This is a genomic window from Cryptosporangium japonicum, assembly GCF_039524755.1.
GTDB classification, from domain to species: Bacteria; Actinomycetota; Actinomycetes; order Mycobacteriales; family Cryptosporangiaceae; genus Cryptosporangium; species Cryptosporangium japonicum.
This window is the reverse complement of sequence record NZ_BAAAGX010000014.1, coordinates 20596-75337: the sequence shown is the minus strand read 5'-3', so window position 1 is coordinate 75337 and position 54742 is coordinate 20596. Positions and strand designations below refer to the sequence as shown.

Genomic DNA, 54742 nt, shown 5'->3' with positions numbered 1-54742 from the left:
CGCGGACGACCTACCGGGCCGCTTCCTCGATGAGCTCGACGAGCGCCGCCGCCTCCGGGATCGCGACCGTGTGGGAGCCGCCGGCGAGCTCCACCGTCCGGCGCGAGCCGGCCCGCTCGGCCATGAACCGGTGCGCCTCGACCGGGATGTTCAGGTCCTCGGACCCGAACAGGAACCACGACGGCAGGGTCTTCCAGGCCGGCTCACCGGACGCCTCCCCCAGGGCCGCCTCGGTGATCGGACGCTGGGTCACCGCCATCACCGCCGCGTCGGCGGCGGACGAGTCGGCGGCGAACTGGTGGTGGTACTTGTCCTGCTGGATGTAGAGGTCGACGGTCCCGTCGGAGAGCGTCACCGGCGACAGTGTGTCACCCAGCGTGCCGCCCGGGAACTTGCCGGCCAGGTCGCCCGCGCTCTCCCCGGCCTCCGGCGCGAACGCGCCGACGTACACCAGCGCCTTGACGTTCGCGGCGCCGACCGCGGCGTTCGAGATCACCATGCCGCCGTACGAGTGGCCCACCAGCACCACATCGCCGTCGATCGTCGGCAGCAGAGCACGCAGGTACTCGGCGTCGGCGGCGACGCCGCGCAGCGGGTTGGCCACCGCGACAGCCGGGTAGCCGGCGTCGAGGAGCAGCCGGACGACGCCGTTCCAGCTCGCCGACTCGGCGAAAGCGCCGTGGACGAGAACGATCGTGGGTTTGCTCATGATTTCCCATCCGTGGTGAGTGCGTTGCGGAGGAACGCGACGGCTTGCGCGACCGCCGCCTTCGCCGCGTTCGTGTCGTGCATCGCGTTAACCATCACGAAGTCGTGAATTATTGCCGAGTAGGTGACGTGGGTCACCGGCACCTCGGCGGCGCGGAGCTTGTCGGCGTACCCGGCGCCGTCGTCGTGCAGCACGTCGGCCTGCGCGTTGATGATCAGCGCCGGCGGCAGGCCACGCAGCTGCTCGGGGGTGGCGCGCAGCGGGGACGCGGTGATCCGGGCCCGGTCCTCCGCGCTGGTCGTGTACTGGTCCCAGAACCACTGCATGCCGGTGCGGGAGAGGAAGTAGCCGTCCGCGTACTCGTGGTAGGACTTCGTGTCGAACGCGGCGTCGGTGACCGGGTAGAACAGCACCTGCCCGGCGAACGTGACGTCGCCGCGCTCCTTGGCCATCAGCGTCAGCGCGATCGCCATGTTGCCGCCGACCGAGTCACCGGCGATCGCGATCCGGCCGGGGTCCAGCCCGTGCTCGGCCCCGTGCCGCGCGACCCAGGCCGCCACCGCGTAGGACTGCTCGTTGGCCACCGGGTACCGCGCCTCGGGCGCACGGTCGTACTCCGGGAAGACCACGGCCGCGTCGACGCCGACCGCCAGGTCACGCACGAGCCGGTCGTGGGTGTGGGCGTCGCCGAAGACCCAGCCGGCGCCGTGGGTGTAGACGACGACCGGGAGCGGCCCGGTCGCGCCCTTCGGCCGGACGATGCGTGTCTTCACCGAGCCGGTCGGCCCGCCGTCGACGGTGATCCATTCGTCGTCGATCTCGGGCTTGTCGATCTCGGTGTCCTGGACGCCGTCGACCGCCTTGCGGCCCTCGACCGGGCCCAGGTCGTAGAGGAACGGCGGCTCGGCGGTCGCGTCGACGAACGCCTGGGCCGCGGGTTCGAGTGAGATGCCGTTGGGGTTGCCGGCCATGAGGGGAGGTTCCTTCCGGGGTGAGGTCAGGCCAGTGCGGTGATCGCGTCCGTGATGACCGTCGCGACCTGCTCGGGGTGGCTCTGCATGACCAGGTGCGGGCCGTCGATCTCCACCACCGCGCGCAGCGCCGCGCGCCGGTAGCCGAAGCGCTCGACGTCCGGGTTGATCGTGTGGTCGGCGGTGGAGACGATGCCCCAGGCCGGCTTGGTCTTCCAGGCGGCCGCGGACGCCGGCTCGCCGAACGCGACCGCGGAGAGCGGCCGCTGGGAGACCGCGAGTACCTCGGCAGTGCGCACGTCGACGCCGGCCGCGAAGACGGCCGGGAACGCGTCGATACGCACCGAGACGTCGGTGCCCGGCTCGGAGCCGCCGCTCGGGTACGTGGTGTAGACGAGGTTCGCGGCCAGCTCGGAGTCGGGGAAACCGCCCTGGAGCCGGCCGAGGCTCTCGCCCTCCTCCAGCGCGTACCCGGAGACGTAGACGAGGCCGACCACGTTCTCGGCCACGCCGGCGACGGTGATCACGGCGCCGCCGTAGGAGTGCCCGGCGAGCAGCACCGGCCCGTCGATCTGCTCGACGAACGAGCGGACGTAGGCGGCGTCGTCGGCGAGACTGCGGTTGAGCACCGGCGGAACCCGGACGGCGTACCCCGCGTCGAGCAGGATGCGGGTCACCGGCGCCCAGCTGGCCGCGTCGGCGAAGGCGCCGTGGACCAGCACGACGGTGGGTCGGGAAGACATCAGCGAGGCTCCTTGGGGACGGGCCGGAGTGCTCCTCGAACGCTAGGAATCCGCGGGGGCCGTCGCTTCGGTCGCCGTGACCTAGATCGGTTCCGGTACCGACCTAGACGGATGCCAAGATGACCGGGTGACCGAACCGAGCTCCCGCCTGATCGGTCGTACCGACGAGACGGCGGCCGTCCGGGAGCTCCTCACCGGCGTCTCCGACCAGGGCGCGGTCCTGCTCGTCGACGGTGAACCCGGCGTCGGCAAGACCGCGCTGGCCGACGCCGCCGTCGACCAGGCCCGCTGGCGCGGTCTCACCGTCCTGCGGATGTCCGGCGTCGAGACCGAGGCCGACCTGCCCTGGGCCACCCTCCACCAGCTCGTCCACGTGCTGCGTGACCGCGTCGAGCAGCTGCCGGCGCCGCAGCGTGACGCGCTGCGGATCGCGTTCGGGGAGCGCGAGGGGCCGCCGCCGAGCGTGTTCCTGATCAGCCTCGCGACGCTGACGCTGCTCTCCGAACGCACCACCGGCGCCGGGCTGCTGCTCGTCGTCGAGGACCTGCACTGGGTCGACCGGTCGACACGCACGGTCCTGGGCTTCGTGGCCCGGCGCATCGCCGCCGACCCGGTGGCGCTGCTGGTGACCACCCGCCCCGGCGGTGACGAGAGCCTGACCTTCGGCGACGCCCGCACCCTGCACCTGAACCCGCTCGCCGGCGACGACGCCAGGCAGCTGCTCGCCGAGCACGCCCCGGAGCTGGCCGAGCCCCTGCGGAACCGGGTGCTCGACCACGCGCTGGGCAACCCGCTCGCGCTCATCGAGCTCGGGGCGGCCGCCCGCCGCGGTGACTTCGAGCCGGACGTCGGCGCCCCGCTGAGCCGCCGCCTCGAGGACGCGTTCGCCCGCCGTCTCCATGCCTTGGGCGACGTCGAGCGCGCGCTCGTTCTCGTCGCCGCGGTCAGTGCCGACGCCCGGCAGAGCGAACTCGTCGCCGCCGCGGGCCGGCTGTCGGGCCGGGCCGTCGACGCGCCGGCGGTCGCCGCGCTGGTGGAGTACGGGCTGCTGCGGCGCGAGAGCGGGAACCTGCGTTTCCGCCACCCCCTGGTGCGCAGCGCCGTCCTGCAGAGCGCCGGCGTCCAGGAACGGGCGAGCGCGCACCGGGCCGTGGCCGCGATCCTGCCGCCGGGCACCGACCGGCAGATCTGGCACCTCGCGGTGACCGCCGCCGAACCCGACGAGGAGCTGGCCCAGCACCTGGAGAACGGTGGCGGCCGGTCCCGGCAGTCCGGTGACCCGCGCACCGCGATGGCCGCCTACGCCCGGGCGGCCGAACTCAGCCCCGGCGCCCACGACCAGGCCCGCCGCACGTGTCTGGCGGCCGAGGCGGCGTTGGAGGCCGGCCGCGTCGCCGAGAGCCGGGCGCTGGTGGAGCAGGTCACCCGCCGGACCGCCGACCGGAGCCTGCTGGCCAGGGTCGCCTGGCTGCAGGAACTCCTGCCCGGCGGCGCGCTGCAACGCGGCGAACCGGCCACCGCGATCACGATCGCCGACGAGATGTTCGCCGCCGGCCACGCCGACCAGGCGATCAACGTCCTGGTGACGATGGCGTTCCACTACTGGGGCTCGACGCCGGAGGGCCCGGCCTGGAGCCGGATGATCGAACGGGTGACGACGTACGGCGCCGCGCCCGACGACCCCCGGCTGCTGTGGCTGATGGCGTTCGGCACGCCGGGGGCGAACTCGGCGATCGTCCGGGCCCGCATCGACGCCATGACCCCGGGCGAAGCCGAACCCGAGGGAGCCCGCCTGCTGGCCCTGGCCTACGACCACGCCGGCGCGTTCGCGCGGGTGCGTGACTTCACCCGCGCCGCCGAGGACGACCTACGGCGCACCGGTCAGCTGGCGGCGCTGGCGATGTTCCTGCAGACGGTCGCGTCCCAGCACTTCCACGCCGGGGACGGCCGCCGGGCGATCGAGACCGTGGACGAATCCCAGCGCCTGGCCGAGGAGGTCGGCGAGCCGTTCCTGGCGATGTCCGTCCAGGCCCAGAACCTGCTCATCCGCGCCCACTTCGGCGAGGACGTGCGGTCGGCCACGGTCGGCGAACGCTACCCGGACACCGCGTTCGCGCTGGACTACAACCCGTTCCAGGCCATCGGCGCGATCGTGGACGGGGTCGCCGAGGCGAAACGGGGCCGCTTCGAGCGTGCGTTCGAGCACCTGCGCCGGGTGCTCGACCCGGACAGCCCGATCCGGCACTGGTCGTGGGGCGACCGCGAAGCGTTCCCGCACTTCGTCGACGTGGCCGTGCGCATCGGGCGCCACGACGAGGCCGCGGCGGCGATCGACCGGATCGCCGGGCGGACCGGGCTGGCCGAGTCGCCGGTGTACGCGTCGATGCTCGTGTTCGCCCGTGCCGCGGTCGCCGGCACCGATGAGGCCTTCGAACAGGCGATCTCCCCGGAACACAACGTGCTCCCGTACTGGCGGGCGCGGGCCGGCCTGCTCCACGGCGAACAGCTCCGCCGCCGGCGCACGGTGAGCGAGGCCCGGCGGCACCTGCGCACCGCCCGCGACGCGTTCGACCGGATCGGCGCCACCGGCTGGGCCGACACCGCACGCGCCGAGCTCCGCGCGGCGGGTGAGGAGAGCCCCGGCACCGCACCGCGGCCCGGCTCCGCGCTCACCCCGCAGGAAGAGCGCATCGCGACGCTCGCCGCCGACGGGCTGACCAACCGCGAGATCGCCGAGCGGCTGTTCCTGTCGCCGCGCACGGTCGGCGCCCACCTGTACGCGGTGTACCGGAAGCTGGAGATCAACTCACGCACCGAGCTGGGGGCGGCTCTCGGTGCCCTGCGGCGTCACTGACGGCGGGCCGCCCGCCGACGGAGCCCGATGACCACCAGATCGACGGCCGCCACCGCCGCGAACAGCGCGAAGACCGCGCCCGGAACGGCGTGCCCCGCGGTGACCAGGAACACCGCGAACCCGGCGCAGAGCACGAGCCCGAACGCGGCGAGCACGAGCCGCAGGGTCAGTGGGGTGTAGGGATGACCGACGGTGCCCCGCCGACCCGGCGGTTGCGCGTTGAGAGGCATACCGGTGGGCGTGCCCATTCCCCCGCGTTCAATCCGCGAGCGGCCGCCACAAGATATGCAGCCCGACGCGACCGCGCCCGGGATGCGCGAACGCGCCGGGAACCGTCCCGATGAGGACGAACCCCTCGGACTCGTAGAGCCGGACGGCCGCGGTGTTCGTCTCGACGACCGCGTTGAACTGGATGCCGGCGTAACCCGAGCCCTGGGCCCAGCGGATCATCTCGCGCACCAACGCGCGCCCCACCCCGCGGCCCCGTGCTCCGGCGGCCACCATGATGCTGCCCGAGGCGACGTGCGATCCCTGGGCCGGCCGGTTGGCGTACATGTTCGCCGTGCCGAGGACGGCACCGTCGGCACCGCACGCCACGACGATCCGGCCCGGCGGCGGGGTCATCCACTGCGCCCGCATCGTCGCCTCGTCCGGGGTGGACTCCATCGCGAACGTCTCGCCGGCCCGCGCCACCTCGGTGATGATCGGCCAGATCCCGGCCCAGTCCCGCGCCTCGGCGTCCCGCACGACGACCGTCGTTCGATTCGTCACCCCGTGATGATGACGTACGCGCGGCCACCCGCCGGGTGCGAGAAGCTCACACCCGGCGGGGAGATCCGATCAGTTCACGAAGCCGCGCAGCGTCCAGAACGGCTCGTCGCGCTCACACCGGTACGTCTCGTACTGGCCGCTCCGGACGCGGCTGGCGCCGATGGACTTGCACTGCGACTGCGTCGAGTACGTCCCGCCGTACACCCACTGCGCGGCCGACGCCGCCGGCGGCGCGATGCTCATCGCTCCACCCAGTAACAACGCCGGAACAGCGATCCGGGCGATCCATCGCTTCATCGTTGCCTCCTACACGGTGTTCCGCTTGTGGCGGTTCCCACTGGTTATCGGCTTTCGCGCACCAGCGAAGCACGGCCACACCGTCCGATGTGGCCATCTGAGGCAGTCCTGAGGTTCTCCGGCCCGTGCCTGACCGATCGGCCGCTGTGATCAGCGGGTCAGGGCTCGGGTCCAGAGGTCGACGTGCTGGTCGAGGTGGTCGGCGGTCGTCCGCCAGTGGGAACCGTCCTCGGTCCAGATGCGGGCCCAGGGCTGCTCGCCGCGGGCGGCGCCGTCGCGCAGCAGGTCGTACATGGCTCGCGCCCGGCGGCCCAGCATCCGGGCCAGCGCGGGCCGGTCGGCGTCGTCCAGGCCGTACCCGTCGACCACCAGGGCCAGGCGTTCGGCGGCCCGGTCGGCGGGCCGGCCCGGGCCGAGACCGGCCATGGTCTGGGCGGCGTACGCCAGTTCCCAGAGCCGCGACCCCGGCGCCGCGGTGTCCCAGTCGATGAGCACCCACCCGCGCGGCGAGCGGACCAGGTTCCACGGAGCGACGTCGTGGTGGCACAACAGTTCGTCGCGGTCGGGCGGGATGACCCGGTTCCAGACCGCGCCCTCCGGTGCGACGTAGCCCGCCACCGCGCGGTGGAAGTCGGCGAGGAACGCCCCGATCTGCCGGAGCTCGGCGTCCGGGTACGTGCCGGCCGGGCTCCCGAGCTCACCCGGCACGTACTCAAGCACCTGCCGGTTCCGCTCGTCCCGCCCGAGCAGGCGCGGCGCGCCACGGAACCCGACCCGCTCCAGGTGCCGGAGCACCCCGTCCACGGCATCGGACCACGGACCGACCGGCCGACGCACCGTGTCACCGACCCGCACGACCCCCGCGGTCACCCGCCCGCCCAGCGGCACCTCACCCTCACTGCCCACCCCCGAATCCTGACACACACGAGCGCGGCCTCGGGTGTGACGCCGCCGCTCGTCGCGTCGGGATCAGCAGTTGCCGGTGGCGGGTCGGCCGGCGAAACGGTCACCGAGGAAGGCGAGCACGGACGGCACCGACGTGATCAGCGTGCTGACGTGTTCGCCGACGAACGTCGCCCACCGCACGTTCACGCCGGCCGCGCAGTACTGGGCGCGCAGCGTCCGGGCCTGTGTCAGCGGGATGATCTCGTCGTGCGTGCCGTGGAACAGGAACACCGGTGCGCGCGGCGGCGTCGACCCGAGCTTGTTCTCGGTGAGCCGCGCCTGCCACGCGGCGGTGGCCAGCGGGTTCGTCGTCGTGTAGTCGGCGATGTGCTGGAAGGCGTAGCCGAGCACCTGGTCGACGCAGGCGTCACGCTGGTTCTGGTAGAGCGCCCGGCCGCGGTCGTTCAGGTACGCGGGCAGGTTGAGCTCCGGGTAGGCGGCGTCCAGGCCGAGCGCCGCGAGCAGCTCGAACCCGAAGCCGATGCCGCCGTCGAGGGACGTCGCGACCGCGTCCAGGTCCGCGGGGGTTCCGCCGGCGGCGATCGCGACGACGTTCAGCTCGGGCGCGTAGCCCGGGGCCAGTTCGCCGGCCCAGGCCGCGCCGCCGCCGCCCTGCGAGTAGCCCGAGAACGCGACCGGCCCGCCGCCGGTGAGCCCGCTGGCCGGCAGGCGCGTCGAGGCCCGGACGGCGTCGATCACGCCGCGCCCCTCGGACCGCCCGACCACGTACGGGTGGGTGCCGGGCGTCCCGAGGCCCTCGTAGTCGGTGATCGCGACGGCCCAGCCGCGGCGCAGCATCGCGTCGATGAGCAGGGGCTTCTCGTAGTCGGGCTGGAACTTCGACGGTGCGCAGCCGTCACCGATGCCGCGGGTGCCGCTCGCCACCGAGACGATCGGGCGCGGACCCGGCCCCCTCCACGCCAGTTTCGGGACGAGCACCCGGCCGGAGACCGCGATCGGGGCGCCGGTCGCACTGCGTGAGCGGTAGAGCAGCAGGTAGCCCCGGTTGATGAGGTTGTCGGGGAGTTGCCGCCACCAGATGACGTCGCCGTCGGCCCCGGCGGGCAGCGGGGACGGCGGGGTGTAGAACGCGTCGCCGGCCGGGCCCTGCGGTGGGGGCGCGGCGCTCGCGGGTGCCGTCGGCGTCACGGCGGCGACGACGGCCAGGAGGAGCGTGGCGAGTAGACGTTTCATGGAACTCCTCATCGAGTTCGTCAGGGGTGACGGGACGATAAGGCGGCAAAACGAGAGATAGAAGAAATTGCGGATCTCACTACTGACGAGTAACATGCCGCCGCGATGGACGATGTCACCGCCGCGGCCCACGCCGCCGTCGCCTGGCTCGACGCGCACAACGGGCGGTCGCCCGGCGAGGTGTCGGTGCGGGTCGGCAAAGTCGCCGAGGAACTGGGCGAGGCGTGGGCGGCCTGGATCGGCGTGACCGGCCAGAACCCCCGCAAGGGCCGCACGCACACCCCGGCCGACGTGGCCGACGAACTGGCCGACGTCGTGCTGGCCGCGACGACGGCCTCGCTCAGCCTGCCCGAGCCCGGCCCTCCGACCGCTCCGGACGTCGCGGAGGCCGGGGACGTCGCCGGGGCGTTGCTCGGGCTGACCGCGGCGGTCGGGCGGGCCGCGTCCACCCGGTCGGACAACGGGGACAACGGGGAAACTGGGGAAACTGGGGACACCGCCGCGCGCCTCGCGGACGTGGTCGCCGCGGCCCGGACGACGATCGCTCAGCTCGGCTTCGACCCGGACACCGTCCTGGCCCGCCGAGCCGCCGCGGTCCGGGCGCGGTTCAGCGGCTCGGAACCGCGTTGAACACGATCGTCCGGCTGAAGTTCGTACCGTCGACCTGGAGCGCGTAGCAGCCGGGGCCGCTGACCGTCGTCGCGCCCGGCAGGTCGACGTACTCGAGGCCCTCCTCGTCCGGGAGCACGGCGAACCAGCCGCCGTCCCGCGGCTCGCCCCAGTAGAGGAAGCGGGCGCCGGCCCGGCCTGTCCCGTCGATCCGGCCACCGCGGATGAGCACCGGACCGGTGTAGCCGACGCTGAGCCAGCGCACCTTCTCCCCGTAGGTGCCGTCCGGCTGTTTGTCGTCGGGACGCAGTTCGAGCGTGGCGCCGCCCTCGCCGAAGTAGTCCGCGATCGGGTAGAGCGGCCCCTCGCCGAGCACCCGCACCGCCTGCCCCGGCCCCGACCAGGCCCGGGACTTCGTGAGCGGGCACGGGGCCCCGGGCGCGACCCGGGGCAACGCCAGCGCCGGCGCCACGAACGACGCCGCACCGGCCGACCGGCCGGGAGTGGCCCGGGGCGCGGGCTCGTCCGCGGAGCACCCCACCACACCCACGACGATCGCGACGACGAGCACCACCGCCCGGGTTCGCATCCCCATACCTCCTAGCGTGGCACCACCAGGCATTAGTACATGTGATCGAAAAAATGTCGTAGGGTTGGTGTATGGCACCGCCCGAACTCACGCCGATCCGGCAGCAGATCCTCAGTTTCGTCCGCCGGACGGTGCCGCGACAGGGCTATCCGCCGAGCATCCGCGAGATCGGCACCGCGGTCGGCCTGCGCTCGACCTCCTCGGTCGCCCACCACCTGCGCGCCCTCGAGGAACTCGGCCTGATCAGCCGCGACAGCCGCGCCGCCCGGGCCGTCGACGCCCGCGACGCGGGGGCGGGCACGACGCTGGTGCCGCTGATCGGCGCGATCGCCGCGGGCTCGCCGATCACCGCGGACGAGAACTTCGAGGAGGCGCTGCCGCTGCCGGCGAGCCTGGTCGGCCACGGCGAGTTCTTCGCGCTGCGGGTACGCGGCGACTCGATGATCGAGGCCGCGATCTGCGACGGCGACATCGTCGTCGTGCGTCGCCAGCCCACGGCCGAGACCGGCGACATCGTGGCCGCGATGCTCGACGGCGAAGCGACGGTGAAGGTCCTTAACGTCGAGGACGGCCACGTCCGGCTCCTGCCCAAGAACCCCCACTACGCCCCGATCGACGCCGATCACGCGACGATCCTCGGCCGCGTCGTGAGCATCCTGCGCAGCCTGCGCTGAGCCATCCCGCACCGAGCCGCACCGGCGGTCCGGCGGAGCGCGGGCTACGGTGTAAACGGAGACAGTCTCCGCTCACCGTCCCGGAAGGCGCCCGCCATGCCCATGCCGCTCTCGATCCTCGATCTCGCGCCGGTCGGCGCGGGCGAGTCCGCCTCCAGCGCGATCGCGGCGAGCGTCGCGCTGGCGCAGACCGCGGAGGAGCACGGCTACCAGCGGGTCTGGTACGCCGAGCACCACAACATGGCCGCGATCATGTCGTCGGCCACGAGTGTCCTGATCTCGCACGTCGGGGCGAAGACCAGCCGCATCCGGCTCGGCGCCGGCGGCATCATGCTGCCCAACCACTCACCGCTGACGATCGCCGAGCAGTTCGGCACGCTGGCCGCGATGTACCCCGGCCGCATCGACCTGGGCCTGGGCCGCGCCCCCGGCTCCGACCAGAACACGATGTACGCGCTGCGCCGCGACCCGCAGTCGGCCGAGTCGTTCCCGCAGGACGTCCAGGAGCTGCAGGGTTACCTCACCGGGAACACCCGCGTGCCGGGCGTCAACGCGTTCCCGGGCAAGGGCTCGGACGTGCCGCTGTACATCCTCGGCTCCTCGCTGTTCGGCGCGCAGCTCGCCGCCGCGCTCGGCCTGCCGTACGCGTTCGCGTCCCACTTCGCGCCGCAGGCCCTCACCCAGGCGGTGCGCATCTACCGGGAGAAGTTCCAGCCCTCCGAGCAGCTCGCGCAGCCCCACGTCATCGCCGGGGTGAACGTGCTCGCCGCCGACACCGAGGAGGACGCCAGGGCCCAGCACGAGGTCACCCGCCGTTCCCGCGCGCGCCTGCTCTTCGGCCGCGGCCGCAACCTCACCGAGGCCGAGACCGACGCCCTGCTGGCCTCCGGCGCCGGCCAGCAACTCGACGCGATGATGACCTACGCCGCGATCGGCACGCCCGGCGACGTCCGCACGTACCTGGAGAACTTCAAGGCCGAGGCCGACGCCGACGAGCTGATCACCGCGCACCAGGCCCCCACCGTGGAGGGACGCCTGCGCTCGGTGGCGCTGACCGCCGAGGTGATGAGCCAGGTCCCGGCCTGACCGGCTCAGCCTCCGGAGTGGACCGGGTCCCGGTGTCCGCGGGGCAGGCGCGCGGTGACGGCCCAGCCGCCGGGCACGGGCCCGATCTCGGCGGTGCCGCCCAGCTCCTCGGCCCGGTCACGCAGTGACCGCAGGCCCAGGCCCGGGTGCCACTCCGGCGGCGGGTCGCCGTCGTCGGTGATCGTCAGCTCGAGCCCGTCGCCGGCCGCGATGACGACCGTGCAGCGACCGCCGCCGGAGTGACGCAGAACGTTGGTGATGCTCTCCATGACGATCCGGTAGGCGGCCAGCTCCACCCCGGGCGACAGGTCGAGCGGGTGGTCGGGAGCGCGCAGCTCGATCGCGACCGCCTGCTGCCCCTCGGCCGTCACCGCGGTGACGCGCTGGCGGATGGCGCCGACGAGCCCCAGATCCTCGAGCTCGATCGGGCGCAGACCGTAGACGATCCGCCGGACCCCGTCGATCGCGTCGCGCAGGTCGGTGCCGATCTCGCGCATCAGCACCCCGGCGGCGTCGGCGTCGCGGGCCAGCGTGTTCGCGGCCGCGTCGACGCGGAACGCGATGCTGGTCAGCGTCGGCCCCAGTTCGTCGTGGAGTTCGTGCTGCAGCCGGACCCGTTCGACCGCGCCCGCCTCGACGGTGGCGATCCGCGCCTGCCGGACCTGTTCGGAGAGTGCGAGCGCGTGCAGTGCGATCGCCAGCGGCGTGCAGATCAGCTCCAGCACGTTGCGGTCGGCCTCGTGCAACGCCGTCTCGCCGCTGCGTAACCGCAGGTGCAGGTCGCCGACGGTGCTCCCGCGGTAGTCGAGCCCGATCCGCGCCGTCGGGCCGGCCGTCCGGGTGCCCGCCTCGGCGAGCCGCGCTCCGTCGGGGCCGGCCCGGTGCAACGCCATCCACGGTAGACGCAGCGCCTCCCGGGCCCGCTCGAGGACGTCGGTCAGCTCGTCGGACTGCTGCAGCCGCGCCGCGACGCGCCGGGCGGTCCGGGCCGGGTCGCTGCGTCCACCGTAGAACGCGTGGTCGAGCAGCGTCCGCGCCCGGAGGCGGATCGGGTTGAAGGCGAACGCGACGACGAGCGCCGCGCCGACCGGCACGCCCTCGCCGACGACCGGGGACAGCGACGCGACGAGCGCCACGTAGACGGCGACGATCACGGCACCGGTCGCGGTGTAGGCCAACGCACGCGACACCACGAACCGGATGTCGAACAGCTCGTACCGCACGATCGCGATGCCGATGCCCACCGGGATCACCACGAAGCTGAGCAGCAGCAGGATCGCGCCGTCGCCGCCCAGGTACCGCTGCGCGTTGATCCCGAAGAACACCAGCAGCGCCAGCAGCAGCCACAGGATCTGGCGTTTGACCTGCTCGGTTCCGCGCCGGTAGCGGACCACCAGGCTCACCGGGAGCAGCAGCGTGAGCACGATGCCGAGCCACCCCAGCACGTCGTTGAGGCGGGTGCCCTCGACGCGCAGACCGACCGAGAGGATCGACGTCGCCCTCGGGTCGTCGTGCACCGGCGCGTCCGACAGGATCCCGGTGACGATCTGGTAGAGCCCTTCGACGACCACCAGCACCACGACGACGCGCCAGCGCGGCGACGGCAACCGATCCGTGGGGAAGAGCAGCACCGCCAAGTTGAACAGGAAGATGAGACCGAGCTGCCACGCGCCGATGAACACCGTGACGAGCGTCCGGATCACCGGTTCGGGCCAGTCGTGGCCGAGCGCGTAGTACGCGAGCACCACCGCGCACGCGGAACTGAGCGCGCCGAGACCGCTGACCACCAGCAGCGCCCCGACCCGGTTGCCACGGACGTGCCAGCCGATGGCGACGCCGGGCACCAGGAAGCTCAGCCCGATGACGAGGTTGGTGAGCGCGTACATCTGCACGAACGCGGTCCATCCCACCCCGGACGCCCCGGCCGCGACCAGCGTCCCGGCGGTGAGCGCGAGCCCGGCCAGACCGGACGCCGCGGCGCCGACCCGATGGCCCCGGAGGTCAGCCACGGTTGCCCAGACCGGCGTCGCGAGCCAGCACGATCGCCTCGCTGCGGGAGGCCACCCCCAGCTTCTGGTAGACCGACGACAGGTGGTTGGCGACCGTCTTCTGCGACAGGTACAGCGCACCGGCGATCGACGCGTTGCTCGCTCCACCGGCGAGCAGGTCGAGCACCTGCCGCTCGCGCGCGGAGAGTCGACCGAACGGGCCCGGCGCCTGCTCGTCGGCCCCGGCCCGGAGCACGCCGCCGGCGACGTCGCCGGAGAGGATCACCTGGCCCGCGGCGACCGCCCGGATCGCGTGCTCGATCTCGGACTGCGTCGCGGTCTTGAGCAGGTAGCCGCGCGCACCGGCGCGCAGGGCCGCCGCCACCTGGGTGTCCTCACTGAACATCGTCAGCACGAGCACGGCCGTTCCGGGGTGACCGCGCACGATCGCGCGGGTCGCCTCGACCCCGTCCAGCACCGGCATCCGCAGGTCCATCACCACCACGTCGGGCCGCTGGTGGGCGACCTCGGCGAGCACGTCGCGGCCGTTGTCGGCCTCACCGACGACGCTGATACCGGGCAGCGTCTGCAGGAGAGCCGCGAGCCCGCGGCGCACGACCAGATGGTCGTCCGCGAGGACCACCGTGATCGGGCTCGACGCCTCCGCACCGGTCATGCCCTGGATTATCGGCGGCGCGCCGGCGACGCGGCGTCCGTCGAACGTGCCCTCGCGCCGGGAAGAAGTTCCCGGATCGTCGGGAGGGCCCGCGGGAGGGCCGCCTCAGGCGTCCGGGAAGGGCGGAACCACACGATCGGCACGTCGAATTCCCTCACGTGAGGTGACTGCCATGACTGACGTTTCGAACGACACCACCGACGTCGGGCCGTTCGTGTCCGCCGCCGCACCGATCGGCCCGCTGGGCGCCGTCCTGTTCACGGTGTCGTGGGCGTTCTCGCTGAGCGACCCGCCGAGCGGTACCGGCCTCTGGTACGCGGCCAACGCCGTCGGGGCGGCCGCGCTGGCCGGGCTGCTCGTGCTCGTCCTGGCGCTGTTCGTCGTGCGCGAGGCCGGCCCGGGCGCGGCCGGCCGGGGGTTCCTCGCGCTGTGGGCGCTGGGCCTGACCGTCCTGCTCGCCGGGGGCGTGCACTCGTTGGCCGTCGGGAACCAGGACACCGTCCTGCTGCCGATCGGCGGCATCACCGCCGCGGTGGGCGCGCTCGGCGGCGCGATCCTCATCGCCCGCAACCGGCGGCTGGCCGGTAGCCCGCGGCGGTGGGCACCGCTGGTGTACGCGGCCGGGACGTTCGTCACCGGCTTCTTCCAGGGGCCGGAGCACACCCTGCGGGTGAACCTGGCCGACCTCGTCACCAACCTGCTGCTGCTCGGGCTGGCCGGCGCGTTCCACGCCGGGGTCGCGGCGTCGCGGAAGCGCACGGCATGACGCTGCGCGCTGTCCTCTCGATCCTCGTCGTGCTCAGCGCGCTGGCCCTCGTCGTCGACCGTGGTGCGGATCCGTCCGGCGGCGCGGAGTCCTCCGCGGACGCGCGGCGGGACACCGGCGGGCTGACCGAGTGCGGGCCGATGAAGCGCGGCGATCGCCGGCCCGCGTGCGTCCGTCGGCTGCAACGCGTGCTCCGTCTGCGCGGAGCCACGATCGACGTCACCGGTGGCTACTTCGACCGCACCGCGGAGTACGTCCGGACGTTCCAGCGGCAGCAGGGGCGACCGGCGACCGGGATGCTCGATCAGGGCACCCTCGACGCGCTGGCCGACCTCCCCCGCGACCCGGGCGCCTGGCGGCTGGGCCGCGACTGCTTCACGCTGCGCGGCCCACGGGCGACCGCCGGAGCCTCCACCGGCGCCTGCGTCGACGTGCTGCGGACCCGGCTGGCCGCCCACGGTGTTCCGGCCGGCCACGGCGGCACGTTCGACGCCACCGCGATGACCGCCGTCACCACGTTCCAGCGGCTGCGCGGCCTGCCGGCGGTGGGTTTCGCCGGCGAGCGGACACGGCACGCCCTGGACGCGGCCGACGGCCCGGCCGGTGCGCGCACGAGCTGCGACGGACGCGGCTGCCGGGTCGTGGTCGGCCGCACCACCACGCGGACGATCGCCGCGCTGATCCCGGACGACGGGTTCGCGCGCGGCCAGGCGGTGGGGGTGCTCAGCGCCCTGATCTGCCACGAGGTCACCGCCCGGATCGCCACCGTCGTGTGCCGGGCCGCGGGCAGCGTGGTGATCAACGAGGCCGCCGTGGCGATCGAGGCCGCCGCCCGACGCGACGAATGCCTGGAGGTCCGGGTCGGGCCCGCACCCGGGGAACCGGTGTGGTCACCGCGGACGGCGGCACCGGTCAGCGGCCGGGAGTGCGGCGCCTGACCGGGTCGTCCGCGGCGCCCGGAGCGGTCCTCGACCCGCTCCGGGTGCCGCGCGGGCACCGGTTCAGGCCACCTCGCTGAACACCTCGCGGGTCGCCGTGGTGAACAGTGCGTTGACCGCCTCCCGGTCCAGGCCCGCCGCCCTCGCCGCGACCAGCCACTCACGCAACGACTCGCGGAGCGCGGGATGGGCGTCCAGCGCCGGCGACGCCAACGATCGGGTCACGAACGTGCCCTGCCCCTGCCGGGACTCCACCAGGCCGTCGCGCTCGAGCTCGCGGTAGGCCTTGTGGACGGTGTTCGGGTTGATGGCCAGCGCGGCGACCACCGCGCGCGCGGTGGGCAGCTGGTCGCCGGCCGAGAGCACGCCCAACCGCAGCGCGTCCTTCACCTGCTGCACCAGCTGCAGGTAGGTGGTGACGCCGGAGGTCCGGTCCAGCCGGAACTCGATCACGACGAGGTTCCCCTCCGTGCGACGACGACGAACGTCCCGGCGATCAGCAGCAGAGCCGCGGCGCCGTACCAGCCGAACTCGGCCCAGCGGACCTCCTGCCAGCGCCCCCACGCCCCGTCGCCGTCGCGCACCTGGCCGCCCACGAACCGGACGAACGCGTACACCAGCAGCGTGACCAGCATCGCCGGCTCGACCCGCCCGATCACCGCGCCGACGAACGCGCCGAGCGTGACCGCGAACACCGCGAAGCCGAGCGCGGCCACCGACACGACGTCGTACCGGTAGTGGGCGTTGAACCGTCCTTCCAGGACCCACGCCACGACCGCGCGCACGACGAGCGCGACGCCCAGCGTCGCCGCGCAGAGCGTCAGCAACGAGAACGCGAGCCAGCGCAGGCGGGCCAGCGGCCAGAACAGGTCGGCGGTGTGGTTCTCCAGCGGGCGCGCCAGCAGGGGCGCACCCCAGAACACGCCGAGCGCGGCCGGAAGGAACGTCGCGAACACCCGCGACGTGCTGCCGGTGCCGAGGTGGCCCACCAGGCCCTGGTGCTCCAGCAGCCCGATCAGCGCCATCCCGGCGGCGACGGCGACGGCGGTGGCCAGGAGCGTGCGCTGCTGACGCCAGGTCACCCAGATCATGAGCGCGGCACCTTCCGGGTCATCCAGGCGAACGTCACCGCGAGCAGGACCGCGGCGAACACGTACAGGACCAGTGCGTAGACGAACACGCCCCGGGGCGTCAGGACCCCGACGACGGTGTTCTCCTCCGGCACGAACAGGTGGACGATCGCCGGCACCGCCGGCGTGAACCAGATCAGCAGGAAACCCACGACCGTGGCGGCCATCGCCGGCAGCGTCCGGCCGAGCACCGCGCCCGCGCAGAACCCCAGGGCGACGGTGAACAGCACGAACCCGATCCGGATCGGGCCGTTGCCGAGAAAGACCGTGTTCATGAGGTAGCTGCCCGGTGGGAGCCGGAACGCCTCGCGCACGCCGAGCGCGGTGGCCACCGCGAGGACCGGCACGGGCAGGATCCGGGCCACCAGCCAGGTCGACCGGCGCACCGACTGGGTGTAGGCCAGGTCGATCGTGCGGCGCTGCTGCTCGCGGGCGAGCATCGGCGCGGCGACACCGGCGCCGAACAACAGCGGGACGACGGTGGCCGGCTGCCCGAAATCGGCCGTGGCCAGGAACCACGAGGCCAGCCGGAGCGGGCCGGTGACCACCGCGGCGTACGCGGCCACCAGCAGCACCGACAGCACGGCCGGGCCCCGCAACTGGCGCAGGTTGAGCCAGGTCAGGGTCGCGAAGGCGCTCATACCGCCACCAGCTCGGGAGCCGAGGACGCCGCGGGGCTGCGCAGGTAGCCGAGGACGACGTCGGACAGCGTCACCTCGTGCACGGCCCACCGCGGGTCGACCGGTTCGGCGAGCCACCGCACCAGCACGGTGGCCTGCCGCTCGGTCGTCCGCGCCGAGACGACCGGGTTCGCGCCGACCCGGTCGCCCCCGGCGTACACCTCGGCCGGCCCGACCAGCAGCCGGTGGCCGCCGACCAGGTCGTCGATCTTCCCGGAGACCTGGAGCGACCCCTCGTTGGTGAGCAGCAGCGAGTCGCAGACGTCGGTCAGCTCGGTGAGCACGTGCGAGGAGAGGATCACCGTGCAGCCCCGTTCCTCCACGGTGGCCATCAGCTCGCCGAGCAGCGCCGGGCGGGCCAGCGGGTCCAGGTCGGCCATCGGCTCGTCGAGCAGGACCACGTCGGCGCGTTTGCCGAGCGCGAGCGCGATCGCGACCTGGGTGCGCTGCCCGCCGGAGATGCGGCCGACGCTCCGGTCGAGCGGCACGCCGAGGCCGCGGAGGCGCTCGGTGGTGCCGCGCCGGTCGAACCCGGGGTTCGTCGCCGCACCGAAGCGCACCATCTCCGCGACGGTGAACCCGTCGTAGAGCGGTTTGGTCTGGCCGACGTACGCGATCCGGTCACGCGCGCGGCCGGGTACCGCTCCCCCGACCCGGACGACGCCCTCGCTGGGCCGGGTCAACCCGGCGACCAGGCGCAGCAGCGTCGACTTGCCGGAGCCGTTCGCGCCGACGAGCGCGACCACGCTTCCGGGCGGGACCGCGAACGAACAGTCGCGTAAACCCCAACGACGGAACCCGTACCGCTTGCCGAGCCCCGTCGCCTCCACCGTCGCCGTCATGCGACCTCCTTCGTGTCTACTAAAGTACTAGCACATTAGTAGTTAGGTTCACAGCGAGAGCCCAGCTCGTCCCCATTTCCTCGACAGGTCCGCGGTCGATCGTCGGAGCATGACGATCACGACCCTCGATGAAGACGCGGTACAAGTCGCCGCCAAGGCCGGTCGAGCCGTGCTCGACGTGGTGATCCCGGTCTACAACGAAGAGCACGACATCGAGGGCTCGGTGCGGCGCCTTCACTCCCACCTGACCGCGACGTTCCCCTACCCGTTCCGGATCACCGTCGCCGACAACGCGAGCACCGACAACACCTACGCGATCGCGCACTGGCTGTCCGGGCAGCTGTCCGGCGTCGCGGTGACGCACCTGCCGGAGAAGGGCCGCGGACGCGCGCTCAAGGCCGTCTGGTCGGCCTCGGACGCGCCGATCCTGGCCTACATGGACGTCGACCTGTCGACCGATCTGGCGGCGCTGTTGCCGCTGGTCGCGCCGCTGATCTCGGGCCACTCGGACCTGGCGATCGGCACCCGGCTGTCGCGGGCCTCCCGGGTGGTGCGCGGCGCCAAACGCGAGGTGATCTCGCGCTGCTACAACCTGATCCTGCGCGGCACGCTGCAGGCGGGCTTCTCCGACGCGCAGTGCGGGTTCAAGGCGATCCGGCGCGACGTGGCGTCGCGCCTGCTCCCGCTGGTCGAGGACACCGGCTGGTTCTTCGACACCGAGATGCTGGTGCTGGCCGAGCGCGCGGGGCTGCGGATCCACGAGGTGCCGGTGGACTGGGTCGACGACCCGGACAGCCGGGTGGACATCGTGGCCACGGCCGTCGCCGACCTCAAGGGCGTCTGGCGCCTCGGGCGGGGGCTGGCCACCGGCGCGTTGCCGCTGCACACCGTGCGGGCCTCGATGAAGTCACCCGAGATCGCTCCCGGCGTCGAGTCGCGGCTGGTGCGTCAGCTGCTCCGGTTCGGCGGGATCGGAGTGGCGAGCACGCTCGCCTACCTGGTGCTCTACGTGCTGCTGCGCGGAGTCGTGGGGGCGTTCACCGCGAACCTGCTCGCGCTGCTGGTCACCGCGGTCGCCAACACCGCCGCGAACCGGCGGCTCACGTTCGGCGTCCGGGGCGCCGGGCGGCGCGGGCGGCAGCACGTCGAAGGGCTGCTCGTGTTCGGGCTCGGCCTGGTGCTGACGACCGGCGCGCTCTCGGTGCTGCACGCGGTGACCGCCGCTCCCGGGCGCGGCGTCGAACTGGCCGTCCTGATCTGCGCGAACCTCGCCGCGACGATCCTCCGCTTCCTCCTGTTCCGCGCCTGGGTCTTCCACCCCCGGCGCACGACTCCGATCCGGGAACCGTGATGACCGCTCTGACCTCCGGGCCACGGCCCGCACTCGCCGAACCCGCCGCCCCGCGGCCGCGGGGCCGGTTCGCCCGGCTGCTGCGCGGCCGGGACGAGGACCCGCGCTGGATCCGCCCGGCGCTGCTGGCGCTGCTGGCCGGCACCGCCGCGCTGTACCTCTGGGACCTGGGCTCGTCCGGGTGGGCCAACAGCTTCTACTCCGCCGCGGTGCAGGCCGGCACCGAGAGCTGGAAGGCCTTCTTCTTCGGCTCCTCGGACGCGGCCAACTTCATCACGGTCGACAAGACCCCCGCCGCGCTGTGGGTCATGGAGATCTCGGCTCGCCTCTTCGGCGTCAACTCCTGGAGCATCCTGGTGCCCCAGGCCCTCGAGGGCGTGGCCGGCGTCGGCCTGCTGTACCTGGCCGTTCGTCGCTGGTCGGGGCCGGTCGCCGGGCTGATCGCCGGTGCGGTGCTGGCGCTGACGCCGGTCGCCGCGCTGATGTTCCGGTTCAACAACCCCGACGCCCTGCTCGTGCTGCTGCTGATCGGCGCCGTCTACGCGACGATGCGCGCGATCGAGGCCGCCGCGGTGCGGGCCGGCACCCGGTGGCTCGCGCTGGCCGGTGTGCTGATCGGGTTCGGCTTCCTCACCAAGATGCTGCAGGCGTTCGTCGTCGTGCCGGTGCTGGCGATCGTGTACCTGGTGGTCGCGCCGACGTCGGTGCGGCGGCGGCTGTTCCAGCTCGCGGTGGCGTTCGCGGCCCTGGTCGTCGCGGCCGGCTGGTGGGTGCTGATCGTCGAGCTGTGGCCGGCGTCGAGCCGCCCCTACATCGGGGGTTCGCAGACCAACAGCGTGCTCGACCTGGTGCTGGGCTACAACGGCCTGGGCCGGCTCTCCGGCGACGAGGCCGGCAGCGTCACGGCCGGCGGTGGCGGCGCCGGCTCCTGGGGCGAGACCGGCCTCCTGCGCCTGTTCAACTCCGAGTTCGGCACCCAGGCGAGCTGGCTGATCCCGGCGGCGCTGATCCTGCTGGTGGCGGTGCTCGGGTTCACGGCGAAGGCGCCGCGCACCGACCGGACCCGGGCGGCCGTGCTGCTCTGGGGCGGCTGGCTGGTGGTCACCGGGCTGGTCTTCAGCTTCATGCAGGGCATCATCCACCCGTACTACACGGTGGCGCTGGCACCGGCGATCGGCGCGGTGGTCGGCATCGGCGCGGTGTCGGTGTGGACGCTGCGCGGCGAGGACGCCGCCAGGGCCGTGCTCGCGGTCGCGATGGCCGCGACCGTGATCTGGGCGTTCGTGCTGCTCGGCCGGGCCGACTGGCAGCCGTGGCTGCGGTGGGTGGTGCTGGTCGGCGGGCTGGGCGTCGCGGCCGGCCTCGCGTTCACGCCCCGGCTCGCGCGCCGGGTGGCGATCGCGATGGCGGCGGCCGCGCTGCTGCTCGGCGTCGCGGGTCCCGCCGCCTACGCGGTGCAGACCGCGTCGCAGCCGCACTCGGGGGCGATCCCGAGCGCGGGCCCGTCCAGTGGTCCCGGCGGCTTCGGCGGACGCCAGGGCGGCGGGCCCGGCGGCATGGGCAACCGCGGCGCCCTCCCCGGCGGCCAGCCGGGTCAACTACCGGGCGGGACCGGAAACCAGCAGTTCCCGGGCGGGAACGGGAACCAGCAGTTCATGGGCGGAAACGGGAACCAGCAGTTCCCGGGCGGCACCGGCAACCAGCAGATGCCCGGTGGGAACCGGTTCGCGATGGGCGGCAACCGCGGCGGCGGCAACCTCCTCAACGGCAGCACGCCGAGCGCCGAGCTCACCGCGCTGCTCGACGCGGACGCCTCGACGTACACCTGGGTCGCCGCGACCGTCGGGTCGAACGCGGCGTCGGGCTACCAGCTGGCCACCGGCGACCCGGTGATGGCGATCGGCGGCTTCAACGGCACCGACCCCACCCCGACGCTCGCCGCCTTCCAGCAGTACGTGAGCGAGGGAAAGATCCACTACTTCGTCGCCGCCGGCGGCGGGTTCGGGGGTAACCGCTCCGAGGGGACGTCGTCGCAGATCACGCAGTGGGTGGAGGAGAACTTCACCGCGACGACCGTCGGCGGTGTCACCGTCTACGACCTGACCGGCTCGAACTCCGGAACCACCGAGTCGTGACCGACCGCACTGGCCCGGTGGCGCGCTCGCGCCACCGGGTCAGGGCGCGCAGGTGTCGTGGTACTCCACGCCCGGTGCGTAGGACTCCCAGACGTCGCGGGGCAGCGATCCGCCGGCCCGGCGGCACGCCTCGCCGGTCAGCGCGGCGTCGCCGTCCGGCACCGCGGCCGGGGCCGGGTCCCACCGCACGACGCTCCCGTCGGCCGCGACGCTGAGCAGCGTGGCGCCGTCGAACGCGACGTCGAGCACGTCTCCCTTCTGGACGGACACCGCGGTCACGGCGGCGCGGGTGCCGGTGTCCCACACCGTCACGCCGCCGTTCGCGCCGCCGCCGGCCAGGCGCTTCCCGTCCGCCGACCACCCGAGGACGGTGGGCCGGGCGGCTCCGCGCACCGCGACCGGCGTGCCGGGCGCGGACGGCTCGGTGAGGTCGACGAGCCGCACCCCGGTGCCGGTCGCCACCGCGAGCCGCTGCCCGTCCGGGCTGAACGCCAGGTCGGCGACGTCGGGCAGGCCGTCGATCGTCGCCAGCTGCGCGGTCGGCGTGCCGTTCGCGACGGTCCAGATCCGCACCGTCCCGCTCCGGGCGTAGGCCAGCAGGTCGTCGCCGAACGCCACCGCGGTCACCGGATCGGTGCCGCCGCCGATGACCCCGCGGGGTGCCGGTGCCGACGGGGCCGACACGTCCCAGAGGCGGACCTGGCCGGCCTCTCCCCCGGTCGCGAGGGCCCGGCCGTCCCGGGAGAACGCGAGCGCGCTGACGCCGGTGAGCGGCACGGTGCCGACGCGACGCGGGGTGCCGGTGAGGTCCCAGAGCTGGGTGTCGACGGCGGCGATCCGCTCGCTCGCGGCCAGCCGGACCCCCGGCGCCGAGGCGCGGGCCCGCCGCTGGAACTCGTCGAGGCGCCACGTCGACAAGGCGTCGCCGGGACCGTGGGTGAGCAGGGCGCCGGGGGTCAGCACGGCCGCGTCGACCGGGCCGCCGGTGCTCACCGCGCCGGCGAACGGCGTCGCGCGCAACGCCTCGGTGAGCGCCGCCGAGGCCTCCGGACCCGGCGTGAGGTAGCGGGCCGCGAGGCCGGTCTGCAGCGCGCGTCCCGGGTCGCTCGTCCGCAGCCGCACGGCGTCGCGCAGGAACGCGCTCGCCGCCGTCGCACGCACGTCCGCGGCCGCGCGTTCGTGCGCCCGCGCCTCGGAACGGCCGTCGACGACGGCGATCCCCGCGGCGACCAGCGACACCACGAGCAGCAGGGCCAGCACCGCGATCGTGCTCAGCGCGGTGCGCCGGGCCCGCCCGGATTCGCGGACGTCCCGGCGCAGCAGGTCGCGGCGCGGCGTGTTCACGATCGGCGCGGCGATGGTCGCCACCTCGGACCGGAAGTCCGGGTCGTGGATCGAGAGGTCCTCCCGGCCCACCGCCCACCGCAGGTCGACGTAGCGGGGAAGCGCCGCGTAGCGCCCGGAGAGCGCGCGGGGCAGGCAGTCGGTGCGCGACCAGTCGAAGTCGTCGCGGCCCCAGTGCACCTCGCCGTCGAGCAGGACGAGGATCAGCCGGTCGATCGGGGCGGGTGCGTCGCCGGGATGCAACGGAACGGTGCCGGCGCCGCTGAGCCAGTGGCCCACCTCGCGCTCCACCCAGCGGGAGCGGGCCGCTTTCGGTGACGCGAGCAGAATCAGGTAGCGGGAGGCGTCCAGCTCGGCGAACAGGTCCGAGCGCAGGGAACCGCTCGGTTCGGTGTCGGTGGTGTCGCGGTGGACCGACAGCGTGCCGGTTCCGTACCACGGAGTGCCGATCGTTCGAATCGCGCGCTGGAGTGCGGACGCTACGCCGGTGCCCTCGGCCCATGCATAGGTAATGAAAGCGTCATGCGCCGCCATCGGTCACCTTTCGCCCCGGAGGCGGCCCACGGTAGCGACCGGGTCGGTCAGCCGATCCGCCCCGGGTGACCTGGCCGAACGACTGAACGCAAGGCGGCCGCGACGTCGGCGATCAGGTCGTCGTCGATCGCGTAGCCGGGGAAGTAGGCGCAGACGCGGTCGCAGTCGCCGTAGCGGGCGACGATCTCGGCCGCGACCTGGTCGGGGGTGCCGCACACCGCGAGCGTGTCGACCATCTCGTCGGTGATCAGCTCGGCCATCGAGGCCCACTCGCCGCGCTTCGAGCGGGCGTTGAGCTCGGGCTGCAGGTCACCCCAGCCCTCGACGTCGAGCACCGGGCGGTAGGCGGGCGTCGAGGCGTAGAAGGCCAGCAGCCCGCGGACCGCACGCTCCGGGCCGGTGCGCCCGACGCCGACGATGACCTCGGCGGTCACCTCGAACTCCGACCGGTCCCGGGTCAGCCCGGACCGGAGCGCGGGCCAGGTGCGCTCACGCATGTGCCGCGCGGAGTTGAACGGCATCACCAGGACACCGTCCGCGACCTCGGCGGCCATCCGGTTCATCCGCGGGCCGAGCGCCCCGACCAGGATCTTCGGGACGCCGTACGGGTTCGGGCCCGGGTTGAACGTCGGGGGCATCAGCGTGTGGCGGGTGTACTCGCCGCGGAAGTCCAGCCGGGTGCCGTCCTGCCAGCTGTTCAGGATCGCCTTGGTGGCCAGCACCCACTCGCGCATCCGGTCGACCGGCCGGCTCCAGGTCGCGCCGTAGCGGTTCTCCACGTGCGCCCGCACCTGCGAGCCGAGGCCGAGCCGGAACCGTCCCCGGGAGAGCCGGTGCAGGTCGTAGGCCGCGTGCGCGAGGTGCACGGGGCTGCGCGGGAAGGCGATCGCGACGTTCGTCATCAGGTCGAGGTCGCTGACGGGCGCCGCGGCGACCAGCGGGAAGAACAGGTCGTGCGAGTTCTCGAACGTGAAGACGCCGTCGACACCGGCGGCTTCGAGCGCGCGGGCGCGGTCGGCGGCGTCCACGACGGAGTCCGAGAGCATCACGTCGAGTTTCAGCACGCCCCCGATGCTGCCGGTTCCGGCCCGCCGCGGCAGCATCTCTTACACTCCTGCCCCAGCTGTCGGGCAGGACCCGGCCCGCCGGGGCAGGATCGAACGATGATGCTGGTTGACGAACTGCGGGTGGCGCTCGGCGCGGAGCGGCTGATCGAGGACCCGGACGTGCAGGCGTCGTACGCGCACGACGAGGCCGAGTGGGCGCCGGCCGGCCGGCCGCTGCTGGTCGTCCGGGCCCGCACCACCGAGGACGTGCGCGCGGTCGTCCAGGCCTGCCTGCGTCACCGGGTGCCGCTCGTGCCGCGCGGGGCCGGCACCGGCCTCTCCGGCGGCGCGAACGCGGTCGACGGGTGCGTCGTGCTCTCCACCGAGCAGATGACCGACGTCGTGGAGATCAACCCGGTCGAGCGGCTCGCGGTCGTCCAGCCGGGGGTCGTCAACGACCACCTGCGCGCGGCCGCCGCGCAGCAGGGCCTGTGGTACCCGCCCGACCCGGCGAGCGCGCCCTGGTCGACGATCGGCGGCAACGTCGCCACCAACGCCGGTGGGCTGTGCTGCGTGAAGTACGGCGTCACCCGCGACTACGTGCTGGCGCTGGAGGTGGTGACCGGCACCGGCGAACTGGTGCGCCTGGGCCGCCGCACCGCGAAGGGCGTCGCCGGGTACGACCTGGCCGGGCTGATCGTCGGCTCCGAGGGCACGCTCGGCGTCGTCACCGAGATCACCGTGCGGCTGCGCCCGGCGCGCGCCCCGGAGCACACGGTGGCCGGGTACTTCGGCTCGCTCGTCGCGGCCGGCGAGGCGGTCCGTGCCGTCGGCGAGGCCGGACTCGTGCCCTCCGCGCTGGAACTCGTCGACCGGCACTGCCTGCGAGCCGTCGACGACTGGAAGAACATGGGCCTCTCGGCCGACGCCGACGTGATCCTGCTCGGCCGCACCGACGCACCCGGTCCGGCCGGCGAGGAGGAGGCGGCCGCGATGCTCGCCTGCTTCGAACAAGCCGGCGCCACCTGGGCGGCCCGGTCGACCGACCAGGAGGAGGCCGACGCGTTGTTCGCGGCCCGCCGGCTGGCCTACCCGGCGCTCGAACGGCTGGGCCCGGTGCTCACCGAGGACGTGTGCGTTCCCCGCGCCGCGGTGCCGGAGATGCTCGGCCGGATCGAGGCCACCGCCCGGCGTCACGACGTCCTCATCGCCAACGTCGCTCACGCCGGTGACGGCAACCTGCACCCGCTGATCATCACCCCGGCCGGCGACGACGCGGCCCGACGCCGGGCCCAGGGCGCGTTCGAACAGATCATCGCCGACGCACTGGAGCTGGGCGGCACGGTCACCGGTGAACACGGCGTCGGGCTGTTGAAGCGCGGCGGTCTGGCGCAGGAGCTGGCGCCCGCGGTGCAGGCGATGCACCGCGCCGTGAAGCAGGCCCTCGACCCGGCCGGCATCCTCAATCCCGGCAAAGTGTTCACCGCTGCGGCAGGATCGCGGCAAACCGGATCACTGCCGACGGATCCGGCTTAACGTGGAGTGATGGGCGTCACGGTGGGAAGCGCCGCCATCGAGTGGAGCTGGATCGTACGGGGCCGGCCGTGGTGCGCCCACGACGCCGGCGGGGTCGAGGCGGACGACGAGCAGCACCTGGCGTGTGCGGAGTGCGGCGCGGTGTGGTGGCACCACGGCACCCCACCGCCACCGCGGGGCGACTCCGCTCACACCGGCTGACAGAAATCCGTCCATTCACGAGCGTTACGCTCAGTTCCACGCTAGGAAGGTAGCGACGAATCACCGACTGAAGGGTCCTCATGCGCTCGCTCCCGGCTCTCGCTCTTTCCGCTGTCACCGTGGGTGCGGTCCTCTTCGTCGGGGGCGCGCCCGCGCAGGCGGTGGCGAACGGGGTCCCGGTCGACGAGGGCCAGTACCAGTTCTCGACCAAGCTGACGATGACCGGCATCCCGACCCCGGACGGCGCGACCAGGGACAGCGCGTGCTCGGGGGCGTTGGTGGCTCCCCAGTGGATCCTCACCGCCGGGCACTGCTTCCACGACGTCGACGGCAACCTGGTGAGCGGCCCGGTGCCCTACGACACGGTGGCGACGCTGGGCCGGGTCCACGCCACCGGTGAGGGCGGGGTGGACGTGCCGGTCGTCGAGGTGGCGCAGTCGCCGGTGAACGACATCTCGCTGGCGAAGCTGGAGCGGCCGGTCGAGGGGATCGAGCCGGTCCGGCTGGCCACGTCGGCCCCGACCGCGGGTGAGGTGCTGCGGCTGACCGGGTGGGGCGCGCTGGACGGGGTCTCGGCCCAGCCGGCCGAGCAACTGCAGACCGGGCTGGTCGAGGTGGCGAGCGTGGCCGACGCGACGGTCGGCGTCTCGGGCAAGGAGCCGTCGCCGAGCACCGGCGCGTGCCTGTTCGACTCCGGGGCACCGTACTTCCGCGAGACCGCCGAGGGAGCCGAGGTGGTCTCCACCGAGAGCACCGGCCCGGACTGCCCGCACGACCTGGAGGAGACGACCGCTCGGGTGGACGCGGCCGCCGACTGGATCCGGGCCACGATCAAGGGTTCCTGACCGGATGGTCAGACCGCCGGATAACGCTTCTCCACGCCCGGGAGCGGCTCCGGCCAGTACGCCGACTGGCTGTAGAAGATGTCCTTCACCGTCGGCAGGTTCTCCGACGCCGCCCAGGTGTCGGGCTTCCAGAGACCGCCGCGCGTCGGCGCCTGCCCGCAGTGCAGGAACATCTCCTCCACCTCGACGACCGTCGCCAGCCGCGGTGACGTCGCCTGGTCGACCTCGAGGCGGGAGCCGGGCAGGTCGGCCAGGAACGGCGCGTCCCGCACGATCGTCGCCCGCCCGTTGAGGCGCACGGTCTCCCGGTAGCCGGGCACCAGGAACAACATGCCGACCGACGGGCGCTCGACGATGTTCTGGAAACTGTCGATCCGGCGGTTGCCCGGCCGGTCGCCGAACGCGATGTGCCGCTCGTCGAGCACCAGGACACCGCCGGGTTTCTCGCCCCGCGGTGACACGTCGAGGCGCCCGTCGGCGCTCACGGTGGCCAGCAGGAAGTACGTCGAGAACGACAGGAAACGCCGGGTCTCCTCGTCGATCACCGCTATCGACTTCTGCTTCATGTGGGGGTGGGGATCGGGGATCAGGTTCCGCAGCTCCGCCACGCTGACGACCGGCTTCCCCAGGTCAGGGGTCATAAGGCGCTCACGAAGGCTAACCTAACAAGGGTGCGTGCGGAACGGCTGGTCGCCCTCCTGTTCATCCTCCAGCGGCGCTCGGCCGCGACCGTTCCGGAGCTCGCCGAGGCCGTCGGCGTCTCCGAGCGCACCCTCCACCGCGACCTGGGCGCCCTGCGTGAGGCCGGGGTGCCGATCTGGACCGAGACCGGCCGCCACGGCGGGGTGCGCCTCGTCGACGGCTGGCGTTCGCGCCTCGACGGCCTCACCTCCCGGGAGGCGGTGGCGCTGCTGGCGATGGGCGCCCCGCAGGCCCTCGCGCAGCTGGGGCTGGGTACCGCGGTCACCGCCGCGCACGCCAAGGTGGCCGCGACGCTGCCGCCGGAGCTGCGCGAACAGGCCGAACACCTGGCGCAGCGCTTCCACCTCGACGCGCCGGACTGGTTCCGCACCGCCGACGGCACCGAGCACCTGACCACCGTCGCCGGCGCGGTCTGGAACTCACGCCGGCTGCGGATCTCCTATCAGCGCGAGGCCGGCACCGTGGAGCGCACCGTCGACCCGCTGGGCCTCGTGCTCAAGGCCGGCGTCTGGTACCTGGTCGCGGCCGTCGACGGTGCCGTCCGCACCTACCGGGTCGGCCGGGTCACCTCCGCCGACGAACTGGACGAGCCCGCGCGGCGTCCGGCGACGTTCGTACTGGCCGACTGGTGGGAGAACTCGTCGGCGGCGTTCGAACGGTCACTGCAACGCACCGACGTGCGGGTCCGGCTGAGCCCCCGCGGCGTCCGCTGGCTCCCGAGAACGCTCCCGGCCGACGTCGCCGAGCAGGCGCTCGCGAGCGCGGGCCCACCGGAGGCCGACGGCTGGCGCGAGGTGACCCTCGGGCTCGAGTCACCGGACGTCGCGGTGGGCCAGCTCCTCCCGCTGGCCCAGGAGGTCGAGGTGCTCGCACCGGCCGCGGTGCGGGCGTCGTTCGCGCGCACCGCCGCCGAGATCGCCCGCCGCCACGGCGGGTGAGCCGCTCACCAGCCCAGCGTGCCCGGCGCACCCTTGAACGGGCCGGTGAGGTCGGCGGTGATCCAGCCACCATAGAAGTCGCCGTCCTGCGCCTGGACCAGCTCGCCGTCGACCCGGCACTCGTCGACCCGGCTCGGGTAGAAGGCCACCGCTCCGGTGAGCTCGGCGTAGGCGGGCACCGGGTCCGGGTACGACCAGCCGGCCCGGCGCACCCGGACGTCCCCCACGACCAGGTCCCAGTACTCGGCGATGCCTTTGAACTCGCAGAACGACCGGCCGTCCCCGGGCTCCAGCGCGCCGTCGGCGATGTCGTCGCGGGGCACGTAGTACACCGGCGGGTGCGAGGTCTCCAGGACGCGCCAGCAGCGGTCGCTGTCCACCACGGTCCGGCCGGCGTGCACGATCGTGACCCGGCGCGCGGTGCGCTCCAGCCGCGGCGGGCGGGGATAGTCCCAGACTGACTCCATCCGCTCAGCCTGCCAGCCCGCCCGCCGCACCGCAGAACGACGCCTAGCGGTACTTCGCGACGGTCTCCGGGTCGGCGGGGAGGCCGGCCCGCTCGACCTCGATCATGTAGCGCCAGCCGTCCGGACGGCTGCCGTCCACGTCGTCGACGCCGTACCGCTTCGCGAGCAGGCCGCTGTCCAGCGACTGCCCGGTGAGCTCGTGCCGGCCCGGGTCGGCGGCGAGCGCGGCCACCGTGCGCCCGACGAACGTCGGTGTCTCGGAGATCGCGAAGTGCGGGGTCTCGGCGATCGCGTCGCGCCAGTTGTCCTCGCGGACCCCGAAGATCTCGAGCATCGCCTCCGAGCGCAGCCACCCGGGCGAGAACGCGACCGCGGTGCCGCCGGACGGGGCCAGCTCGAACGCCTCGGCTTTGACCAGCTGGTGCGCGGCGGTCTTGGCCACGTAGAACGCCGTGGACGTGCCCTGGCGGAACACCGCGTCGTACTCCGGGATCCCGTCGGTCAGCTCGACCACCAGGCCGTCCCCCGCCGCGACGACGAGCGGGAACAGCGCGTGCGCGGTGATCACGTGGGCGTCGATGCCGAGGTGGAGCATGCGCAGGCTCGCGTCCAGGTCGTGTTCCCAGACCGGCTTGCCCCACTGCAGGTGGTGGTCGCCGCCCCAGACGCCGTCCACCAGGATGTCGAGCCGTCCGTGACCGGCCCCGATCGTGGCCGCCAGCGTCCGCACCTCGTCGGGGACGAGATGGTCGACGCGGACCGCGGTGCCCGTCCCGCCCGCGGCCTCCACCAGCGCGACGGTCTCCTCGATGGTTTCCGGCCGGTCGACCTCCGAGCGGCCGGCCGCCGTCGACCGGCCGGTGACATAGACGAACGCGCCGGCCCGGCCGAGCTCGACGGCGATCGCGCGGCTGGCCCCGCGGGTGCCGCCGGCGACCAGAGCGATTTTTCCGGTGAGATCCATGGACACCAGCGTCACCGTAAACCCTGACAGCGAACGGCAGGGTTTAGCGCACCGGTAGCGAGACCATCCCGTTCAGGCCCGTCCGGGTCAGCACCTCGCGGATGAAATCGGGCAGGCCACTGATGATGACCGGCTTGTACACGTGGTCGACCAACGCGGAGAGGAAGTTCAGCGCGGTGGCTCCGAAGAACGTCACGGCGGTCAGGTCGAGCACGACGCGGTCGTCCCGCCCGGCCACGGTGCGGACCCGCTCCAGGACGGGCGCGTGCTGGGGGTCGATGGCGCCGCGCAACCAGACCAGCATCAGCCGGTCGTACCGGACCCACTGCACGGCATCGGGTTCAGCGGGGGTGGCCAACGGAGCCGAAGGAAAAACGTCGTCCACGGAACTCCTGCACTCGGTCGTCGTCGAACGGTGTTCGTCGCACGGGCCGACTGCTTGACCTCGGGAACCGGACGCTACCTGCCGATCCGCCTCTCATTCTGACGCAATCGACGGCATCCGGCACCTCGGAACCTCGACCCGGGGCCCGGTTTACCGAAGTCGCCAGCGATTGCTGCCGATGCACCGGGTGACGTGTGTACGGCGATCGCGGAGAGGGGCGGCCCATGGCGCGTGCCGGACGCCCGGTCGGCCGTGCGGTCGCAGTGCTGGTGTTGCTCGGTGTGCTGATCTGCCTGCACGTCCCGGCCATCCCGACCGACGCGCTCTACAGCGCTGCCATCATGCTGCTGACCTGCGGCGGAGCCGTGGTGCACGGCTGGCGCGCCCGCACCGCGCGCGGCCGCGGCCGACGGGTGTGGGTGACCACCACGCTCGGCCTCGCGTGCTGGGCCTACGCCGAGGTGTCGGTCGGGATCCCGGCGGTCGCCACCGGCACCGCGCCCGACCGGACCCTGCTCGCGAACGTCCTGAACCTCAGCGCGATGGTGTTCACCGTCGTCGCGATGCTGTCGATCCCCGGCGCGCCCCGCGACCGGTTCGCCCGCCTGAAGATGCTGCTCGACGGCGTCGTGGCCGCGACCGCGCTGGCCGGCGTCGTCTGGATGCTCATCCTGGAGCCGCTGATCCGGGTCAAGGGCTCCTCGCCGGCCTTCATCGACCTGGCCTACCCGGTGGGCGCCACCGGCGTCCTCGCGGTCGGCGTCGTCCTGCTGGCCGGCCAGCCGATCCGGCAGTGGTCGGCGATGACGCTGATCACGACCGGCGTCACGCTGCTGACGGTCGGCCTGCTGGTGGAGATCGGCGGCGAGATCACCGGCGACGGCTGGATCCTCCCCTGGGCGCTGGACGCCTACGTGGTCGCCGCCACGCTGCTCGCGCTCTCCGCGCTGGCACCGCTGCCCGAGGACACCGAGCGCGGCTGGCAGGCCGCAGGCGGCGGTCTGCTGCCCTACGTCCCCGTGGGTGTGCTGTACCTGACCGCGAGCGGGTACATGCTGACCGGCCGCGCGCTCGAGCCGCCGGTGATGTGGGCGATGATGGTCATGACCGCGGGTGTGCTGGTCCGGCAGTTCCTCGCGCTGCAGTCCAACGCCCGGCTCACCGCGGACCTGGCCGCGCAGCGCGCCAAGCTGGTGTTCGAGGCGACCCACGACGCGCTCACCGCCCTGCCGAACCGGGCGATGCTCCAGCGCGCGCTGGCCGCGCTCCCCGGCGCCACCCGGGCCGGTGACCGGCCGCCGCCGGACGGGCCGCCGACGCTGCTGATGATCGACCTCGACGGCTTCAAGAGCGTCAACGACACGCTCGGGCACGCCGCCGGCGACCAGTTGCTGGTGGTGATCGCCGAGCGGATCCGCAGCGCGATCGAGCCGCTCGGCGACGTCGCGCTGCCGGTGCGGCTCGGCGGCGACGAGTTCGCCGTGCTCCTGCACTCCGGCGGCGCCCCGGTCGCGGTCGAGCTGGCCCAGGACCTGGTGCTGGGCATCGGCACGCCGATGTCGCTGGACGGGCACCCGGCGACGGTCGGCGCGAGCATCGGCATCGCCGCGCACGGCCGGTCCGATCGGATGCTCCACGACGCCGACGTCGCGCTCTACGAGGCCAAGGCCCGCGGCAAAGGCCACTACCGGCTCTTCGACGAGCGGCTCTCGGCCGCCGTCGCGGCCCGCCAGAGCCTGGAGGCCGACCTCGGCGGCGCGCTCGGCGGCGGCCAGCTGTCGCTGGTGTACCAGCCGCTGGTGGACCTGATGGCCGAGGAGGCGCCGCGCTGCGAGGCGCTGCTGCGCTGGGACCACCCGACCCGCGGGCGCCTGGCCCCGGACGAGTTCCTCACCGCCGCGCAGCACGTCGGGCTGCTGCCCGCGCTGGACCGGTGGGTGCTCGGGACCGCGATCGCGCAGGTCGCGGCGTGGCGGCAGACCGAGCCGGAGTTCGTGGTCAGCGTCAACGCGTCGGCCGCCTACCTGGCCTCGGGGACGCTCCCGCGGGACGTGCGCCGGGCGATGGAGAAGCACGACCTGCCCGGCAGCGCGCTGATCGTCGAGGTGACCGAGGGCTCGCTGATCGTCAACCTGGAGGCGGCCGCCGGGCTCCTGCGTGAGCTGCGCGAACTCGGCGTGCGGGTGGCGCTGGACGACTTCGGCGTGGGTTACTCGTCGCTGAACTACCTGCGTCAGCTGCCGGTGGACGTGGTCAAGCTCGACCGCTCGTTCACCAGCGAGCTCGGCACCGGCCCGGACGCGGTGATCCTCGTCGACGGCGTGCTCGACCTCGCCTACCGGCTGGGCCTGGAGACCGTGGCCGAGGGCGTGGAGACCGAGGAGCAGGCCAGCCAGCTGCGTGACCTGGGCTGCCGCTACGGCCAAGGGTTCTACTTCGGGCCGCCGGCGCCACCGGCCGAGCTGCCACCGCGCATCGCGAAGGTGACCGCCCAGCCGGTCAATCCCGGAGTGGCCGGTCCGGCGGGCCGTCGACCGGAAGCCGCACGGTGAACGTCACGTCCGGGTGGTAGCGGGTCGACACCCGCACGGTGCCGCCGTGGGCACGCACCACCGCGAGCGCGAGCCGCAGCCCCAGCGCGGCGTCGACCGGCGTCGACGGATCCGGCCCGGCGGCATCGTCGGAGAGCGCACCGACGCCGATCAACGTCAGCTCCGCGACGCCCGGCTCGCCCGTCAACCGCACGTACAGGTCCCCGCCGGCCGCCGCTCCCAGCAGGGCGTCGACCGCGGCGCGCAGGCGGGCGGCGTCGCCGCGGAGCCGGAGCCGTTCGGGCCGGCTGACCCGCACCGACGCGCGGGCCGACGGGCCGAGCGCGGCGACGGACGCGGCCACCACGGCGGCCAGGTCGAGCTCGGCGCTGCGTAGCGCGGCCACGCCCTCCTCGAGCGCGGCGAGGTCGAGCAGGTCGTGGCGGACGGCCCTGGCCGCGGCCCCGTCACGCTCGAACGCCCGCAGCAGGGCCCGGAAGTCGTCGCGGCTGCGGTGCAGCTCGGACGCGAGCTCGTCGGCGCGGCGCCGGGACAGGAAGTGCCCGACCTGGTTGGCGATGCCGCCGAGCTGGGCGACCAGCCGCTCACCGTTGTACTCGCGATGGTCGGCCACGCAGGTGAGGACGCCGAGCACCCGCCGCCCGTCACGCACCGGCACCGCGACCGCCGCACGCACCCCGACCGTGTGCGCGCGGCGCGCCCGCTCGGGAAAGTTGCTCGTCGTCACCTGGTCGGTGTGGAGCAGATCGGGGATCCAGAGTGGTTCGCCGGTGTCCCAGACCGTGCCGCCGATCCCCCAGCCCCGCTCGATCGTCGGCGGGATCAGCGCCTCGAGCGTGCGGCCCGGCGCGTCCCACTGGGCGGCCAGGCGCAGGACGTCGGCGACCTCGTCGACGAGCCAGAGCTGGGCGTGCGGCCACCCGAGCGTGCCCGCGACCGCGCGGACCAGGGCCGGGCCGACGTCGGAGACCGTGGTGGCCTCGGCCAGCGCGCGGGCCACCAGCGCCTCGCACCGGCGGAACCGGGCCGCGCGTTCACGCATCGTCGTGTCCCGGAACGCGGCGACCGCACCGATCGTCCCGCCGTCGGGCGCGAGGACCGGCCGGGCGTTCACGTCGGCGTGCCGGGCCTGCCCGTCCGGGACGACGATGCGCACGCTGAGGCAGTCCACGGTCTCGCCGCGCAGCGCCCGGTCCACCGGGTGGTGGACCGGGCCGAGCACGGTTCCCTCGGGGTCGGCGAGGCCCTCCCGGATCAACCGCTCGACCGTGTGGTCGGCGTCGCTGAGCTGGTAGAGCGTTCGCAGGGCGCGGTTGGCCCGCACCAGGCGACCGGCGTCGTCGAACACCGCGACACCGACCTGGAGGCTGTCGTAGAGCGCGGACGCGAATCCGTCGGGGCACGCCACGCCGCCTTCGCGACGGATCCGGTCCGTTGCCATCGGAGGCCTTCCGCACGCAAATCGGTCAGATTCGATGCGAGCGTACGCGTCCGATCGGTACCCCACGGTCCCACCGGGACCTTTAGGGCAAACGGCTTACTACTTCTTCTTGGGCGCCTTCTTGGCACTCTTGCCCTTCTCGGTCACCGTGGTGTCCGGGTGACGCTTCGCGGTGGCGTCCTTGACGAAGCGACCGGTGATCGCGCTCCGCTTCTGACCACTGCTCTTCTTGCTCGACGACTTCTCGGCGACCGTCGTCTTCGGCTTCTTCTCGACGGTCTTCTTGTCGACGTACTCGCCGGTGACCGCGCTGCGGCCCTTCTTCGCGCTGCTGGTGCTCTTCGCGCTGGTGGACTTCGCGCTCTTGGTGGCCTTCGTGGTCTTCGCGCTCTTCGTGGCGGTGGCGGCCTTGGCCATGAGGGGTTCTCCTTCAGCATCGGGGGTTCTGCTGTTTTCTGCGTTACCCAATGGTTCACGCGGACGAACTCGTGGCTTTTGCGGTGATCGCACGCAGCACGAGCCGCGCCGCCGGAGTCGGTTCGTGGCGCCCCGCCCGGTAGAGCACGCCGATCCGGCGCACCCCGAGCGCCGCCGCGTCGAGGATCCGGACCCCGGGCGGCAGTTCGTCGGGCAGCGCGAGCCCGGGCACGACGGCCGCCGCCAGGCCGGCCGCGACCAGCGCGATCGCGGCCGGGTACTCGAGCACCTCGTGCTCCCGCTCCAGGTCGACGCCGTGTTGGGCGGACAGCCGGCCGAGCGCCGCGTGCACGGCCGTGCCGGGCGGGCTGCCCACCCACGGCCGGGTGAACGCGGCGGTGAGGTCGGCGCCCCAGTCCGGCGGCGTCAGGACGCGGAACGGGTCGTCGAGCAGCCACGTGCCGCCGAGACCGGAGCGGTCGGTCTCCCGGTAGCTCTCGGTCGTCACCAGGTCGACACCACCGGCCCGGAGCGCGGCCAGCGCCGGTTCCGGGTCCAGCTCGCGCACCGACACCCGGACGTGCGGGGTGGCCGCGTGCACCGCCGCCGCGGCCGGGCCCACCAGGTGCTGGATCAGCGTGGGGAACGCGCCGATCACCACCCGGCCGGTGACGTGACCGGTCAGCGCGGCCAGGTCCCGTTCGGCCTCGGCCAGCACGACCGCGAGGCGGGCCGCGTGGTCGGCCAGCAACCGCCCGGCCGGGGTGAGCCCCACCGAGCGCCCGGCCGCGGACCGGTCGAGCAGCGTCACACCGGTCTCGGACTCCAGGCGCGCGAGGTGCTGTGACACCGCGGACGGCGTCAGGTGCAGCACCTTCGCCGCGGCGAGGACACCACCGGCGTCGGCGACCGCGCGCAGCACGGCGAGCCGGCGGGGATCGAGAGGCATTCAGTGACGCTACAGGGTCGGTACAGAAATCGTCGCTACTACTGAATGCCTTCGCGGCGGCAGGATGACGCCATGACCTTGATCGACCTCTCGCACGAGATCCGCGCCGGCATGACCACGTACCCGGGCCTGCCGGCACCGGAGATCACCCCGCACCTCACCCGGGAGGCGTCCCGGGACGTCTACGCACCCGGGGTGGAGTTCGCGATCGACCGCATCACGATGGTCGGCAACACCGGCACGTACCTGGACGCACCCTTCCACCGCTACGAGGGCGGCACCGACCTGGCCGGGGTGCCGCTGACGTCGGTGGCCGACCTGCCGACCGTGGTCGTGCGGTGTTCCGGGCGCGCGGTGGACGCGGCGGTGCTCTCCGCCGCGCTCGACGCGCCGGTGCGGGGCCACGCCGTGCTGCTGCACACCGGGGGCGACCGCGGCTGGGGGACGCCGGCGTACGCCGAGGACGCGCCCTACCTGTCCGAGGACGGCGCCCGGTTCCTGGTGGAGGCGGGCGCGACGCTCGTCGGCATCGACAGCGTGAACATCGACCAGGTGACGACGGAAGGGTTCCGGCCCGCGCACTCGCTGCTGCTCGCGGCCGAGATCCCGGTGCTGGAGCACCTCACGAACCTCGCCGCCGTGCCCGACACCGGCGCACGCCTGCACGCCGCGCCGCCGCCGGTACGCGACTTCGGCACGTTCCCGGTGCGCGCGTACGTCGTGGTGTGACGTGGCCGAGGTCGCCGGATGGGGCGGGGCGCTGGCGCTGCTGGCCGGATACACGCTGCTGTCGCTCGGGCGGATCCCGAGCGGCCGCGGGTACCAGGTGTTCAACCTGGTCGGCGCGGCCGGCCTGATCGTGAACGGCGCGGTGCACGGCGCGTGGCCGTCGACGATCCTGAACGTGGTGTGGGTGGCGATCGGTGCGGTGGCACTGGCCCGGCTCCGTGGCGGGTCCGGGCCGGACGGCGTGACCGGGCCGGACGGGGTGACCGGGCCGGACGGAACGGGGTGACCGGGCCGGACGGAGTCGCCGGACGGAACGGGGCTGCCGGACGGAACGGGGCTGCCGGACGGAACGGGGCTGCCCGGCGAGGCGGTGTTGCCCTGCGGGGCCGCCTTGCCGGGCGGGAGCGTGTCGGCCGGCGGGGTGCGGTGGAGCGGGCGTAGCTGCGGGGTGGTTGGCGTGTCGGGGTGCGCGAAGGCGTCTGGGCTTGTTATTTTTAGTCCATGTCGGAGTCGTCGTTCGCCACTGTGGACGCGTTGGTGGCCGCCGCGGGGGTCGGCCGGAGCCCGGCGCGGCTGCGTCAGCTGCGGTGGGTCGCCGGTGAGCTCGCGGTGTTCGTCGCCCAGCAGGTCGAGGCCGACGGGTCGTTCCGGCGGCCGAGAGCGCTGCGTGAGTGGTTCGATCCGGCGTTGATCGGCCCGTTCCTCGCCGCGGCCGACGCGGGCACGCTGCGCCGGCGCGGTTCGGCCGGGCGTCCGTCCGGTGACGCGACACGCAGCGTCCGGCGCAGTTGCCTGCGGATCCTGGCCCGCCAGGCCGGGTTGGACGATCCGGTGCCGGACGAGGTGCCGCGCCCCGCTCCCCTCACCCGGGTGGACGCGGTCCCGGCCGGGATGGCGCTGGGTCATCTCGCCACCCGGGCGGACCGGACGCGGTCGGCGGGGGCGGTGCGCGCGGCCGCGATGGCGGCGGTCACCCGCGAGTTGGGGCTGCGCACCGGGGAGATGGCGGCGCTGACGCTCACCGACGTCGACCTGGCCGCGGGCACGCTGACCTGGCGTCCGGCCGCGCCGCGGACGGGACCGTCGCCGGAGCCGCGCACCGCGACGCTGACCCGCGGCACGCTCGCGGCGCTGCGTGACTGGTTGGAGGTGCGGCCGGCGCTGGTGACGATGGCGCCGCGGTCGAAGGCCCTGTGGGTGTCGATCCGCGGCAACCACGACGGGTCGGGGGTGCGTCGGCCTCCGGGGATGCCGTTGCGACCGAACGGGATCCGGCGCTCGCACGAGCGCGCGGTGCAGGACTGCAACGTCAACCTGGCCGGTGAGCCCGGGTACGAGCCGCTCCCCCGGGTTCCGGGTCGCCTGCGCCCGGACGAACCCGAGGCGTGAGCTGTTCGGGAGGACTCCGCCGCCGGCGCCCCGTGGCCGCGGAGCCCTCCCGTGGTGGCGCGCACCGGCTGCCGCCGCCGCACCGGCGACAGCCGGCCGTGCGCTGCCAGGGATCAGCTTTCCGACGGGGCGTTTCCTGGGGGCATCCGACGAGTTTCGGGTCGGGAACATCTCCGCGCGGGCGGCACGCCCCTCACGACCGCGATACCGCACCATTTTGCCCACATAAGTTACTTTCTATGTGTGTTCACACCTGCTCACGAACACCCGATCCGCACCCTCGCCCGTGCGCTGGCCCTGCCGCTCGCACTGGGAGCGGCGCTGGCCCTCCCCGCCGTCGCGGCCGCGGAGCCACCGCCCGCGCCCGGTCAGGCCGGCGGGCCGGTGGCCGGCGACCCGGCGGCGCAACCGATGGCCGGCGACCGGGCGGCGCAACCGGTGGCCGGCGACCCGGCGGCGCAACCGGTGGCCGGGGAACCGGTGGCCGGCCAACCGGCCGGGGAACCGCTGATCGAGCCCTGGGTCGAGCCGGCGCCACCGCCGGCGCCGGACGAGCTCACCACCTCGCTCGGCCGGATCGGGCTCGCGCTCCCCGGGCAGCAGCTGACGCTAGTCGGCACCGGATTCCGCCCCGGCGAGATCACGCAGGCCACCGCGGACCCGGCCACCGCGTCCGCCACTCCCCTCGGCACCGCCACCGCGTCGGACACCGGCGAGGTCAGCCTCCCGGTGACGCTCCCGACCGGCCTCGACGTCGGCGACCACACGGTGGTCCTCGCCGGCGCCGCCCTGACCCGCACCCTCCACGTACTCACCCCGCCGACCGCGCTCACCAGCAACGGCACCGACACCCAGGCGATCGCGCTGCCGATACCGGCCGGCGGCTGGGTGACGCTGCTCGACGCCAACGAGGACCCGGTCACCCAGGTCAGCAGCCGCGACCAGGGCCTGTACTCGATCGACCCGGCCACCGGCCGGGCCACGTTCGTGCCGAAGAGCATGTTCTGGGGTGCGGTGCGCCCGGTGCACTTCCGGATCTCCGACGCCGCCGGCCAACTCGTCCAGGGCACCTGGACGCCCACGGTCGACGCCCGCCCGCTGCCGTCCGTCCGCGCGGCGAAGCGCACGCTCACCGACGCGGGCGGCGGCACCGCCCAGGTCGGCTGCACCGCCGGTCCGATCGCGGTCGTCCGGTGCGAGGCCACGCTCACCGCCGTCGTCGGCAGCGAGGACGTCGTGCTGGCCACCGGCACCGGCGAGACCACGACGCCGGTCGTCGGCACCCGGGTCGCGGACGTGGCGCTGACCGAGCAGGGCCGCCGCCTGGCCGGCCGCCCCGGCGGCATCGCGGCCGGGATCACCGTGCGGATGTGGGTACCGGACCGGCCCGACGTGTTCGAGGCGACCGGGGAGACCGTCCTGACCACGCTCACCGTCACCGCGCCCCGCACGATCCGCTACCCGGCCGGCGGCCTGGACGTCCCCGAGGCCGACCTGCCCTACCTCAACGCGTTGCGCTCGCGGCTGACCGACGTCACGACCGTGACCTGCACCGGCGGCACCGACGACCAGGGCGACGCGGAGACCAACCGGCAGGTCGCCGAGGACCGCGCCCGCCGGGTCTGCGAGTACCTCACCGCGAACACGATCAGTGGCCAGGTGCGCGCGGTCGTGCGGAGCGTCGGCGAGGACAACCCGGTGGCCGACAACACCACCGAGGAGGGCCGCAACCGCAACCGCCGGGTCGAGATCACGTTCGGCTACGCCGCCGAGCCGAGCAGCTAGATGAGCTGTTCGGCGGCGTCGACGCCGCGGACCACCCAGTTCTTGCCGTTCCAGAGCACCCGGACGTCGCAGTCGGCGAAACTCTTGCCGTCCAGCCGGCCCCGGGGCTGGCCGAGCGGGCTGGTGCCCGAGCGCGGGCTGCGGTCGTAGGACACCGCGACGGTCATCACCTGGCCGGCGAAGTTCTCGATCGTGTTCGCCTCACGCACGGTGTAGACGCCACCCTGCAACGACCCGCCGTCGTTGTAGTTGTCCTGGATGACGCCCATCGCGGCGGTGCACTCGGTGCACTTGGGGTCGCTGACCGTCCGGAGCAGCTCGACGTCACCGGACTGCACGCCGTAGCTCAGCACCGAGAACCAGTACTCGGTGAACGCGGACGCGCCGACCTGGTCGTGCTGACCGGCCTCGGGCGACGGCGCCGGTGGCGTCGGCTTCGCGCTGGAGGGGACCGCGGACGGTTCGATCACCGGGTCGGAACCGGAATCGGAGGAACACGCCGTCAACGCGGCCACGACGAGGCTCGCGGCCGCCACGACTCGCGCTATCCGGGCAGCACGCATCGCACCACCCCGTTCGCCGATCACGCCGGGAAGATTAACCCGCCGATAACCACGAGTGGCGCGAGTTCGCACGAACAGCGCCCGCTATCGGGTTATTACCCCGGGAACTCCCGAAAACCGTGACCTCCGCGTGACACACGCTGTTTTCAATCGGGAGAAATTCCCACAATGGGTAATCGCGGAATTGCTCTCCGAAGTTGACTCAGCGTTCTGTCGCTCTCTACTGCCAGTAAAGCTACTGATGCGTAGACTCCGGCCACGAGGCCTCGGAGTGGAGGACAGCACAAATGGCAACCGGGCGGTTCCGCCGACTCCAAGCATCGCGTCGCCAGGAGCTCGAGGCGGAAGCCGCCTCGCAAACCCCGCCGCGCTCCGGCCGGGTGGCCCCGTGGATGGTCGCCGGCGTCGTCGCCGTCCTGGTGTTCGGCGCCGTCACCGCCGGGTACGTCGTGGCGGCCCGGGGCGGCTGTGACGGCACCCCGACCACGCTCTCCGTCGTCGTCTCCCCCGACCAGGTGGGCGTCGTGCGCGAGCTCGCGTCCACCTGGCAGGACGGGAAGCCGTCGGTCGACGGACGGTGCGCGCGGATCGAGGTCACCGGCGGGGCGTCGCGCGAGGTCGCGGCCGCGCTCAGCCCCGACCAGGAGCCCGGCGGCCAGGACGAGATCGCCCGCCCGGACGTCTGGATCCCGGAGTCCGACAGCTGGGTGCTCTCCGCGGCCCGCCGCCAGGACGTCGCGGCGATGGTGAGCGGGCAGCGCACCAGCGTCGCCACCTCGCCGGTGGTGATGGCCGTGCCGCGCCCGATGGCCGAGGCGCTCGGCTGGCCGGCCGAGCAGGTCTCCTGGTCGGACTTCGTCGGCATGCACTTCCTCAAGAAGACCTGGAAGGACTACGGCCACCCCGAGTGGGGCGCGATCCGGCTCGGCATGACCGAGCCGACCACCTCCACCGCCGGCCTGCTCAGCCTGGTGCCGATCTCCGACCGCGACGGCGACGACACGATCTCGCTCGACGAGGCGAAGTCGCTCCTGGTGTTCAGCCGCTCGGTCACCGACCGCCAGGCCGACAGCGGCCCGTTCTACCAGGCTCTCCGCGGGGCCGGGGACGCGACCGCCGCGATGAAGACGATCAGCGCGTTCCCGTCGCTGGAGCACGACCTCGCCACCTACAACGCCGGCCGCCCGCCCGTGAAGCTGGTCCCGCTCTACCCCGTTGAGGGCACGGTCTTCGCCGACTACCCGTACACGATCCTCAACGCGTCCTGGGTCGACTCGTTCCGGCGTCAGGTGGCGCTGGAGTTCCAGGACTTCCTGCAGACGAGCACCGCGCAACGCATCTACGGCGACGCCGGGTACCGCGCCCCCGACAAGTCCACCCGCTACGCCGAGGCCAAGCTCGGCGAGCTGGGCTTCTCCGACCAGGTGGGCGCGGTCGCCCGCACGGTCGGGTCGGCCGACACCGTCGACCGCACGATCGTCTACTGGACCGCGCTCGAGCGCACCACGACGTTCCTCGCGGTCGTCGACACGTCCGGATCGATGGTCGAGCCGCTCGGCGACAAGACACGCATGCAGGTCGTCCAGGAAGCCGCGATCAAGGCGATCTCGCTCTTCGACGACGACTCGCACGTCGGCCTCTGGCAGTTCTCCACGAACCTGATCGGCAACCAGGACTGGCGCCAGGTCATGCCGCTCACCCGGGCCGGGTCCACCGACAAGGCCACCGGGAAGCCGTTCCGGGAGGTCGGCATCCAGAAGGTCCTCGGCCTGCGCCCCGGTGGCAACACCGGCCTCTACGACACCGTCCTGGCCGCCTACAAGTACATGCAGACGAACTGGCAGCCCCGCCAGCTCAACCTCGTCGTCGTGCTCACCGACGGACGCAACCAGGACGCCAGCGGCATCAGCCGCGCCGCCCTGCTCAACCAGCTGCGCTCCAGCCGGCAGCCCGACCGGCCGGTGCAGGTCATCACGCTGGGCCTCGGCGACAGCGTCGACGAGTCCGAGCTGCGCGAGATCTCGAACGCCACCGGCGGCAAGTCCTACAAAGCCAAGGATGCCGACGATCTGGAGCGCCTCTGGCTCGCGACGATCCTCGGGGAATCGCCGCCCAAGTAGCCGTTCGGCTAGGCCGCGGGGGGCCGGACAGGCGCAGAAATCGGGACACTGGAATGGGGTGTCCCGCTCCTTCGTTACCTCATCCGGCGTGGCATCGTTAGGGCCATCGGAAATGGCGCAGGTCACAGAGAGCGGGAGTGCGCGGCTCGGTCACGGTCCGCACGCTTCGGTCAACTCTGCGGGATCTCTCTCGTAGAAATCCCCCATTTCGGTGCGTTTCACCTTGCGTTATCCACAACCGACGGGCAGTTCGCGAAGTGTTTTCAATTCGTTGCCCACAACTCGGCCCATCCGGGCGATGTTTGGAGTTGCGGTGAGGGACCATGATGTGAGGGAAACCACAGGCTCGACGGCGAGCCGCACCGCACCACCCGGCACCACGGAAAGACCCCAGCATGGCACCGCATTCTCAGTCCGACCCGAACAATCAGTACATCCTGACCGGAGACCCTTCGATGTGCCCGCATGAGCCGCAGTGCCCTTCTTTCGAAGCCCCTGACCGGGACGCCGCGAGCACGCTCGCGACGCACCCCGAGCAGGGCTGGAGCCTGCTCTGCAACGGCGTGATCGTTTTCGAAGACACCGGTGAGCTGCTGCCCGACGGCCGCTGCGTCGACCCGTGTCGACCGGAACCCGCGCACGCCGCCGCCTAGCTCACCCGGGCGGCGCCGAAGCCGCCCGTTTCCCGGTGGCAGGTCGTCTCCCCGCACCACGGGGTCTCCCGCCGCCGGCCCGTTACGGCGGTTACGGCGCCCGCCGCATCCTCCGGCGCGCGTGATCACCCGATCCGCGCGTCGCCCGACCAACCAGTCGGGTCCGGCGCCCGCCGCCCCCTAACCCCGTAACCGGTCCGGCCCATCGCCGACGCCCCGGCTACCGTCCGCACCCCCACACAGCGCGCCCACCGCGCACCCCCACACCGCGCACCCCCACACCGCGCACCCCCACACCGCGCACCCCCACACCGCGCACCCCCACACCGCGCACCCCCACACCGCGCACCCCTCGGAGGCCCCGCCCCTCTCTCGCGCCGCCCACCGGGCGCCTCACAGGGGCAGCGCGTGGATCCGCGGCTCACCACCAGGCTCGGGCGACAAGTTCCCGGTCCTACGACGAGTTTCCGGGCCCATAACTGGCGGCGTTGGCCCGAGAACATGTCGTAGGCCCGAAAAAGCGACCCGGCCCGCGATGCGGAGACCGGGATCGGAGCGAACGCGTGGTCTGCGCGCTCGCCGCCCGCAGCGCGACGCAACTCGATCCCCTGCGCCTGGACCCACTTCACTCCCACGCCGCCTTCCCCAACGGCCTGCCTGAGCAGCCCCGCCGAACGGGCGTACCGATCCACGGCAAGGGGTCGGGCGACAAGTTCTCGGCCCTACGACAAGTTCCCGGGCCTACAACTGGCGACGTTGGCCCGAAAACCTGTCGTAGGCCCGAAAAGGCGCGCTCCCGCCCAGGCCACGCGGCTGGGAACCGGGGTCGAAAGGAACGCGGGTGTACCCGGTGGGCGCGCTCGCCGCCTCGCGCGGGTGCACCTCGCTCTCGTGCACTTGAATGGCACTCCGATCCCACGGGGCACAGGGGCCACTCGCCGCCGGCCAGCGCAGGGCTTGGCGCCGAGACCCGCAAACGCAGAACCCTGATGGCGGGTGCCCACACGCCACTCCCGTGCCGCGCGAAGCCTGCCACCCCGGGTAGTGGTCGCCTCGCTCAACGCGGCACAAGGCCTCCCTGAGCAGCGGGCCGACCGGCCAGGCTGGCCAGGGCGCCGACCGGCCAGGCTGGGCAGCGGGCCGAACGGCCAGGCTGGGCAGCGCGCCGAACGGTACGCACCGATTCGCAGCAGGGCGGCCACGGCGCTGAGCCGCCCGGCGCGGTCCTGAACCGGCTCGCGTCCAGGTTCGCGACCAGATCTCGGGCCTACGGCAACATCCCGGGCCTAAAACTCGTGGCGTTGGGCCGGGACCATGTCATTGGGCCGGGAACCTGATGTCCGCATGGTCTGCCCCACCTGCGCGTCGCGGTGGGAGAGCGGAAGTCGGGCGAACACCGGCTCGCACCCCCCGTGGGCGTGCGGTCGGCGGAGAGCCACCGCGGCCCACCCCGGAACGGGCACCCTGCACACCCCCAGCCGGTGAGGGTGGGTGGGCCACCACGTACGGCGGGGCGGGACGACTCGGCCCGCACCGGCCGCGCGCCGGTCGCGGAGGTGACCGGCGCGCGCCAGGCAGGCGTAAGGATCGGGCTTTACAGCGCGAACGCCTCCGGCGACGGGCAGCTGCAGACCAGGTTGCGGTCCCCGAACGCGCCGTCGATACGGCGCACCGGCGGCCAGTACTTGTCGGCGGTGCGCCCGGCCGGGTACGCCCCGAGCGCCCGGTCGTACGGGTGCTCCCACTCCCCGGTCACCATCGCCGCGGTGTGCGGCGCGTTGACCAGCGGGTTGTCGTCGGCGGGCCACGCACCGGACGCCACCGCGTCGATCTCGGCCCGGATCGCGATCATCGCGTCGCAGAAGCGGTCGAGCTCGGCCAGGTCCTCGGACTCGGTCGGCTCCACCATCAGCGTGCCGGCCACCGGGAACGACATGGTCGGCGCGTGGAAGCCGTAGTCGATCAGGCGCTTGGCGACGTCGTCCACGGTGACGCCGGTCGCCTTGGTGAGCGGACGCAGGTCGAGGATGCACTCGTGGGCGACCAGGCCGCCGGAGCCCGCGTAGAGCACCGGGAACGAGGTACGCAGGCGCGCGGCGACGTAGTTGGCCGCGAGCACCGCCGCCCCGGTGGCCTCCACCAGGCCCTCCGCACCCATGAGGCGCAGGTAGATCCACGGCACCGGCAGGATGCCCGCCGAACCCCACGGCGCCGCCGAGACCGGGCCGGGGCCGGTGGCCGGCCCGGCGTCCTCGCGCAGCGGGTGGTTGGGCAGGTACGGCGCGAGGTGCGAGCGCACCGCGACCGGGCCGATGCCGGGGCCACCGCCGCCGTGCGGGATGCAGAACGTCTTGTGCAGGTTCAGGTGGCTGACGTCGGCGCCGAACTTGCCGGGCTTGGCGAAACCGAGCAGCGCGTTGAGGTTCGCGCCGTCGACGTACACCTGGCCGCCGGCGTCGTGGACGAGCGCGCAGACCTCGGTGATCGTCTCCTCGTAGACGCCGTGCGTGGAGGGGTAGGTGACCATCAGCGCGGCCAGGTCGTCGGCGTGGGAGGCGATCTTGGCGCGCAGGTCGTCCAGGTCGACGTTCCCGGCGTCGTCACAGGCGACGACCGCGACGCGCAGCCCCGCCATCACCGCCGAGGCGGCGTTCGTGCCGTGGGCCGACGACGGGATCAGGCAGACGTCGCGGTGGGCCTCGCCGCGGTCACGGTGGTAGGACCGGATGGCCAGCAGGCCCGCGAACTCGCCCTGCGAACCGGCGTTGGGCTGCAGCGAGACCGCGTCGTACCCGGTCACCTCGGCCAGCCAGTGCTCCAGGTCGGCGATCATCGCGGTGTACCCGGCGGTCTGCGACGACGGCGCGAACGGGTGGATGGTGGCGAACTCCGGCCAGCTGACCGGCTCCATCTCGGTCGTGGCGTTCAGTTTCATCGTGCAGGAGCCGAGCGGGATCATGCCCCGGTCGAGCGCGTAGTCGCGGTCGGAGAGGCGGCGCAGGTAACGCAGCATCGCGGTCTCCGAGCGGTGCTCGGCGAAGACCGGGTGCTCCAGGTAGCTGTCGTCACGCACGAGCACGTCCGGGATCGCGTCGCCGGTCTCGACGTCGAGCGCGGTCACGTCCAGCGCGGCGGCGTCGATGCCGACCGCGGTCCAGACGGCACGCAGGTGCTCGACCGTGGTGGTCTCGTCGCAGGAGACGCCGATCGTGTCGTCGTCGACGCGCAGCACGTTCACGCCGGCGGCGGCCGCGGTGGCGATCACGTCGTCGGCGCGGCCGGGCACCGGCACCCGGATCGTGTCGAAGAACGAGCCGGAGACACGCAGCCCGGCCGCCAGCACGGCGGCCATCCGGTGCGTCCGCAGCGCGATCTGCTTGAGGCCCTCCGGGCCGTGCCAGACCGCGTAGGCGCCGGCCATCACCGCGAGCAGCACCTGCGCGGTGCAGATGTTGCTGGTGGCCTTCTCCCGGCGGATGTGCTGCTCACGCGTCTGCAGCGCGAGCCGGTAGGCGGGCGCGCCGGCAGCGTCCCGGGAGACCCCGACCAGCCGGCCGGGCAGCGACCGCGCCAGGCCCTGCGACACGGCCATGTACCCGGCGTGCGGACCGCCGAAGCCGAGCGGGACGCCGAAACGCTGCGCCGAGCCCACCGCGATGTCGGCGCCGAGGGAACCCGGGGAGCGCAGCAGGCACAGCCCGAGCAGGTCGGCGGCGACCGTCACCAGCGCGCCGCGCTCGTGGGCGGCCTCGATCCACGGGCGCGGGTCACGCAGCACCCCGGAGCTGCCCGGGTACTGGATCAGTGCGCCGAAGTAGGGCTCGTCCGGGAGCTCCTCGGAGACCACCAGGTCGATGCCGAGCGGCTCGGCCCGGGTGCGCAGGACGGCAAGGGTCTGCGGGTGCACGTCGGGGTGCACGACGAACGTGTCGGACTTGACCTTCTTCGCCGAGCGGCGGGCCAACGTCATCGCCTCGGCGGCCGCGGTGGCCTCGTCGAGCAGCGACGCCCCGGACACCGGCAGACCGGTCAGGTCGCTGACGACGGTCTGGAAGTTCAGCAACGCCTCGAGCCGGCCCTGCGAGATCTCCGGCTGGTAGGGCGTGTACGCGGTGTACCAGGCCGGGCTCTCCAGGACATTACGGCGGATCACCGGCGGGGTGATCGTGTCGTGGTAGCCGAGGCCGATCATCTGGGTCATCGGGCGGTTGCGTGCCGCCAGGGAGCGCAGCGCGGCGGTGGCCTCGGGCTCGGAGAGCGCGGGCGGCAGGTCGAGCGAGTCGCCCAGCCGGATCGACGCCGGGATCGCCGCGCTCAGCAGCGCCTCGACCGACGGCTGCCCGACGGTGTCCAGCATCGTGGAGACGTCGTCGGCGGACGGGCCGATGTGACGACGGGAGAACGGGCTGACGGCAGCGAGGGACGCGAGCGACGGACGATCGGTCATCGAAGACTCCGGGGGTGTCAGGACACGGCGGACCGGTCTCCCCCTCTGTCATCGGTACCTGAGAGCTTCACCCGGTAAACACCAGTGGGCTTGCACCGTCGGTGAGGCGCGTCACTGCGCCTGCTTTCCAGAGTCGTCCGCACCGCACGGTCCGTGGGCCTGAGAGGTTCCGGGGAGGTTGCTCCTTCGGCGCCCTGAGCCGGCTTGCCCAAGGACTCTCCCGCACGGGGTGATGACGCGCTACAAACCTATCAGCCGGTGCGACGAGTGGCGCGGCGGCGGGAGAGCTCGTCGGACTCGGGGCGCGACGCCGGGGCCGGCGAACCGTTGGCGCGCTCCCCCGGGAGCTTGGCCAGCGAACCCTCGATCTCGCGGAAGGCTCCCCCGACCGCGATGCCGAACACGCCCTGGCCGCCCTGGAGCAGGTCGACGACCTCCTCGGGCGAGGTGCACTCGTAGACCGTCGTACCGTCGGAGAGGAGCGTGATCCGGGCCAGGTCCTCGACGCCGCGCGCACGCAGCTGGTCGACGGCGAGCCGGATGTTCTGCAGCGAGACGCCCGCGTCCAGCAGCCGCTTGACGATCTTCAGGACGAGGATGTCGCGGAACGAGTACAGCCGCTGACTGCCGGAGCCCTGCGCGCCCCGGATGCTCGGCTCGACCAGCCCGGTGCGGGCCCAGTAGTCAAGCTGCCGGTACGTGATGCCCGCGACATGACAGGCGGTCGGACCCCGGTAACCCACGTTCTCGTCCGGGCCCGACCCGGTTTCCGGCTCGAACAGGACGCCTTGGCCGTCGTAACCGCCGCCGGCGTAACTGTCGAGAGGAAACCCGTCGGGCACGGGAGGCACCCCGGGAACCGGGAGCCCGGCCGTACCGTCGCGCTTGACCACCGCTGACCTCCGCGCGTGTGCCGATCCACTGTGCCCCCGAGACCTCGACGGTAGGAGCACGGTGAACACCGGTCAACGTCCGGCGGCGGCGTGTCGCGACATCTCCGCGCACCAGAAAAGCATACATTACTGCAAAACGGGCATAATGCCCGGATAGCTGTTCCGCCCGGTGTACCGACGGTATTCCTCAGACGGGCGCTCCGTCCTCAGCTTCCGGCGAAATCCTCCGGCGAAATCGTGTCGAGGAATTCGCGGAACTTCGCGACCTCGTCCTCCTGCTCGTCCGGGATGATGATCCCGGCCTCCTCGAGCACCGCCTCGGCGCACGTGATCGTGACCCCCACGCGCAGCGCGAGCGCTATCGCGTCGGACGGCCGCGAGCTGACCCGCACGCCGTCACCGATGACCAGTTCCGCGTAGAACACGTTGTCGCGCAGCTCGACGATCTCGACCTTGCGCAGCGGCGCGTCCAGCGCCCCGAGAACGTCCTTGAGCAGGTCGTGGGTCAGCGGCCGGGTGGGCCGCACCCCCTGCTGCTCGAACGCGATCGCGGTGGCCTCCACCGGGCCGATCCAGATCGGCAGGTAGCGGTCGCCCGCGACCTCCTTCAGCAGGACGATCGGCTGGTTGTTCGGTAGCTCGACCCGCACACCGACGACGTTGAGCTCCTTCACCCGTGCCTCACCCAGCCTCCGCACTCACGCGCGCGGGGCCCGGCGAGGCCCCACCGCGCGTTCTAGCTTGCCTCTGTCGAACGTACACGGCGCGCACCCGCGCGGCGCGTCGCGCTCAGCCTCCGAGAGAGCCGCGCAGGCGCGCCTGGACGAGCGCCGTGTGCAGCCGCAGGGAGAGCGCCGCGAGCTCACGCACGATCTCTTCCGCGCGCGCCTTCGCCTCCGGGCCGCGCTGGCGCGCGACCGGGGCCACGACCTGCTCGAACAGCCCCACCTCACGGTCGGCCGCGGTGCGGTACCCGCGCAGGTGCCGCGGCTCGAGGCCGAACTCGGCCATCCGGGCCACGGTCTCGGCGACCACGACACCATCCGCGTCGTACCAGCCGGCTCCGCGGGCGGTGATCAGACCGAAATTCTCGATCTGTTTCAGCTGCGCGTCGGAGATGCCGGTCCGTTCCAGCAACTCCGACCGAGAAAGTCGGACATCGATCTCAGGTCGGGAGAAATCGCCCGCCGCTGGAAGGGACTCGGAGTCCACCAGCTCCCGGGGCGGGACCGGCGCACCGCGCCCGGCCCCCTGGAGGTGTTCCCGGATCACGCGCAGCGGGAGGTACTGGTCCCGCTGCGCGGCCAGGACGTAACGCAGCCGATCGACGTCCTCCGACGAGTATTTGCGGTATCCCGCCGGAGTGCGCTCCGGCTCCACGAGCCCTTCGGACTCGAGGAACCGGAGCTTGGAGATCGTCGTGTCCGGGAACTCCGGCCGGAGCTGGGCGAGAACCTCGCCGATGCTCAGAAAGGACCGGGCGGAGGACCCGGACGGCGTCACTGCGCGACCCCCTCCGCGGCCCGCTTCGGGCCACTGAGGAAGACGAGCCGGAACTTGCCGACCTGCACTTCGTCGCCGTTCGCCAGCGTGGCGGACTCGACCCGCTCGCGGTTGACGTAGGTGCCGTTGAGGCTGCCGACGTCGCGGACCACGAACACACCGGCCTCGCGACGGAACTCGGCGTGCCGGCGCGACACGGTCACGTCGTCGAGGAAGATGTCGCTCTCCGGGTGGCGCCCGGCGGTGGTGACGTCGGAGTCCAGCAGGAAGCGGCTACCCGCGTTGGGCCCACGCCGGACGACGAGCAGCGCCGAGCCGGCCGGGAGGCTCTCCGCGATGCGGGTACCTTCGGGGTCGTTACCGCCGCCGGCCTCCGACGCTTCGACGACCGCGTCGTCGATGGCGCCGAGGATCATCGTCGAGGTGACGTCCACCTGCTGCTGATCGTCCTCGGAATGGCGGCTCATCGCACACCTCCGGCGTTGCGGGCCCGCAGGCACGGCGGAGCGAGTGCTGGAGGGGCACCCTTCAAGTTCGATCGCCTCCCGGTCTTCGTCTGTCGGCCGCTCGCGCGGCTGAGTACCTGCGTGGGGTTCCTGCGACCAGTCTGGCAGACCCGGTCGCAGCGAGGGGACGACCACCTGCCTCATGAGGAGGTGTCCGACCCACGAAGCCTAGTGCAACCAGGTAAGCAGCCGCGCGGCGGCGGCTACTACTCCTTCTCGGTCAGCTCGCGGTACTCCTCGGCCGAGAGCAGGGAGTCGAGCACACCCGCGTCGTCGACCTCCACCTCGAGCATCCAGCCACCGCTGTAGGGCTCGCCGTTGATCAGCTCCGGCTGGTCGTCGAGAGCCTCGTTCTTCGCGGTGACGGTGCCGGTGACCGGGGCGTAGACGTCGGAGACGCTCTTCGTCGACTCGACCTCGCCGACCGCCTCGCCCGCGGTGATCGTGTCCCCCACATCGGGCAGTTGCACGAACACGATGTCGCCCAGCGAGTCCTGGGCGTAGTCGGTGATACCGATGCGGACGATGCTCCCGGTGGTCACGCGGATCCACTCGTGCTCGTTGGTGTACCGCAGATCGTCGGGGATCACGGTCTGTTCCTTCCTCGGGTCAGGGGATTCAGTCGACCGGCTCGGCGTACCGAGGCGTCGCCGGGGACAGCGTCGCGGTGACGGTGACCGGGTCCGGCGCGTCGATCTGCAACTTACCGCCGGCGTCCTCCACGGAGTCGACGACACCACCGGGGATCGCCAGAGCCGCGCGCATCGTCTCCGGGTCTCCGATCGCGAGCAACGTGTACGGCCCGCTCAGGTCGTGGTTGCCGACCAGCAGGTGATCGTTCTCGGTGTCCAGGAACGCCGTCGCCGCGACGATCCGCACCGGACTCCCGGTGCGCCCGCCCATCTGCATCGCCTCGGCGCCGGCCCCGCGCAGCTCCTCCACCGCGTCGAGGATGAGCTCGGCGCCCAGCGCGGAGGAGCCGGGGCGGAACACCAGGCGCAGCCCCTCCCCCTCGGCCGGGATCGTGCCGGCCAGGATGCCCAGCTCCTCCGACCGGCGCTCCAGGTCCTCCTGGACGGTCTGCGAGCCCTCCGCGGCCGAGCTCAGCGTCCGGCGGCGCTCCTGCAGTTCCGCGATCTCCGCCCGGAGCCGCTGCTCGCGGCTGTCCAGCTCGTCGAGGATGCGGACCAGGTCCTCCTGGCGTGCGCCGGCCAGCGCGCCGTCCTTCTCGTTGCGGCGCAGCTGCGCGGCGAGGCTGACGCCGAGCAGCGCGCAGAGCGCCACCACGGTGACCTTCATCCACAGGCGGCGGGAGGCCTCCCGGGGCCGCCGGTGCGCCGGGGAGGGCCCGCCGGCCTCCGGGCGCACGGCCCGGGCCGGCACCAGTTCCCGGCCGGTGGCGTCCGGCTCGCCCACCGCCGGGGGGTCGTCGGCCTCCGGCGACGCCGGGGAGCGCGGCGCCGGCGCTCGGGTGGCCGGTGCGGGGGTCGGCAGCGGCACCGTGATCGCCTCGGTGACCGCGTCGTCGTCGGGGGTGGGATCGGTCATCGTCACGCCCGGAAGATGTGGCGCCGGATCGCCGCCACGTTGCCGAAGATGCGTACGCCGAGGACCACGACGACGCCCGTGGAGAGCTGCCCGCCGACGCCGAGCTTGTCGCCGAGGTACACGATCAGCGCCGCGACCAGCACGTTGGACACGAACGAGACGACGAACACCTTGTCGTCGAAGATGCCGTCCAGCCGCGCACGGACGCCGCCGAACACCGCGTCGAGCGCGGCGACGACCGCGATCGGGAGGTACGGCTCGAGACCGGTCGGCACCGACGGCTCGAACACCAGACCGACGACGACGCCGACGATCAGCGCCAGCGCGGGAATCAATTCGGACCTCCGGGCTCTCTGGTCGGGGGTGGCGTGGACGCGGCCGGGCCGGTCGAGCCGCCGGGCGCGGCCGGCGCCGAGGGGGCGGGCGACCGCGCCGAACGCAGCTCCGGCTCCGAGCCGGCGGGCAGCTTCAGCTCGTCGTCGCGGCGCAGGTCGAAGCCCATCTTGTAGTCCTTGACGTACGACTGGAACCGGCGGACCGCGGGGTCGCGCAGCAGCCGGCGGTAGAGCTGGTCGGAGTCGCCGATCGCGGTGATCGTGTACGGGTTGTCGACCGGCCGGAAATCGACCAGGACGGCCGAACCGGCCGACCGGATGGCCGAGAGCGCGGTCAGCCGCTGGCCGTCGACGGCGACCGCCTCGGCGCCGGCCGCCCAGATCGCGTTGGCGAGGCTCTGCAGGTCACGGTCCTGCACCAGGAACGCCTCGGCGTCGCCGACCGGCACGCCGGTGACCGGGTCGCGGGTGGGTTCGCCGTCGGACACCTCCAGCACGATGCCCTCTCCGGTGACCGCGAGCAGCCCGGTGGCGGCCTCGGTGTCACGCACCCGGCGGGACAGCGCGCGGCCGCTGTCGTCGTTCGCCAGTGCCCGATCCTGGGCCCCGGCCACCTCCTCCCGGCGGTCGTCGGCCTGTTTCTGCAGCTCGTCGGTGGTGCTCTGGGCCCGGCGGATCTCGGCGGCGAGCGCGTCGCGGGTCTTCGCGGCGGCGGGCGCGGTGTCGACGGCCTCCTGGTACGCGATCGCCAGCACGACGCCGATCAGCGCGGCGCACGCCGCGGTGAGCAGGCCACGCCCCCGGCGCGCGAGCCGGGACGGCGGCTCGGCGGCCTCCCGGCGCCGGGCCGCGGCCGCGTAGCCGGGGTCGAGGTGGTTGTTCATCAGGTCGGCCAGCATCGTCAGGCCGGGCGAGGGGGGCGCGTCCTTGCCGAAGAGACGGAACTTCGGTTCGGTCACCCTGCCGGCTGCTCTCTGCGTGCCGACCGGACCAGCGACCCGGTCTGCACGACGTAGAGCGCCGCGGCCCACCAGTAGAGCCCGACGCCCCAGATCGCGAACGCCCAGCCGACCGGCATCGCGACCGCGCCGACGATGCCGTCCTGACCGCCGAGCAGCAGCAGCGGGAACGCGTAGAGCAGGTTCGCCGTCGCGGCTTTGCCGACGTAGTGCACGGGCAGCGACTGGTAGCCGTACCGGCGCAGCACCAGCAGGCCCACCCAGAGCACGGCGTCGCGGACGACCAGCGCCAGGGCCAGCCACCACGGGATGATGTCGCGGATCGCGAACGTCACCACCGTGGTGAAGACGTAGAGCCGGTCGGCGAGCGGGTCGAGCAGCTGGCCGATGCGGCTGACCTGGCCCCAGGCCCGGGCCAGCGCCCCGTCGAGCCAGTCGGAGAACCCGCTGACGACGAGCACCAGGAACGCGAGCAGGTCGGCCTGGGCGACCAGCACGAGGTAGACGAACACCGGGACACCGAGCAGCCGCAGCGCGCTCAACGCGTTGGGCACGGTGAGCACCCGCGCGGTGACCGGCGGGTCGGCTTCCACCGGAGCCGGTGCCACCTCGGACGCCTCGGGCACGATCCCGCCTCCCCTCCGTGTTCCGACGTACCCGCCCATGCTGCCACCTCGGACCGACAGCGGGGCGACCGCCGGGCTCCCCGTGGCGCCCGACACTCCGCCGCGACGCTGATCACCTCGCCGTTTCCTCAGCTCAGGGCGTTGCGGGTCGAGTGACGAAGTGACCACACGGATGTGGCCCGAGAGCGATCTAGGAGAGTGCCGGTGACCCGACCGACCCGCCACCCGCAGCGCGCCGCGCGATTGACCGCCGGCGCCGCCGGGCTGTCCCTGGTCGCCGGCGCCCTGGCCGGTGCCGTGCCCGCGACCGCCGCACCCGGCGCCGACCCCGCCCGCCACGCCGGTATCGCGCTGCCGGCCGGTGCCTCCGGCGGACGCGTCACGGCGTCCTGGGACACCCCGGACGCGAGCGTCTCG

The 54742-nt window shown here is 73.1% G+C and carries 54 protein-coding genes, 1 pseudogene and 2 riboswitches; of the genes and pseudogenes, 20 read left to right on the top strand and 35 right to left on the bottom strand.

The window, feature by feature from the left end; translation table 11 throughout:
• Positions 1-10 precede the first annotated feature (10 nt).
• The 3 genes from ABD437_RS17030 to ABD437_RS17020 are packed head-to-tail and all read right to left on the bottom strand — an operon-like array spanning position 11 to position 2423.
• Positions 11-709, bottom strand: coding sequence for an alpha/beta fold hydrolase (locus ABD437_RS17030; protein ID WP_344649824.1), 699 nt, complete (start codon positions 707-709; stop codon positions 11-13).
• The gene (locus tag ABD437_RS17025; RefSeq protein ID WP_344649823.1) at positions 706-1680 is read right to left on the bottom strand and encodes an alpha/beta hydrolase; all 975 of its coding nucleotides are present in this window, start codon (positions 1678-1680) and stop codon (positions 706-708) included. Before ABD437_RS17025 ends, ABD437_RS17030 begins: the two co-directional genes overlap by 4 nt.
• A 26-nt stretch (positions 1681-1706) precedes the next feature.
• Positions 1707-2423 carry an alpha/beta fold hydrolase gene (locus ABD437_RS17020; RefSeq protein ID WP_344649822.1) on the bottom strand — a complete coding sequence of 239 codons (717 nt, stop codon included), beginning with the start codon at positions 2421-2423 and terminating at the stop codon, positions 1707-1709.
• A 127-nt stretch (positions 2424-2550) separates the two neighbouring features.
• Between ABD437_RS17020 and ABD437_RS17015 the strand changes: the two genes are divergently transcribed.
• On the top strand, positions 2551-5277 hold the full coding sequence (locus ABD437_RS17015) for an ATP-binding protein (protein WP_344649821.1): 2727 nt from the start codon (positions 2551-2553) through the stop codon (positions 5275-5277).
• Here ABD437_RS17015 and ABD437_RS17010 read toward each other — a convergent pair.
• The 5 genes from ABD437_RS17010 to ABD437_RS16990 all read right to left on the bottom strand — a co-directional run bounded on the left by ABD437_RS17010 (position 5271) and on the right by ABD437_RS16990 (position 8484).
• Positions 5271-5507 (bottom strand): hypothetical protein, encoded by a 237-nt coding sequence (locus ABD437_RS17010; RefSeq protein WP_344649820.1) that lies wholly within the window; start codon positions 5505-5507, stop codon positions 5271-5273. The genes ABD437_RS17015 and ABD437_RS17010 overlap by 7 nt on opposite strands.
• A 28-nt stretch (positions 5508-5535) precedes the next feature.
• Positions 5536-6048 (bottom strand): GNAT family N-acetyltransferase, encoded by a 513-nt coding sequence (locus tag ABD437_RS17005; RefSeq protein WP_344649819.1) that lies wholly within the window; start codon positions 6046-6048, stop codon positions 5536-5538.
• Between the two features lie 69 nt (positions 6049-6117).
• Complete coding sequence (locus tag ABD437_RS17000; protein WP_344649818.1) at positions 6118-6345, bottom strand: hypothetical protein; 228 nt, start codon at positions 6343-6345, stop codon at positions 6118-6120.
• A 150-nt stretch (positions 6346-6495) separates the two neighbouring features.
• Positions 6496-7251, bottom strand: coding sequence for a phosphotransferase (locus ABD437_RS16995; RefSeq protein ID WP_344649817.1), 756 nt, complete (start codon positions 7249-7251; stop codon positions 6496-6498).
• Positions 7252-7314: 63 nt separating this feature from the next.
• Positions 7315-8484 (bottom strand): lipase family protein, encoded by a 1170-nt coding sequence (locus tag ABD437_RS16990; RefSeq protein WP_344649816.1) that lies wholly within the window; start codon positions 8482-8484, stop codon positions 7315-7317.
• 105 nt (positions 8485-8589) lie between these two features.
• On the opposite strand from ABD437_RS16990, the gene ABD437_RS16985 reads away from it, so the two are divergent.
• On the top strand, positions 8590-9114 hold the full coding sequence (locus ABD437_RS16985) for a MazG-like family protein (protein ID WP_344649815.1): 525 nt from the start codon (positions 8590-8592) through the stop codon (positions 9112-9114).
• Here the strand turns inward: ABD437_RS16985 and ABD437_RS16980 are convergent.
• The gene (locus tag ABD437_RS16980) at positions 9092-9688 is read right to left on the bottom strand and encodes a hypothetical protein (protein ID WP_344649814.1); all 597 of its coding nucleotides are present in this window, start codon (positions 9686-9688) and stop codon (positions 9092-9094) included. The genes ABD437_RS16985 and ABD437_RS16980 overlap by 23 nt on opposite strands.
• A gap of 65 nt (positions 9689-9753) precedes the next feature.
• On the opposite strand from ABD437_RS16980, the gene lexA reads away from it, so the two are divergent.
• On the top strand, positions 9754-10356 hold the full coding sequence (lexA, locus tag ABD437_RS16975) for a transcriptional repressor LexA (protein WP_344649813.1): 603 nt from the start codon (positions 9754-9756) through the stop codon (positions 10354-10356).
• A gap of 96 nt (positions 10357-10452) precedes the next feature.
• Positions 10453-11442: an LLM class flavin-dependent oxidoreductase gene (locus tag ABD437_RS16970; RefSeq protein ID WP_344649812.1), complete on the top strand. Its 990-nt coding sequence runs from the start codon at positions 10453-10455 to the stop codon at positions 11440-11442.
• A gap of 5 nt (positions 11443-11447) precedes the next feature.
• On the opposite strand, the gene ABD437_RS16965 is transcribed toward ABD437_RS16970, so the two are convergent.
• Both ABD437_RS16965 and ABD437_RS16960 read right to left on the bottom strand, forming a co-directional pair.
• Positions 11448-13451: a sensor histidine kinase gene (locus ABD437_RS16965; RefSeq protein WP_344649811.1), complete on the bottom strand. Its 2004-nt coding sequence runs from the start codon at positions 13449-13451 to the stop codon at positions 11448-11450.
• Complete coding sequence (locus ABD437_RS16960; RefSeq protein WP_344649810.1) at positions 13444-14106, bottom strand: response regulator transcription factor; 663 nt, start codon at positions 14104-14106, stop codon at positions 13444-13446. The genes ABD437_RS16965 and ABD437_RS16960 overlap by 8 nt, the downstream gene beginning before the upstream one ends.
• A 172-nt stretch (positions 14107-14278) precedes the next feature.
• On the opposite strand from ABD437_RS16960, the gene ABD437_RS16955 reads away from it, so the two are divergent.
• Complete coding sequence (locus ABD437_RS16955) at positions 14279-14872, top strand: hypothetical protein (protein ID WP_344649809.1); 594 nt, start codon at positions 14279-14281, stop codon at positions 14870-14872.
• Positions 14869-15810, top strand: coding sequence for a peptidoglycan-binding domain-containing protein (locus ABD437_RS16950; RefSeq protein ID WP_344649808.1), 942 nt, complete (start codon positions 14869-14871; stop codon positions 15808-15810). The genes ABD437_RS16955 and ABD437_RS16950 overlap by 4 nt, the downstream gene beginning before the upstream one ends.
• Positions 15811-15873: 63 nt before the next feature.
• On the opposite strand, the gene ABD437_RS16945 is transcribed toward ABD437_RS16950, so the two are convergent.
• The 4 genes from ABD437_RS16945 to ABD437_RS16930 are packed head-to-tail and all read right to left on the bottom strand — an operon-like array spanning position 15874 to position 18462.
• Complete coding sequence (locus ABD437_RS16945; protein WP_344649807.1) at positions 15874-16263, bottom strand: GntR family transcriptional regulator; 390 nt, start codon at positions 16261-16263, stop codon at positions 15874-15876.
• Positions 16260-16901, bottom strand: coding sequence for a hypothetical protein (locus ABD437_RS16940; RefSeq protein WP_344649806.1), 642 nt, complete (start codon positions 16899-16901; stop codon positions 16260-16262). Before ABD437_RS16940 ends, ABD437_RS16945 begins: the two co-directional genes overlap by 4 nt.
• Positions 16898-17581 carry a hypothetical protein gene (locus tag ABD437_RS16935; RefSeq protein ID WP_344649805.1) on the bottom strand — a complete coding sequence of 228 codons (684 nt, stop codon included), beginning with the start codon at positions 17579-17581 and terminating at the stop codon, positions 16898-16900. Before ABD437_RS16935 ends, ABD437_RS16940 begins: the two co-directional genes overlap by 4 nt.
• Entirely contained in the window at positions 17578-18462 is an 885-nt protein-coding gene (locus ABD437_RS16930) for an ABC transporter ATP-binding protein (RefSeq protein ID WP_344649804.1), read from the bottom strand. Before ABD437_RS16930 ends, ABD437_RS16935 begins: the two co-directional genes overlap by 4 nt.
• 109 nt (positions 18463-18571) lie before the next feature.
• Between ABD437_RS16930 and ABD437_RS16925 the strand changes: the two genes are divergently transcribed.
• Positions 18572-19813, top strand: a complete 1242-nt coding sequence (locus tag ABD437_RS16925; RefSeq protein WP_344649803.1) for a bifunctional glycosyltransferase family 2/GtrA family protein — start codon at positions 18572-18574, stop codon at positions 19811-19813.
• Positions 19813-21948 carry a mannosyltransferase YkcB-related protein gene (locus tag ABD437_RS16920; RefSeq protein ID WP_344649802.1) on the top strand — a complete coding sequence of 712 codons (2136 nt, stop codon included), beginning with the start codon at positions 19813-19815 and terminating at the stop codon, positions 21946-21948. Before ABD437_RS16925 ends, ABD437_RS16920 begins: the two co-directional genes overlap by 1 nt.
• A gap of 39 nt (positions 21949-21987) precedes the next feature.
• On the opposite strand, the gene ABD437_RS16915 is transcribed toward ABD437_RS16920, so the two are convergent.
• Both ABD437_RS16915 and ABD437_RS16910 read right to left on the bottom strand, forming a co-directional pair.
• On the bottom strand, positions 21988-23826 hold the full coding sequence (locus ABD437_RS16915) for a hypothetical protein (protein ID WP_344649801.1): 1839 nt from the start codon (positions 23824-23826) through the stop codon (positions 21988-21990).
• 47 nt (positions 23827-23873) lie between these two features.
• Entirely contained in the window at positions 23874-24929 is a 1056-nt protein-coding gene (locus ABD437_RS16910; RefSeq protein ID WP_344649800.1) for a TIGR03617 family F420-dependent LLM class oxidoreductase, read from the bottom strand.
• A 63-nt stretch (positions 24930-24992) separates the two neighbouring features.
• On the opposite strand from ABD437_RS16910, the gene ABD437_RS16905 reads away from it, so the two are divergent.
• The 3 genes from ABD437_RS16905 (at position 24993) to ABD437_RS16895 (ending at position 27454) form a co-directional block, all read left to right on the top strand.
• Positions 24993-26408 (top strand): FAD-binding oxidoreductase, encoded by a 1416-nt coding sequence (locus tag ABD437_RS16905; RefSeq protein WP_344650159.1) that lies wholly within the window; start codon positions 24993-24995, stop codon positions 26406-26408.
• 9 nt (positions 26409-26417) lie between these two features.
• Positions 26418-26609, top strand: a complete 192-nt coding sequence (locus tag ABD437_RS16900) for a hypothetical protein (RefSeq protein ID WP_344649799.1) — start codon at positions 26418-26420, stop codon at positions 26607-26609.
• A gap of 119 nt (positions 26610-26728) precedes the next feature.
• Positions 26729-27454 carry a S1 family peptidase gene (locus tag ABD437_RS16895; protein WP_344649798.1) on the top strand — a complete coding sequence of 242 codons (726 nt, stop codon included), beginning with the start codon at positions 26729-26731 and terminating at the stop codon, positions 27452-27454.
• A gap of 8 nt (positions 27455-27462) precedes the next feature.
• Here ABD437_RS16895 and ABD437_RS16890 read toward each other — a convergent pair whose 3' ends face one another.
• Positions 27463-28095, bottom strand: coding sequence for an MSMEG_1061 family FMN-dependent PPOX-type flavoprotein (locus ABD437_RS16890; RefSeq protein ID WP_344649797.1), 633 nt, complete (start codon positions 28093-28095; stop codon positions 27463-27465).
• 30 nt (positions 28096-28125) lie between these two features.
• Here ABD437_RS16890 and ABD437_RS16885 point away from each other — a divergent pair, with 30 nt between their 5' ends.
• A complete protein-coding gene (locus ABD437_RS16885) occupies positions 28126-29094 on the top strand; it encodes a helix-turn-helix transcriptional regulator (protein WP_344649796.1) in 969 nt (322 codons plus the stop codon).
• Between the two features lie 5 nt (positions 29095-29099).
• Here ABD437_RS16885 and ABD437_RS16880 read toward each other — a convergent pair whose 3' ends face one another.
• From ABD437_RS16880 to ABD437_RS16870, 3 genes are read right to left on the bottom strand one after another with little or no spacing between them, the layout of a single operon-like run.
• Positions 29100-29561 (bottom strand): DUF427 domain-containing protein, encoded by a 462-nt coding sequence (locus tag ABD437_RS16880; protein ID WP_344649795.1) that lies wholly within the window; start codon positions 29559-29561, stop codon positions 29100-29102.
• 43 nt (positions 29562-29604) lie between these two features.
• Positions 29605-30525: an SDR family oxidoreductase gene (locus tag ABD437_RS16875; RefSeq protein WP_344650158.1), complete on the bottom strand. Its 921-nt coding sequence runs from the start codon at positions 30523-30525 to the stop codon at positions 29605-29607.
• Positions 30526-30568: 43 nt separating this feature from the next.
• Positions 30569-30883, bottom strand: coding sequence for an STAS domain-containing protein (locus tag ABD437_RS16870; RefSeq protein WP_344649794.1), 315 nt, complete (start codon positions 30881-30883; stop codon positions 30569-30571).
• Positions 30884-31134: 251 nt separating this feature from the next.
• Between ABD437_RS16870 and ABD437_RS16865 the strand changes: the two genes are divergently transcribed.
• On the top strand, positions 31135-33462 hold the full coding sequence (locus tag ABD437_RS16865) for a putative bifunctional diguanylate cyclase/phosphodiesterase (protein WP_344649793.1): 2328 nt from the start codon (positions 31135-31137) through the stop codon (positions 33460-33462).
• Here ABD437_RS16865 and ABD437_RS16860 read toward each other — a convergent pair.
• The 3 genes from ABD437_RS16860 to ABD437_RS16850 all read right to left on the bottom strand — a co-directional run bounded on the left by ABD437_RS16860 (position 33410) and on the right by ABD437_RS16850 (position 36269).
• Positions 33410-34903, bottom strand: coding sequence for a PAS domain-containing protein (locus tag ABD437_RS16860; RefSeq protein ID WP_344649792.1), 1494 nt, complete (start codon positions 34901-34903; stop codon positions 33410-33412). The genes ABD437_RS16865 and ABD437_RS16860 overlap by 53 nt on opposite strands.
• A gap of 99 nt (positions 34904-35002) precedes the next feature.
• Positions 35003-35320, bottom strand: a complete 318-nt coding sequence (locus ABD437_RS16855) for a hypothetical protein (RefSeq protein WP_344649791.1) — start codon at positions 35318-35320, stop codon at positions 35003-35005.
• 55 nt (positions 35321-35375) lie between these two features.
• Positions 35376-36269: a LysR family transcriptional regulator gene (locus ABD437_RS16850; protein WP_344649790.1), complete on the bottom strand. Its 894-nt coding sequence runs from the start codon at positions 36267-36269 to the stop codon at positions 35376-35378.
• A 72-nt stretch (positions 36270-36341) separates the two neighbouring features.
• Here ABD437_RS16850 and ABD437_RS16845 point away from each other — a divergent pair, with 72 nt between their 5' ends.
• The 4 genes from ABD437_RS16845 to ABD437_RS16830 all read left to right on the top strand — a co-directional run bounded on the left by ABD437_RS16845 (position 36342) and on the right by ABD437_RS16830 (position 40172).
• Positions 36342-36998 (top strand): cyclase family protein, encoded by a 657-nt coding sequence (locus ABD437_RS16845; RefSeq protein ID WP_344649789.1) that lies wholly within the window; start codon positions 36342-36344, stop codon positions 36996-36998.
• Between the two features lies 1 nt (position 36999).
• Positions 37000-37284, top strand: coding sequence for a CBU_0592 family membrane protein (locus tag ABD437_RS16840; protein WP_344649788.1), 285 nt, complete (start codon positions 37000-37002; stop codon positions 37282-37284).
• Positions 37285-37499: 215 nt separating this feature from the next.
• Entirely contained in the window at positions 37500-38387 is an 888-nt protein-coding gene (locus ABD437_RS16835; protein ID WP_344649787.1) for a tyrosine-type recombinase/integrase, read from the top strand.
• A 243-nt stretch (positions 38388-38630) separates the two neighbouring features.
• A complete protein-coding gene (locus ABD437_RS16830; RefSeq protein WP_344649786.1) occupies positions 38631-40172 on the top strand; it encodes an OmpA family protein in 1542 nt (513 codons plus the stop codon).
• Here the strand turns inward: ABD437_RS16830 and ABD437_RS16825 are convergent.
• Positions 40169-40759 (bottom strand): DUF6318 family protein, encoded by a 591-nt coding sequence (locus ABD437_RS16825; RefSeq protein WP_344649785.1) that lies wholly within the window; start codon positions 40757-40759, stop codon positions 40169-40171. The two genes, ABD437_RS16830 and ABD437_RS16825, sit on opposite strands and share 4 nt — an antisense overlap.
• 263 nt (positions 40760-41022) lie before the next feature.
• Between ABD437_RS16825 and ABD437_RS16820 the strand changes: the two genes are divergently transcribed.
• Both ABD437_RS16820 and ABD437_RS16815 read left to right on the top strand, forming a co-directional pair.
• Positions 41023-42855: a substrate-binding and vWA domain-containing protein gene (locus tag ABD437_RS16820; protein ID WP_344649784.1), complete on the top strand. Its 1833-nt coding sequence runs from the start codon at positions 41023-41025 to the stop codon at positions 42853-42855.
• Between the two features lie 455 nt (positions 42856-43310).
• Entirely contained in the window at positions 43311-43508 is a 198-nt protein-coding gene (locus tag ABD437_RS16815) for a DUF5999 family protein (protein ID WP_344650157.1), read from the top strand.
• 1594 nt (positions 43509-45102) lie between these two features.
• On the opposite strand, the gene gcvP is transcribed toward ABD437_RS16815, so the two are convergent.
• The 10 genes from gcvP to clsA all read right to left on the bottom strand — a co-directional run bounded on the left by gcvP (position 45103) and on the right by clsA (position 54325).
• Positions 45103-47955: an aminomethyl-transferring glycine dehydrogenase gene (gcvP, locus tag ABD437_RS16810; RefSeq protein WP_344649783.1), complete on the bottom strand. Its 2853-nt coding sequence runs from the start codon at positions 47953-47955 to the stop codon at positions 45103-45105.
• Between the two features lie 35 nt (positions 47956-47990).
• Positions 47991-48092, bottom strand: a riboswitch (glycine riboswitch).
• A riboswitch (glycine riboswitch) is annotated at positions 48093-48188 on the bottom strand.
• 18 nt (positions 48189-48206) lie between these two features.
• Positions 48207-48797 carry a MerR family transcriptional regulator gene (locus tag ABD437_RS16805; protein ID WP_425558178.1) on the bottom strand — a complete coding sequence of 197 codons (591 nt, stop codon included), beginning with the start codon at positions 48795-48797 and terminating at the stop codon, positions 48207-48209.
• A gap of 257 nt (positions 48798-49054) precedes the next feature.
• On the bottom strand, positions 49055-49522 hold the full coding sequence (locus ABD437_RS16800) for a bifunctional nuclease family protein (protein ID WP_035856122.1): 468 nt from the start codon (positions 49520-49522) through the stop codon (positions 49055-49057).
• Between the two features lie 115 nt (positions 49523-49637).
• The gene (ftsR, locus tag ABD437_RS16795; protein ID WP_344649782.1) at positions 49638-50351 is read right to left on the bottom strand and encodes a transcriptional regulator FtsR; all 714 of its coding nucleotides are present in this window, start codon (positions 50349-50351) and stop codon (positions 49638-49640) included.
• On the bottom strand, positions 50348-50818 hold the full coding sequence (gene odhI / locus ABD437_RS16790; RefSeq protein WP_035856133.1) for an oxoglutarate dehydrogenase inhibitor Odhl: 471 nt from the start codon (positions 50816-50818) through the stop codon (positions 50348-50350). The genes ftsR and odhI overlap by 4 nt, the downstream gene beginning before the upstream one ends.
• A gap of 245 nt (positions 50819-51063) precedes the next feature.
• On the bottom strand, positions 51064-51447 hold the full coding sequence (gcvH, locus tag ABD437_RS16785) for a glycine cleavage system protein GcvH (RefSeq protein ID WP_035856136.1): 384 nt from the start codon (positions 51445-51447) through the stop codon (positions 51064-51066).
• A 28-nt stretch (positions 51448-51475) separates the two neighbouring features.
• Positions 51476-52405, bottom strand: a complete 930-nt coding sequence (locus ABD437_RS16780; protein ID WP_344650155.1) for a DUF881 domain-containing protein — start codon at positions 52403-52405, stop codon at positions 51476-51478.
• Positions 52406-52407: 2 nt separating this feature from the next.
• Positions 52408-52740, bottom strand: a complete 333-nt coding sequence (locus ABD437_RS16775) for a small basic family protein (RefSeq protein ID WP_035856140.1) — start codon at positions 52738-52740, stop codon at positions 52408-52410.
• On the bottom strand, positions 52737-53699 hold the full coding sequence (locus tag ABD437_RS16770) for a DUF881 domain-containing protein (protein WP_344649781.1): 963 nt from the start codon (positions 53697-53699) through the stop codon (positions 52737-52739). The genes ABD437_RS16775 and ABD437_RS16770 overlap by 4 nt, the downstream gene beginning before the upstream one ends.
• Positions 53696-54325, bottom strand: a complete 630-nt coding sequence (gene clsA, locus ABD437_RS16765; protein WP_344649780.1) for a cardiolipin synthase ClsA — start codon at positions 54323-54325, stop codon at positions 53696-53698. The genes ABD437_RS16770 and clsA overlap by 4 nt, the downstream gene beginning before the upstream one ends.
• Positions 54326-54529: 204 nt before the next feature.
• Between clsA and ABD437_RS16760 the strand changes: the two are divergent.
• Positions 54530-54742: pseudogene (locus tag ABD437_RS16760) on the top strand (serine/threonine protein kinase); the annotation flags it as partial.

Excerpts from the sequence above, each read along its gene's own strand:
- ABD437_RS16890 (WP_344649797.1), bottom strand. The coding sequence starts at position 28,095 with ATGACCCCTGACCTGGGGAAGCCGGTCGTCAGCGTGGCGGAGCTGCGG.
- ABD437_RS16850 (WP_344649790.1), bottom strand. The coding sequence starts at position 36,269 with ATGCCTCTCGATCCCCGCCGGCTCGCCGTGCTGCGCGCGGTCGCCGAC.
- ABD437_RS16900 (WP_344649799.1), top strand. The coding sequence starts at position 26,418 with ATGGGCGTCACGGTGGGAAGCGCCGCCATCGAGTGGAGCTGGATCGTA.
- ABD437_RS16950 (WP_344649808.1), top strand. The coding sequence starts at position 14,869 with ATGACGCTGCGCGCTGTCCTCTCGATCCTCGTCGTGCTCAGCGCGCTG.
- ABD437_RS17020 (WP_344649822.1), bottom strand. The coding sequence starts at position 2,423 with ATGTCTTCCCGACCCACCGTCGTGCTGGTCCACGGCGCCTTCGCCGAC.
- lexA (WP_344649813.1), top strand. The coding sequence starts at position 9,754 with ATGGCACCGCCCGAACTCACGCCGATCCGGCAGCAGATCCTCAGTTTC.
- ABD437_RS16990 (WP_344649816.1), bottom strand. The coding sequence starts at position 8,484 with ATGAAACGTCTACTCGCCACGCTCCTCCTGGCCGTCGTCGCCGCCGTG.
- odhI (WP_035856133.1), bottom strand. The coding sequence starts at position 50,818 with ATGAGCCGCCATTCCGAGGACGATCAGCAGCAGGTGGACGTCACCTCG.
- ABD437_RS16780 (WP_344650155.1), bottom strand. The coding sequence starts at position 52,405 with ATGACCGATCCCACCCCCGACGACGACGCGGTCACCGAGGCGATCACG.
- ABD437_RS16970 (WP_344649812.1), top strand. The coding sequence starts at position 10,453 with ATGCCCATGCCGCTCTCGATCCTCGATCTCGCGCCGGTCGGCGCGGGC.
- ABD437_RS16815 (WP_344650157.1), top strand. The coding sequence starts at position 43,311 with ATGTGCCCGCATGAGCCGCAGTGCCCTTCTTTCGAAGCCCCTGACCGG.
- gcvP (WP_344649783.1), bottom strand. The coding sequence starts at position 47,955 with ATGACCGATCGTCCGTCGCTCGCGTCCCTCGCTGCCGTCAGCCCGTTC.
- ABD437_RS16860 (WP_344649792.1), bottom strand. The coding sequence starts at position 34,903 with ATGGCAACGGACCGGATCCGTCGCGAAGGCGGCGTGGCGTGCCCCGAC.
- ABD437_RS16820 (WP_344649784.1), top strand. The coding sequence starts at position 41,023 with ATGGCAACCGGGCGGTTCCGCCGACTCCAAGCATCGCGTCGCCAGGAG.
- ABD437_RS16935 (WP_344649805.1), bottom strand. The coding sequence starts at position 17,581 with ATGAGCGCCTTCGCGACCCTGACCTGGCTCAACCTGCGCCAGTTGCGG.
- ABD437_RS16985 (WP_344649815.1), top strand. The coding sequence starts at position 8,590 with ATGGACGATGTCACCGCCGCGGCCCACGCCGCCGTCGCCTGGCTCGAC.
- ABD437_RS16955 (WP_344649809.1), top strand. The coding sequence starts at position 14,279 with ATGACTGACGTTTCGAACGACACCACCGACGTCGGGCCGTTCGTGTCC.
- ABD437_RS16940 (WP_344649806.1), bottom strand. The coding sequence starts at position 16,901 with ATGATCTGGGTGACCTGGCGTCAGCAGCGCACGCTCCTGGCCACCGCC.
- ABD437_RS16845 (WP_344649789.1), top strand. The coding sequence starts at position 36,342 with ATGACCTTGATCGACCTCTCGCACGAGATCCGCGCCGGCATGACCACG.
- ABD437_RS16880 (WP_344649795.1), bottom strand. The coding sequence starts at position 29,561 with ATGGAGTCAGTCTGGGACTATCCCCGCCCGCCGCGGCTGGAGCGCACC.
- ABD437_RS17030 (WP_344649824.1), bottom strand. The coding sequence starts at position 709 with ATGAGCAAACCCACGATCGTTCTCGTCCACGGCGCTTTCGCCGAGTCG.
- ABD437_RS16980 (WP_344649814.1), bottom strand. The coding sequence starts at position 9,688 with ATGGGGATGCGAACCCGGGCGGTGGTGCTCGTCGTCGCGATCGTCGTG.
- ABD437_RS16855 (WP_344649791.1), bottom strand. The coding sequence starts at position 35,320 with ATGGCCAAGGCCGCCACCGCCACGAAGAGCGCGAAGACCACGAAGGCC.
- ABD437_RS17025 (WP_344649823.1), bottom strand. The coding sequence starts at position 1,680 with ATGGCCGGCAACCCCAACGGCATCTCACTCGAACCCGCGGCCCAGGCG.
- ABD437_RS16920 (WP_344649802.1), top strand. The coding sequence starts at position 19,813 with ATGACCGCTCTGACCTCCGGGCCACGGCCCGCACTCGCCGAACCCGCC.
- ABD437_RS16930 (WP_344649804.1), bottom strand. The coding sequence starts at position 18,462 with ATGACGGCGACGGTGGAGGCGACGGGGCTCGGCAAGCGGTACGGGTTC.
- ABD437_RS16925 (WP_344649803.1), top strand. The coding sequence starts at position 18,572 with ATGACGATCACGACCCTCGATGAAGACGCGGTACAAGTCGCCGCCAAG.
- ABD437_RS16875 (WP_344650158.1), bottom strand. The coding sequence starts at position 30,525 with ATGGATCTCACCGGAAAAATCGCTCTGGTCGCCGGCGGCACCCGCGGG.
- ABD437_RS17010 (WP_344649820.1), bottom strand. The coding sequence starts at position 5,507 with ATGCCTCTCAACGCGCAACCGCCGGGTCGGCGGGGCACCGTCGGTCAT.
- ABD437_RS17000 (WP_344649818.1), bottom strand. The coding sequence starts at position 6,345 with ATGAAGCGATGGATCGCCCGGATCGCTGTTCCGGCGTTGTTACTGGGT.
- ABD437_RS16905 (WP_344650159.1), top strand. The coding sequence starts at position 24,993 with ATGCTGGTTGACGAACTGCGGGTGGCGCTCGGCGCGGAGCGGCTGATC.
- ABD437_RS16960 (WP_344649810.1), bottom strand. The coding sequence starts at position 14,106 with ATGACCGGTGCGGAGGCGTCGAGCCCGATCACGGTGGTCCTCGCGGAC.
- ABD437_RS16910 (WP_344649800.1), bottom strand. The coding sequence starts at position 24,929 with ATGCTGCCGCGGCGGGCCGGAACCGGCAGCATCGGGGGCGTGCTGAAA.
- ABD437_RS16865 (WP_344649793.1), top strand. The coding sequence starts at position 31,135 with ATGGCGCGTGCCGGACGCCCGGTCGGCCGTGCGGTCGCAGTGCTGGTG.
- ABD437_RS16835 (WP_344649787.1), top strand. The coding sequence starts at position 37,500 with ATGTCGGAGTCGTCGTTCGCCACTGTGGACGCGTTGGTGGCCGCCGCG.
- ABD437_RS16915 (WP_344649801.1), bottom strand. The coding sequence starts at position 23,826 with ATGGCGGCGCATGACGCTTTCATTACCTATGCATGGGCCGAGGGCACC.